This is a genomic window from Acinetobacter sp. NIPH 817, from assembly GCF_000368405.1.
GTDB lineage: Bacteria > Pseudomonadota > Gammaproteobacteria > Pseudomonadales > Moraxellaceae > Acinetobacter.
In genome coordinates, this window is record NZ_KB849420.1 from 1943772 (window position 1) to 1998816 (window position 55045).

Consider the following 55045-nt stretch of genomic DNA (forward strand, 5'->3'; position numbering starts at 1 on the left):
GGCTGACCTTCAGTCGTTCCATGGTATTGCCAGTTCCACGTTCCATCATTAGTGGACTTGGTACCACGTTCGCCCCAGTTTCCGCCATCACCTGATAATGGAGATCCATAACGGTCATTTTGGGTTCGGTAACCTTTACCGGGCACTGCAGCTTCAGCATCGGTTACTTTGACAACCATAAAGTCACCATTTAAGTACCAACGCCAATCTTGTGAGTCGCTAGTAATAGGCTGTCCTGTCATTACCCGACCAAAAGGTGCACCAGCTCCTCCCGGAATACCCTGAACCCCATACGATAATCCTGTATAAATACCACTTGGTGTTGCTCCACCACCTGAACCGCCTCGAGCTAACGTCCCTCCATCGATAATCAGGTTTAGTTTGCTGTGTCGGTTTAATAAACCTGGTGCACCTTGAAATCCATCACGGCGGGTTTTGGCAAAGTTGTAATCCGGATCCGTTTCCCAAGCGCCAAAGGCCAAATGAGGCAAACCGCCATCTCCACCACGTCCAACAACAGCACCTTTAATCGTTAGATTCACCACCAGATCAGGTGGGAACTCCCCTGTATCTATCGCTGGTAATTCAGTTGCAGCAGGAACGATATACTCTCGTTTTGCAGGACTAGACTTATAGTCGAATTTATAGACAAATCTGGTTTCCGGTCGATAAGAACTTGAGCTTGAAACTAGTGCACCTGCTTCAACTACAAAACTGATTTCTCCAGTCGTTGGCAAATCCCCTCTTTGCATCTGATATAAACGTGCCAGATTAATATCCAGCTGGTCATATCGAATGTAAATCGGTGAATCATCAACCGGCACATCAATAAAGTCCTTGTCATTGAGGTAATAACGTTCATCGTAATTAATTGCAGTAATGGTATTAGAGAACTGGTCAGCCGGTTCTCTTTTTGCAACCAGATAAGGCAGTGAGCCTTTGGTATCGTCATTAACTACGGTGTAGATAGTATTCACAAAGTCATCGGGACTAAGCTTTAAGGCCCCGTTCGGTAAACGCCCTAAAACTACTTTGTTCTTGGCTGAACCCGGCGTAACGGGAATCAGGTCCACGGTACCATCCCCCATTTGCAGATAGATCACATAGCTCTTGCCTGCAATGAAATCGACATCATGGCTTAGGGTGAGAATTAAACCTTCTTGCTGTACCACCTCGCCGCTTTGATGAATACCATTGCGATAATCCGCTACAGCAATCCGGTCACGTAAAACCAGTAATTCTGATTCTGGTGCCGCATCAAAGGTAATGGATTTGCGCTGGAAGCGAAGCTTGTTCCAAAGCCGGTACGCATTAAAATGAGCTTGCCACTTGTTACGCACACCTACAGATTTCACCTCTTTGGGGTTCTTGGCCCCTTTATCCGGTAGATAGATATTGATACGACTATCGTCGGTCGGATCCGTGTATTCATAGATCAGTCCGTCGTAGTCATCCATCACGCCAAAGGTCAGGTCATGCTTGTAACTATCCGGAATGATATTCCTGAAGTTAAACAGCATTACCGAGTTATCAGTTGGACGTTCAAAATAAAGCTTGAGCTTATTATTTTGCCGATATGCAGTACAAAACACGGCATCACAAAGATTGGTGACCAGCTCTTCAAAAGACAGGTTTGTATCATCAATCGTAGTACAGAACTCAGCCGCAAGTGGTGTACCAAAATAATCAACTACATCGTTATATGTGCGATAGATGTTTTCCAGATCAATCTCATCAATCGTACGGCGACCAATCTTCTCATCCAGTGCCATTGAGACTAGTGCATCAGCAAAGCTAGACGTTGGATATAGCTCTGTTGTCATTGCCCCGTTTTTATAAGTCGGCAACATTCGCTGGAGATCAAAATTGATCTTGCGGGACTTAACAGATAAAGCTCCAGTGGTTGCATAAGTACGCGCACGAAAAACCGTTTCATGCTCATACACTGTACTTTGCAAAGGATAAGCACCGTAAAGCGCCTGCCACTTTACTTCATCAACAACAGTGGTAACTGCCGGTGTTGGAGTTAAACGGCGTGCACGGACACTACAGCGACCCTGAAAAGTCACCATATCCAGCGTTGCACCAACTGTCTGACGTGACTTTGCTGAACCCTTTAGAATGATCTGCTTCAGCATTGGATTGCCAATGGCTGCACCAGATTCATTTACCGGTGTTACCTCAACTTCAATCGTGACGTTTACAGCACCCTGATTTCCACCTGCTGAAACGGTATAAAGTCCATTTGTGGCCACAAAATTACACAGCACCCGGCTACGTTCAACATTGTCCAGAATGAAAGGACCAATCCACTTTTCACCTATTGAACTTATCTTTGGTGATAAAGCTGTTGTTTGTTGGTTACTTAACTCTTTAAGCTTTAACCAGTTGGAGTTTACCGCAGCCGGATTAGACAATGCCATACGGTCATCAGCTACCGATAGAACGCTATATGTACCGTTTAAATCATAAGTCTGGCCGTTAAAAGTAAACGAAGCATTTGTGATTTCTACCCGGTCATTACTAACAAACTTAGTGGTTAAATCCGTATTGTTTGCAGATGCACGCAAGATCTCATTTGGATATGCAAAAAGAAGATAGTTGGTACCTTCCAAGCTTTGAGTATCTGCCGGACGCAAGATCTGGCCATTCACCGAGTTTTGATGCTGAACCGTTAGTGGCGGCGTGGTAATTTCGGTACCAAGCGAAAAATATGGCTCACCCGAGACAATATCGACACCCGGTCGATAGACTTCTACCGATGCACCGGCAATATCAACAATGTTGGTTTCACCGTCATATGCACCGTTAATTTTATAGTGACCACGACCAATACAACCAACAACATGCTCTACTTCGACATTGTTTTCATATACCTTGTAAGGCACAGTAATCAGATCAGGGGTATCGTGAGCGGCACCATAAATATCTGCGATACGACCATTTACGCGAGTTTTATTTTCACGGTTTGATAATTCGTTATTTGCAGACGAGGATTGATTGTTATTCTGGTTGGTTTGGGTAATTGATGGTACTGGCATTAATAATGCAACAGCCACACCCATAACTATAGAGGCAACCACTATCCAAGCTAGAGTTATGGGGTCCATACCCTTGGGATTCTCAATTACAATGAAAGTGCCTGGCAAGAAATCGAGCTGCTTTAATTCATATGCATTCTTCGGCGTGACTTCATTCGCAAATGAAATTTCTGCATGATCCATATTGCTTGTGGTATGAAAAATACGGACATGCTCAGGCATATGGTCATATTTTGAAGTAAGCCATTGACCCAAAGTTTCGGCGTGTTCAATTGTTTTGTCTTCGGATAAAGGGTCTTGTTTATAAATAATCTTAATCATAGAAACTCACACGATTAAATCCAAATGCTTGAACGACTTGAATTGGCATCCATGAAACGCCTGATTCCTGCAAATGCAAAATACGCCCCAAACGAAAAAGCCCCACATGTGGGGGCTTGTTTCGGTATCTAGAGTGAAAGGCGACTATGCAGCCTTCCTTAGGCATAGGCAATGGATTTAGTAACTTCAATCTTGATGGCAGAAATACCTTCTCTTTGACGGGCTTCATAAAAAACTCAAGCGCCTCTCCTCGATCAATATCATATAGATCCATTGCAGCTTCATGCGCGAAGTGAACACAGTTGTAGTATTCCTCGTCATATTGCTTATCGAGCAAATGATCGTGACTCTTCATATAGCCCCCTTCAAACCACTAAAACGATCCAGTGCAAAGATATCTCCAGTCTTCGCAGTATTTAATCGTGGTGATTCAGCCTTGAATGTCACAGCTTTATGATTCATGGCAACACTGGAGAGTTGTAGACCTAGTAGATAAAACATTGGTGTATTCAAGTTATCTGAACTATAAAGGCGGTAATTTACGGTCGGCTTTACATTAGAATATTGCCCCTCAATTACCCGTTCAAACTCATCCGGCAAAATATCACCAAGCCCAGATATTGAAACGGTCAAAGTCTGGTCCAGATCACCGAGCATTCCGGATCTTTGAATTGTCATTGGTAGGTATTCGTAAAATACTTGCCCCGCGCCTTCATTGTGCTGAACATACACCCCGCGATCATCATTACGGACCACCCGGTAAGTATTCATAAAAGAAGGGTGTGATAGTTCAATACATTCCAGTTGATAAACATCTACTTTTCGATTGAAAAAGAATTTGGCATATTCGTTATCCATTAGACCTCCCAATCTTTGATAAGTGCCTGATCAGCGATAAGGTTAGGCTGGTTTTGAACAACTTCGAGCTGTGCATTTACCCGGTAAAGGTTGCCATTCACTTCATTGGTCTTGAACGAGTTTGGAATGAAATTGCATAGATATTGCTGACGTGCTCCCTGATCAATCACCAGATCCGCATAAAATGAAGCTGGCTTATTCTGATAGATCCGCCAGAAGGCCATCATTTTATTGAAATCGGTTTTACTTAAATTCCAGTTAACATCAACAATGTGGCTATTACGTTTTACATCGATGTAATAGCGACCACGCCCACCATCCATTTGTTGACGCTTAACATCATCACCCGGTGTTACGCCATAGCCGCTGGTCTGAGGATTTAGCTTTAACTTGTACATAACTTTCCTTCAGGTAATAAAAAAGCCCCAAAGGGGCTTAAAATAATAAGAATCTACAATTTATAAGTTGCCTAACCGTTCCATTTCTTCCCAACTATAATCAGTCAACCAATAAGGTTCGCCTTCTAATTGATTGATGTGTGCTGAAAAAACAGGAGGTTTTAACTTGGTAAACTAAACACACTCATCAGGAGTTTACCATGAGCAAGAAACACAAGACTTACACCACAGAATTTAAAGCTGAAGCCATCAAATTAATTGAAGCCAATCAAGGCAATGTCTCGGAAACAGCCAGACAACTTAGCATTTCAATGCAAACTCTTTCAAATTGGAATACCAAAGCAAAGGCTGGAACTTTAGCAGGTACAAAACAGTATTCACCTGATCTAAACGCTCTACTCGAAGAAAATAAAAAACTCAAACAACAGCTCAAAATAGCTGAAATGGAACGTGAATTTTTAAAAAAGGCAGCAGCGTACTTTGCCAAAGAAAGTCAGTAAGGTACGCCTATATGAAACAAAAAAGATATTCTTTTCCAATTACCTTAATGGCTCGATTACTTCATGTTTCAGTTTCATGTTTTTATGATTGGCTCAAGAGAGGCGTGAGCAAAAGAACGATTCAACGAAATCAACAGACGATATTGGTGAAAATAGCCCATGAGGAGACAAAGCAGAGCTATGGTTATATTCGATTAACCAAATACTTACAAGCTCAGGGCATAAAAATGAGTATGTACGCTGTACGTCAGATAAAAGCGCTGAACCACCTGTATTGTAAGCGACACAAGCGTTTTAAAAGGACTACGAATAGTGACCATAATCGAGCGATCTATGAAAACCTGCTGGAGCAACAATTCTCAATGACTAGACCAAATCAAGCATGGTCAAGTGATATTACGTACATATGGACTGTTGAAGGATGGCTGTACTTAGCAGCGGTAAAAGACCTTTACACGAAGCAAGTGGTTGGCTATAGCTTAAATGAGCGCATGACAACACAGCTTGTTTGTAATGCGCTAAATATGGCTATTCACAATCAAAAACCAACCAAAGAACTGATTGTGCATTCAGACAGAGGAAGTCAATATTGCAGCCATGAATATCGAAATATACTTGAGCAATATGGTTTTCAAGGTTCAATGAGCAAGCGCGGAGACTGTTACGATAATGCACCGATTGAAAGCTTTTGGGGAATACTGAAAAATGAGTTAGTGCATCATTACAACTATCAAACCAGAGAAGAAGCCAAAGCAGATATTATAAAATACATTGAATTATTTTATAATCATCGAAGAATTCAAAAGGGTTTGGGTTTTAAGACACCAAATCAAATGGCCGAAGACTTTTATAAGTTGGCTGCCTAGAATCTCCCAAGGGAAAGTCTCCTGATAATTCAGCGTATATCAGATCATATTCACGAAGAGGTCTTCGGGCTTCAACCATTTGCCATGGTAAATCAACCACAGCTATTCTAACTGGTACATAATCATTGAAATACTCGTAAAAATAAATTGCGCTCTCTACTGCAGAATCAAATTGTCTAAAGTACTTTAAAAATACATTCGTATCTTCATTTTCAGATGGCTCTGTCAGTTTTGATTTACAGAAATCCATAATCTCTTTAGTTTTATTAATATCTTCATATCGAACATATTTTTTATATAATCTATTAAGTACCAAAGGCCACTCAAAATCATTTGGAAATTTTAAAGATAATTTTATGAGTGCTTCAAAGAACTTCTTTACATCATTAGGAACACCTGATACATACATACTACCACCACCCCAGAATCCAACCTCACTCTGATGCATCGCAATTTTCCCTTATTTAATAAAGTATTTAAAACTTAAGAAATCGATTTAATAATAGTTTCTTTACCATCTTCAAAAATCTCTTTCACTACAAACTTGCAGTAAGTTCCATCTTGAGATGGTTCAGTCAGTAAAGCTGGATTCACAAAATCTTTGATCTGTTTAAAACGGATCAATTCATAATTTCCATTTCTTTCCAACTGATAGTCCATTTTTACATCACAACTATACATAGTAGTTGACCCAATAACAGAAGTAAGCCTGAAAGTTAACTTCTTATTTGCGGGTACTTTAAACTCAAAAAACTCTTCACCATTATTTAAACTGATTGTTGGCTTAGGCATATTCAATGTTTTTGGCTCATGCATTGAGCCATACTTTGTTAAATTATTTGTTATCTGCTTCGTTATAAGGTTTTTAGAAATTTTTTCACCCTTATTATTTTGATAAGTAATATAGAACTGCACCATGGGTACATTACTTCTATAAACCCTTAAATTCGCTGTATCACCTGCTATTTCATCTTGATACATATTTGTAGATCTTACGAGATTATTTACCGCAGGAATGGCACATCCCGTAAGGCTTAAAAGTATTGTCGGAATTACAATTATTTTTTTCATGTCATAACCATCAATTTAAATGCAAATAGACTCTATCACCTTGAAATTTAAATATTATGAAAATGAACCCTCCGAAAAGGGTTCAAATTATTAAGTACGATTTCTTCTCGCTGTCGTATTCTCAGTCAAAGACCGACTAATAGTTGAGTTTGGATTTGCGATTTGATCACTTACAAGCTTCGGTACCGTTCTTGGAAGCTGCTTATCCAGTTCATCTTTAACAATGATCCGGACAGTTTGCTCATCCAGTTGTTCGGCTTCAACTGTCGCCCCACTCACCTGATTAATCACTTCAATTTTGAAATTGATTATCGGAGAAGATGGCTCAATTGAAGGCATAATCTCAGCTTGAGGTCGAGCAGCTTGACCCATCGTGAAGTCTTGAACATCATCCAGATTTGAACGATCCTGAACTAAACCACTGGATGAGAAGTAGACCTTGCCATCATGGAATAAGTCAGAATTTGCCGAAGACGCCAACTTAGGTGTGTCTCTATTACCTTTATAGATAATCTGAGTATCTTGAACCGGTTGATTAAAGATGTCAGCTTGCTTTTGGCTTTCTATAAAGGCATTAGAACTCATCAATGCACGGCGCATGACACTATCTGCCGAGGCATTGTTATTGAGAAAAGCTTCAGGGTTTGCACTCTTACGCATTTTCTCAACTAAACCAACACCGCCCCAGCGTTTAATGTCTTCTTGGGACCAGACCACCTCTCCTTTGTGCACAATGCCTGCTGGAGTATGTTTAAGCCCATTTCCTGTATAGCCGCCATCAGAGAAGCCGGCTATAGTTTGTCCAGCGATTAGACCAACATTCGCCATCCCCATCCCAAGCACAAGGTTGGCTGCTGTTGATTTGCTAATTACATCCAAATACCACGGACTTGCTAGAATCTGGTTATACGCCTGTAACGCGCTAATTGTGGCTGAGCCAATTGCGAATGCTTGCTGTGCTATATACATGCCCTTGTATATACCAGATTGCTCGCCCGCTGCATTTTTAACAATTCCAGTCATATTTGACCAGTAGCCACTAAGCTGACTTGTTAAGCTACCAAGTTGCCCCAATTGGGTTTCAAAAAGTGAGCTATTCAGGTCCCGTTCATCTTGAGCATATTTTTCATCCAGTGCTTTTCTGGATTGTAAATATTGCTCTCGCGCTGCCAATAATTGCGAGTTCCTCTGTTCCTCATCAGCAATTAGATTAATACCATTAATTTGGTCTATATATGTATTTAATAGCCCTCCTGCATCAGTTGAATACCGATTTTGCAAATCCCATTGAGCATACTCTCGCGGGTCATTTTGTTGAAATACTTGTTGTGAAGCATTAAAACCGCTCTGAAAAACCTTATCTGATGCGCTATCTAAAGTCTGAAATTGCCCCATATTATTAGCGCTAAGCAACCCAGCTTTTAGTTTGGCATCTCTAACTTTTTCAATCTCTTTTAACTCGGCTTGATACCGCCTTACTGCTAGCTCAGTCTCGCCCATGTATGAGCTTTTCGCCTCAAGTAACTGTTTTTCACGAGCCAACTCTATAAGCTCAAGTTCTTGCTGCTTTTGCAATTCCAGGCCATCTAAAGCAACCTTTCTTTGATCTTCAGAGAGTTTGCCTTCAGCAACTAATCGCAAAGAATTGGTTTCATATGTGTAATCAAGCTTTTGTTCTTCAGTCCACTTATAACCATTTACTTCAAAATCAAATTGCTTCTGAGCTAACTTTTCTTCAGCATCAAAACGCTCATTAATTTTTGGGATTAAATTTGATTGACCTAAAATGGTTGCTTTGTTGATTTCCTCCTCTCGTCTTTTGCTTCTAGCAACTGTTTCTGAGTCATATGTTGCCTGTAGCTGTTTAACTTCCTCAAGAGTTTTAGCGCGTGCCTTATATGCTTCATCTTCGAACTTCGAAAGATCGCCGATTGCTTTTGAGGCTGCTTCGGGGTTATCTCCTAAAATTTTACTAAGCTGATTATAGTAAGAGTCTTGTTTGGCTAAATGCTGTGAAGCTTTAGCTTTGCCAAGCTTTTTCCCGTCATAGTCCCAGCCAACAAGATTTTTGGCAACGATTCTCTCTAAACTTCGATAGTCTAAATCGTCATTAAGAAGAGCTGCTTTAGATTTACTATAACTTTTATCGGTCATCGCCTCTTGCACAGCGTGTTTAGCCATTGCATCTAATGCATCTTGAGTTTGCTGGATTTTACCGTTTTTATCCAAGACTCCTTGCCCTTGTAAAGACTGCATTAATTTAGTTGAGCGACTTTTTTGCCATGATAAAAATCCAGTATTTGTATAACCATTATTTTCATCCTTATGGCTACCAAACATTGCCTCATTTCTAAAATCAGTCTCTCGTCCAACTTGAGCTGTCATTACACGAGCTTGTTTATCGCCTAAACCTGCATTTCGAAATGCCAGATACACTCGTAGCATATTTCTCACTCGCTCATCATTTCCAGCAAGTAGAACAGCTTGTTTGGCAGACTCTTTGGTTTGTTTTTCAACCTCTTTTGTTTGCTTTCTGCTAGATTCGGTAATACTTTCTTGTAAGTCCTTGGCTTCCTTCTGCTTCTTATACCAAGCCTCAAAAATTGCAGCTTCCTGACTAGTTAAACTTCTAGTCATCGGAATTTTATTGTCGGTATAAAACTCTGATGCCGCACGCGCCTTATCAAGACCCTTTTCGCCACCACCAAATGCCTTAGTGTTTTTTATAAGAAAATCATTTTTCAGAATATCTTTGTTGGCGTTGTCTCGTAACTTATTTAACTTTTCTTGTGCAGCGACTTGGTTATTTAATTCATTTGTTTCTCCTTGTTGAGCACCAAGTACAGTTTGATGTTGTTTTAGGTACTCATTACGTAAGTCGTTTTGTTTCTTCAGCTCAGCATTAGCCTGATTCAACGCAATTTTAGACTGATCCGTTTTAGTAGCATAATCCTGTAACCCCTTGATATTTTCAGCAGGAACTTTGGCAGTACTGTTGAACTTGTCCACAGCATCAGTTGCTGAAATTTGATTTAAAGAATATGCCTGGATTACCTTATTCAACGATTTAACTTGTTCTTCGCTACCACCATTTAACCGAATGAATTCCACTTGTGCTCGTAATGAATCAAGCATTTGTGTTTTCATGTCAGTGAAATTTTGAGTAGCAACTTTTGTTAAGTTGGTTTGAATAGTTAATTGCTTAATTGATTCGGCCGTTACCTCAACATGTTGTCCAGAAGTAGCATTTAAGAGTTTTAGAGCAGTATTACCCTGCTCAATCTTATTTTTTGATTCTGCTACTGCACTAGAGAACTCAATAAGTTTATCAATTTGAGTCTGACTAAAACGACCAGATGAAATCATCTTTTTTAAGAGATCACCTGCATCGCTTGCACCTGTAGCAATAGACTTAATGGCATTTTGATAATCTTCATAATCACTGCCAGATAATTTAAATAATTCCTTTTGGATATAAGCAAAACGTTTGATAGCTCCACTAGCATCATCAATTGCATCATTTTGCTGCTCAATCTCTTTGCGTAACCGCACACCCTCTGTTAATGCTTGCACAGTATTTAACTTTATGTACTTATCTGTTAAATCACTAACCGAGTCAGATTGTGTTGCAAGAGACTCTTTGACTTCATCCGAACTGCTGCTTAGTAAATAGAAAGATGCGGCTGTTGCTGCAATTGCTAAACCCATTGGGCTAAAAATCGCCATAAGCGCTGACTTTGCCAAAGCTAAACGACTTGTAGCAACAGATTGCGCTGTTAAGGCTGCTGATAATCTTGCAGATGATGCTGATTGAGCTGTTTCTGCGGCAGCAACCTCTAACGCAACTTGAGCTTGTAATCGTCCTAGCTGAGCCATTCGTGTGATGGTAGCCGTGCGACCTTGTTCAGTGATTTGGGCTTTTAAACGAACTTTTTCGAGTTCTATTTCTGCCATGATCTGAGCATGAGTAGCTTTGATGTTCGTTAGTGTCACCTGCGTACTTTGTGCTTCGGCAAGCGCAGATTCCACTTCAGCTTTTGCTGCTGCAATATTTGCATTACGTTCAGCAATTGTGGCAAACACTTGTTTGGTTGACGCAGCAATACTCGCTTGTACAGCAACCGTTTTTGTTAAAACGGCTTTTGTCATTAAGCCAATACCTATGGCAAATGCACTGTCTGCAATTAAATTCAAATTATTTGCTAATAACTGAATCGATCCTGATAAAGCCTGTGCTGCTCCGCTTCCTTTACCAGCCTCTCCTACAAATTTAGTAATTTCATTATTAAGTAGAGTTAATGATTGACCAATTGTAATGTCAGTTTTAGCAAAAAGAGCATCAACTTCATCTTGGACATTTTTAAGCGCTTTAACGATTTCTTGTGAAGTAATTTTTCCTTCAGCCGCAACTGAACGCAACTCTCCTACGGTGATCCCCATGCCTTGAGCAATAGCCTTTGCTAGAGCTGGTGTTTGTTCCATAACTGAGTTGAGTTCTTCACCACGTAATGTACCGCTTGCCAAAGCCTGCCCAAATTGTACTAAAGCTGCATCAGCTGCTTCTGCACTTGCACCACTAATTGCTACAGCTTTAGAAACTGTTTCAGTTAAACGTGCTGTGTCATCCATTGTGAGATTTAGCGTTTTAGCATTATCACTAAAACGCTGGTAGACCTGTAGAACAGAATCCCAAGCTGAATAGGTTTTTTGAGCAATTCGGAAAGTGTCTTCCGTTGCTTTATTTAGTTCAACTTGATTGTTAGTGACTAACTTAAGGCGATTTTGTAATCCAGTATATGTATCCATCTTTGAAATGGCTGAACCTACTGTTAATAAACCAGCCATGTGTCCAGCAAGTTGACGCGTAGCGACAGACAAACCATCCATAGACTTCGTGGCAAAGTCTCCCTTGCGCTCAATGCTATCTAATTCATTGCCTAGATTACGCGCATTTCGCTCTGCATTTTTTGCATCAATTACAATGACGAGACGTGATTCTTGTGCCATTTTTTACTTTCCTCTAGGCAATAAAAAACCGACCATTTATAGGTCGGTTTTAGGCTTTAATCGCTGCAATGATTTCTGGTAATTTCCAGATTAGGATTGGTATGGAAATTATGAATGATGACTTACATGCATCCCACCAATTATATTTTTCTTTCATCGAATGACCTCAATCAATTTGGCAGTTGCATTAAGTATGTTTGAAAACTGCCAAATCAAAATGCCAAGCAAAACAGATCCTGTTACTTTCCAGTAGCCATGTTCTTTCATAATTACCTCTACTTTTTGCACAATTACTGCTATAATTTCAGGCATAGATTGTATTTCTCCTTAATCTTGCTCCGGTTAAGTTGTAAAAAACCCCGATGTTGACGCATCGGGGTTTTGTTTTTGGTATTAAAAAAGCACCCTAGGGTGCTTTTTTAATACCAAGAAAATTATAATTTTGAAGCATCTGCACTTGCTTTACTATTAGGGTAGTAACTCACACTAACCTGAGCAAATGAAATACTTGCAATTGCAATTCGGCTTAACTCAATAGTAGTGCTATTAGTTTTCCAAGTTACAGTCTTTTCATCACTAAACTGAGGTTTTCCATATTTTTGACTAAGCAACTTATTTAATGAGGCAAATTGCAGATTAATAATTCCAGCACTCTCTTTTTCATTGCTAGTAATTATTGTCTCTATTAGATGATCTGAATTATCAAAAATAAAATTAACCGTATATTTACTTTTATCAATTTCTAGATCTTCTATCTGCACCTTACTTAAACCAGAGTCATATTTCTTTGGTTTAATAATTTGCGCCTTACCTTTTTCAGCCTTGACCACCTGTTCGGGATTCATTCCCCACTGAGTATTGCTGTAACCAAGCCCTTTAGCTAAAGCTATTACAGGAAATAAAACCAATGCCAATAATAAAATAAGTTTTTTCATATTAATCACTACAATTTAATACTTAATAAAATAAGAACACCCATGCCCTGAGTGCTCATGTTAATTACCAATTATTATCGACTTGTTGCTTAACCACATCAGTCTTATATTGTTGAACTACTTCTTTAAGTTTTGCATCAATTCGTTGCTGATGCTCAAGAATCAATATTGGTCTTTCTTGTCCAATATTATTAATTCCACCCTGAACATACGTTAATGAGGTTGCAGTTATGTCCGATATAAATACGCGAGCCTTATTGTCTTTTGTGTCTATTTGAATAGTAAAATTAACCTTGTCTTTGCCGAAAGCACCACAATCAATAAACCCACTGCAAGGAAAAGGAATATTTCCTTTGCCAATAATACGTCCTGACGCCTTATCTTGATATTGAATTACATTGTTTGCTGACTTAAACGACCTAGCAATCCAAACTTTTGATTGTTCAAATAATTGATCTTTAGTTTTACCACCAACATCAACAACTTCAACTATATCTGTCATAGGTTTATCTGTAGGTGTTGGCATTGATACGCACCCTACCAAGCCGAATCCAAGAAATCCCGCCATTAAAACCTTTTTCATAATGTAATCCATTTGTTATAAAGTGTACTAACTTTAACAAACTGATCATTAAATGTCACATAAAGCAAAACCACCCGAAGGTGGTTTATTCACTAAAGATATCTTTATGCATTAATATCGTTTGCCTATTTTGCTTTTGTCTTTGCTGTCTAGCTTCATGGAGACTTTCATTAAATCCATTTCGCTCATAAAACTTAAGAACTTTTTCCTCATTTACAGCATCTAAAGTCAAAAATCTTATAGCCATATGTTGACCATACACTAGGCCTTCAATTAATTCCAAAATAAGCCTACCATACCCCTTGCCAGCAAAAGCTTTCTGAATAGCAAGTTTTGTAATCTTTACTGCAGGGAAATAAGTTACTTTAAATTCCCCATTTAAAGATAATTCATCAATTTCTGTTTGAGTGAGCACAATTTTATCAGCTGACAAGCTAAAATAGCCAATCAGTACATCGTTATGAAATACCAAAGTAGTTCGGGTTAAACCATAATTATGATAATCAAAAGCATCTTCAATCAAGAACGTATTGAGCTCTTCACGCTCACAACAAAAATCTTGATAAAGATGCTTTTCTACTGAATCTAAATTTCGTAACTCGACCTCAGAAATATTAATCTCTGTGGACAAATTGAAACCTCATAATTAATTTTTAAATGCGTTTTTTGCTATTTGAGCAAGCTGCTCAAGGCGTGATTTACGAGCTGGCGTAATTTTTTTCTGAGCTTCTTGAAGAATTTTTTGAGATGAATCAACACCAAAAGTTGGTGTTACCAACATTGCTGGAGCTTTCATAATAATTTCCAAAATAGAATAAGATAATCAGTTAAATAAAATTAACATTAATAGTAATCGTGCGATTCAACAATATTTCGTACGATATAATTTACTATTGAAAATATAATATTTCTTAATGACATTTATGTCAACTAGAAATTACATTCTTAAACACCTAGCCTTGAAATTTAAAATATTAAAATTCAACAACTTAACAAACTTGCTATTAAGGATTTTAGAAATACTATGCTAAAAGTGCGGTATATAGTTTATTTCTTAAAATATCCCGCACTTGATTAAGCTTTAAGGAATAAAGCTTTAAAACATTTTATTTTTTTGCCTTAAACTTCTTATGGCACTCATCCAGAAACAGGTTATCCAAAGCAAAAATACAGTCATTAAAAATATGAGCAGCCACAGGCAAATCATTATGCTCAGCATAGACATTGATTGCATGCTGGTCTAATGATAACGGGATGCTCTGCTCGTACCGTCTGGATCTGCATATAGTGCTAAATGCCGAAAGAATGGAATCAGCCACATAAGAATATTCTGGCGGATCAGGAATACGACCACCTAAGAACTTGATTTGTTCGATTTCGTGCGGCGTTTTTGACGCATAGGTCTTTTGGTACTTATAGAGCTCGATGACTTTCCCAGAATTAAAGCCTTGTCCTTGTCTGCGTCTTCCTGAATCTTCTGGGCCTGTTCTTTAATGAATAGCCAGATTGAAATACCAATATCACCAAGATTAAGAAGCTTTGAGGCATTCTCAGGGGTATATGGCTTTTCGGTCTCAACAGTTTTACCATCCACGATTTCGGCAAATACCACACCTTTCCAGTCTTCAATTAAGTGGGCAGCACATGCATCCATTAACAATTCGTGATAAAGCTTGGCATTTTCATCTTTGACCATCACATCATAGCCTTTAGACGAGATCTGGTTACCTGCTCGTTCAATCGCTACCTGAAAAGGCTTATATGCGATACCACGGACTTTGAATTCAGCCTGTGCCTCTCCATCAGCACCTTTGTATTCGCACCATTTTGATACGTCCGAGCTTTTAATAATTCCGACTTTTAAAGCCATAGCAACCTCTAATTTTTAGAAATAAAAAAGCCCATGGGATTCCATAGGCTTTGTTACTGAATAAGTTGATTACACAAGAGCGCGTACAATTGTTGGCGCTGTACGAACTTGGGCAAAGTTGATATCTACAGTAATGATGTCATCACCACCACCATCCGGGTGATTGGCTTCCATGACTTCCAATTGCGGGAAGTTGAACGAATATTTACTTCCTTTGCTGTCTCTGATGTCGAAGGTCAGTGTAAACACATCACGGGTTTTGATTGCATCAATCCAACCAGCAGCTGTGGCCGAGAACATGAATGAAGCATTCGCTTCGATATCCATCATCTTCTCTAAATAAAACTCTGGAGTGTATTTACCAGATCCAATACAACGGATTGCTTCAAGGTTATTGTTAATAGAAATGGTCAAAGACTGTAGACATGCTTTGCCTTGAATTGACTGGCCGTTTACAAGCAAGTTTTCCACGTTTGGCATACTCACCAGCGGACGAGTTGAGGCTGCCACCGGATTCACTACAGGGTTAGTTTGCTGACGAGTAAACGAGCTACCTACAAGACCAAAGTTACCAGTAATTTTTCCAGTGGTCTGGATAGTAATTTCACCAGAATTAACCTGTACTCCACGATAAATAAAGACTTGGCCAACATCTTCGAAAACTTTAACCAGCGTTAATGACTTACGTACCGTACCACCAAAACTTAAAGCGTTACCCGCCCAATTATTGAAGGCTAAAGCACTTAGGAATAGATCAAATGTTCCAAGTGATAATTCAAACTCTAACTGACCTGCTACTTCTGCTTCAGTAACTACCCCACCTTGGCGAAAACGTGAATCAACCACTTCACTGCTTTCTTCAGTAGAAACATTTTCAGATAAACCATCACTTACACGGCGAACTGTGTACCAGATCGGGTTTGCTGGAGTTGTTCCTAAAACTGCTTCTTCACAAGCATATAATCGAATTTTTGCGCCTGAACTCATTTATGGTTCTCCAAAATTTAGGCAATAAAAAACCCGCTTTTTAAGCGGATTATTAAAGTGTTTCGTCTGTGTCTGAGATTTCTGGCGGTTCTACCCCAGCCATTGCAGCAGCTACAGCCTCGGATAAGTTTGTAGGTTGGAAATCAAAAGGTGTTTCAGTTGTAGGTGGCTCAGGCTCTGGTTCAGGTTCTTCATGCAAGCGAATATCAATCCAGCGACCTTCTGGAATATCTATAGGTAATTCCAAGTCTGCAACAACTGCAGCAAGTTCAAAATCAAACTTACGTTTATAAGTCTTAATAGATAGATCACCGTTTTCCAATGTGTCATACACCACAGCTACGATCGTGTTTCCATTTGCGTCTTTGGGTACTTCGATGTACCAACCTTCTTGGGCAAAGCCTAAAGAGCCTTTAAGTAAATAATCGCCTACATCAACTTTCTTAAATTCAATCGGCTGTTTTTCTGCATCACTATTGAGTTCGATATGGTCGTTAAACAACTTAACTACTGGTGAGGCTGATTTTAAGAATCCGTTTGCATCAACTGATGTATTGAAGCTGGTCTTTAAATGCCCCCATGCTGACCATGCATCAGATCCAGCACCATATCGATATGACATTTGGTGCCCTTGCACACCTTTGAAGAATTGCCATGAATAAGTACCGATTGAATCATTGGCGTGATAGCCCATCAATGTCCCATAACGCATAGGCATATAGAGAGAGTTTGCTGTACTCCCGCCTTGCCAGTCACCATGTGAAATGTTGGCAAATCTATTAAGCCCTAAAACAGACACCCAATCGGAAACAAGTGTCTTATTAAAAAGCGAAGCAACCGCATTTGCTGAATATCCCAATGCACCAGCATCACCCAGACCTAATGCAACTTTCGCACTAATTGCGGAGTTTGCACCCGTTCCCCCTTGTGCTATTGAAAGTGGAGTAGTTAAACCTTTCATTTCAGTAATGTCAGTATTCACCCCTTTTTCAGCAGCTCCTAGATTTGATCGAGCTTCTGCTGCAGTGATTGCCCCTGTACCACCTTGAGAGATTGCTGCAGTTCCTTGAACTTGTGAAAAGTTAGGGCTTAAATTGGGAATGCCAGAAGCGAATGGCAGCATGAATTGCCGCTTCCCCTGAGCAGAATTCAACTGGAACGGTCGATGGTCCCAATTAAATTTAAATACAAGATTTGCCATTATGCTGTTACTCCGTCAATCACTTGGAAAGTCAAAGTTTCGGTGTGTTGAGTGTTGCCGCTTACTACCGCTTTAATATCCATTTGGCACAAACCAACGGGCCAAGCAGCTGTGCTTGCTCCAGATTTCACATTAAGCCAACCCTTTTGTGTGCTCTGGCTTAATGCTGCACAAGTCAATGTAGCTACCACTGCTCCATCCGCCAACGATTTAACTTGCGATGTGAATGTGTAGCCTGTTAGATCAATTGCACGGCGAACATCATCGGGTGGATATTGCAAAGTTTCATCCATATCAACTAGCTGAAGATTTAAGTTGAAAGTGTCACCACGCTTAAAAACAAAATTGCTCATAAGTGATTCCTATAGACATAAAAAAACCACCGATGAGGTGGTAGTGAATAAGACATAAAATACCTCTCAAAATGGAGGTCTCATAATTCAAATTAGTTAATATCTAGGTTTATATCTCTTGTTTCCTCCACTCGTAATACAGTAGTGCCCACCTCTAGGACCCACGCAATAATCCACCACAGCACATGAACAATCACTATCGTAGTAGGTTTTTTTCTGTTTTCTTTCAGAATGATGAGGATGAGATTTTAAGGCCTGATAATTATTTGACGTGGTTGATCGAGACTTTTGTTTAAAGCAACCATCCGTTTCACATAATAGCTTTGTTGATAACCACTGAGGTGATGAGGAATTTAAGGAAATACGTGCCCAGTTTCCTTTCGTCTCATAAATATCAACTTTTTCTCCACGTCCTAACTTGCCTACTACGTGACCGTTTGGTTTATCTCTAATATTTAAAGAATTAGTGTTAATATATTTTGATTCGATAACTTCCTCTACTGCACTCTGTGCATTTTCTGAATCTGAAGTTTGTTTTGGAGAGTTATCATTGCCTGAACCAAAAATCCCTAAAGCTACTAATCCTGCGGCACCCCAGCCTAAAGTTGATTTTTTCATGTTTTACCATTTGTTATAAATTTCTATTACTGTAACAGAATGTAATCACAAATAATAATATGCTGAGGTCATTAAAAATAATCGCCTTGCAGAAGCTTTTTCTTGAACTCAAAGCTCATTATCTAAATCGACACTTACTCCAGTAACAACGTTATGTTTAGGCCCTCCGAGACTAACAACATTAGCCAAGCGTATATTCACATCAGAAACACATAGCTTGTTTTCAGATTGCCATTTGCTCAACTCAACAGACATAACATCTTCAAGATGTCTTTCCAGTTCTTGCCGTTTAATTTCGATTTCTTCTAAAGTCAGCATACATGACATATCAATTCACCTTGTACCCAATGGTCACATTATACTGAATGAAATCAGCATCTTGGCCGACAAAAATTGATTGTCCTTGCAAACATTCTAGATGATCGATTGAGTAATATTCAAAATGGGCAAGCAAAGCATCACTCAGTTTTGTGATTTCCATTATTCCTGAATTGGGACGAGCAAAGCATTGGACCATAATATTACCGGTACGGCGTGTACAAGGATTATCAGCAATGCCTGAAATAAAACTTGGACCGCCCGCAATCGTTAAGCGACACCACAAACCTTCCTTTGGAACCTTAAAGCCTGGTAAATTTGGATACTGGATTCTATCCTGGGAAATACTAGTAAAGCTTTGCATACGTTCGGCAATTGCTTGCCTCGCCTGCTCTAAAGTCATTGCCATATTAGCCGCCATACTTCTGAGAAATAAAGTTAAATGTGAGGCCATAAATACCTTGTGGTGCTTGATCAGACCAACCGTTTTCTAAACGCGGTCCATAAGCTTTATTGTTCTGGATATAGACCAAATTACCCAATTTAATCTTTACAGCTTGAATAGCGGCATCCTGCACGGCGTTTGTTTCAGGTCCACGCACGCCGAAATCAGCAGATCCAATCGAAACAATATGTGAAGCACGGTATGCACCAGTATCGACTGGACTTAAATTAACTAAAGATTGCACAGTATCCATAACAATATTCTTTACATGCGCTTCTGCTGCTTTAGACACATCAAGACTAAAACTAGTCGGCTTTTTCCCCTTCCATCCCATGACTTACCTCACTAGCTTCGAACATTTCAAATAGGTCTTGAGCGATTGCCTGAATTGAATAAGCTTCAAATTCCACACTGGGCTCTCGCTCACCCATTCGCCGTTTTACTATTTGCCAGATATGAACAGCTTCATGTAAAAGCAATCCATAAACTTGAATTCGGTCTTTATCCGCCGTATCACCAATTTGGACGATTGCATATGCACCATCAGAAAAAGTACTAACTTGCGCATCCGCTCCCATATCCAAAAATTGATCGGCCTTATCCATATCTTCAAATAACAAATCCATGTGTAGTTGATTTCGAGCAAGCGTGTACTGCACATGTTGGAAAGGAGAGATATACCATTCAGGAACATAATCAGGATTAACCATGGTTTAACCTATTAACTAGGTAAAGGCGTTTCAGTCGCTTCTCTACCATCAAATGAGTTATGAATAAAAATGCCATCCTCATATTTGGGATGGCATTCGCAGTGAAATAATGAATGTGGCTTTAGATCATCATCAGGCAGCACCTGAATGCTGTCATAAAACTCATATACAGCCCACGTCATATTTACTCCAATAAAAAACCCACCTAAGTGGGCCTGTATTTACTTAATTCTGTGCTCGTCAGCGAGCTTTTCTATCTGGGGTTTAACTTCTTCACTATATAATGTATAAGTTTCCACAGCTTTAAAGTAGCGATCACTGACCATTTGTTCTTGATAAATTAAACCGGGCAAACTTTCCCGATTATTTGGATCAACCTTAGATTTTTCCAAATCCCTACAAGTTTGTAAAAGAGCTAGTATTTTGTATAGTAAATTAAGTTGTTTTTGGTGCATCTTATAGCAAACATTATGAAATTCATTATTTGTAAAATTTTTTCCCGATTCTTTTAAGTCGTCACTGTGTTTATATATTCTTGGTAATAAGTCTTCTACTCTTTTCTCATACTCCGTAAGTTCTTCAACTGTAAGGCCACGTTCGTAATAGCTTGTTATATAATCTTGTATATCCTCTACAACATTCGTTATGTTCTTTGCTTCTTTAAGTAATTGTATAATGTCTCTTTCATTCCGAATTAAACTATGCTGCTCACTCCAATGGCTAAACAAAACAAAAGCCACTACAGAAGTAAGAAATGTAGCTGCAAGAGTCAAACCATCTTTTAAAACTTCATATGATTTCACTAAGTCGAACTCATAATGATTTAAGGGATATTTACTTAAAAGTAAAAAGGCTAAAAACAAATAAGCTGAAAATGCCAAGATGAAAAACACACCGATCTTTCGTATTTTCTTTTCTAGTTTAGTCTTAAACATATCCCCTCCTCATTTTATGGGCACATTAGATCAAGTTATTAAACCTTCCTCAACTGACATTTCCATATTGTGCTAGCTGGATCTTGCTGAATATGAATTACCCGGAATGAGCCTAAGGCTGTTAACCACTCATCATCAATCTTTGGCTCTTTGGTAACTTCATTCTGAAGCACTGTAGCCTTTTTATCCGTGGCCAGTACTCCAAGCGTCTGAATCTCATATTGACTGTAAGAACCAAACAGAACACCACGGCCGGAATAGTTTTCTTTAACTTCAACATATGTTTCAGTTTTAGTATCCCAATTCGTTTTAGAGATCCGTTCACAAGTAAATGAATGAACGGCGTCCGCTAAATCATCATTAAATGCTTCAGCAATATCTGCCTGAATTTCGTCACGTAAACTCATTAGATTTTCCTGACAAAAAATACAGCTTTTCGTTTGCTGTAAGGCTTAATCAAATCAAGAATGAATTGCTCAATCGCACTAAGCTTTACTGATCCGTCCTGATATTCCTTTTCAGTTTCAACCGTATCAGCTTTGACTTTCTTACGTTTTAGTGCCTGTTCCTGCCCTTGATATAGATCACCTTTCATAATGCCCTTGATTATTTGATATGAGGCAGTTTTTAGAGGTTCAGGAACTTGGGTAACGTCTTCATAAGGCTTAACGTTACGTGCTAATAGATAAGCTTCTGACATCTGAAGGTATTGAGCCTTATCACTAGCAGATAAAGCATCAAAGCCTTCAACATGTTCTATCGCTTCTTGTTCAGTGATAAAGCTCATGGTTTATTCCTTTGGAATTAATGCTAAAAGTTCTTCTTTTTTAGCGCCTGCTTCAAATGCAATGCCTTTTTCAGTCAAGACCGCACGCAACTCATCTACTTTGAGGCCTGCATAGTTAATCGGCTGTGTTTGATCTTCACCTGGCTTTTTATCTTCTTCAGGCTTCTGACCAGCATTCCCTGATTCAAGTTCAGCAATACGTTCTTTCATTGCTTCAGGATCATTTTGAAAGGAATTGAATTCGCCGTGTAAAGTTGCAAGCTGCTCTTCAAGCTGGGTTACTTTTGCTTCAGTCATTTGACGTTCTCTCATGCGGTTAAATGCGGATAGGCCCATTTATGGATCTCCAAAAAGTTAAGGCGGGTAACCCCGCCTTGTCATTATTTGATCTTGTGCTTGAATGCCACAATACGGATCTGTTTAGGATCGTAAACACGTTCCCAGTTTGCAGCTGTTGCTAGACCAGCGTTATTAGGAGCAATACCTGTATCGCCTGCCCACTTAATGCCGCGAGGATGTAGCACAAAGTGACGGCGGTTAATAAGAATGTCAGTACCCGCTAAACTGTCTCGGTCAGTCTCTACACCAACTGGTGCGCCAATATCTTGGAAACCAATCGCCCCTTGGCCAAACAAGTAAGAAGTAAAGACATCGCCTTCAACTGGCATGCCATCATCTACAATCACACGGCGATCCATAAAGGTTTTGTAGAGAACCACACCATCAGCATCTCGAACAGTTTCGATTAAGCCTTGCTTGGCTAGTGCAGCCATTGTGAATGAGTGCATTGAGATCGCTGTTAATTTATCGACAGCATCACCTAGTTTATAAGATGCATCGATAAATGAATGACCATCAATTACGGCTGCTGCTCCAGTTCCAGCCGAAATATCATGGGTATTACCTGCCATGCTGGCCGCCCCGAATACACCTTTAAGGGTGTTTACGGTAAAACCTTGAAACTCACGCGACCAGTAATCTGCCACCAGATCACCAACCGCACCAAGTGGATCGTCACCAGATAATGCTTTAGCCAAATCATTAGCGCCCCATGCTTTACCACGTGCATGAAGAATCGCAATGTCCTTGCCTGAAGTGATGTTATTTACAGATAAAGGTTTTGAATCTGAAAGTACTTCTGACTCACCGCTTAAATCATTCCAGAAAGGAATATTTACTGTAGTACCGCCTTCTGTACCAAAAGCAACTTTTTCATCTAGCTCCCCAACAATGCCTGACTGCCATAATGCAGACTTTTCGGCAGTTTTATTTAATACGTACGGAGTGAATAACTCGGGTACGATTACATCAGCAATTTTTGTGTCGCCCATTAGGCTTTACTCCTTAAAGTTTAATACCGTGTTTTGCCGCTAGCTCTTTAGCTAGTTGCGGATTTTCATTTCGTAATTGCGCCAATTTGGTCATATTTACCGAGCCATCGGCTTTGAGAATGTCTGGCTGACCTTTTGAATTGTTGCTACCAGGTGCGCCCATGCCATTAGGTTTAGGCCAGTAATACGGTTTTTGCTCGCGTAGAGATTCAACCCATTCTTTTGGGGTCATCGGTGTCTGACCGTCTTTACCAATGACCACATCCCCGTTTTCATCAACTGCCACAGCTTTGCCGTTTTCATCTAATGCAAACTTTGTCTGAGCTAAAAAGGCGATATCAGGGGTCGCTTCTGGCAGTGCTTCAAGTTCAATAGCAGCCTGAACAATTTGGCTTTGCACTACTGATTTCTTGAATTTCTCGGCATAAGCTTCAGCTTTATCTGCCCGTTCTTTCTCTGCCTTAAGAACCTTGTCATGCTCTTCACGCATCTTCTCAGTGCGTTTCTGAATAACTTCTTCAATCTTGCCTTCTGCAATAAGTTTGGATTCTTCATCCTGATTTGATTTATCAAGCAGGACCTTGATTGCATCCAGATCTAAACCCTCAACCTTTGATTTCAATGAACCTAGTTCATCTTTCAACTCTTTTTTATCTTTGATAAGTTCAGCGTTCTTATCTTTAAGACCTTTAACAGCTTCATCAACGGCGTCTTGAATAGCTGCTTTAATTTCAGGATTTTCCAAATCAACTTTGATTTCGTCTGGCATTTAAAAATCTCCTAGAGATACCGCTTAGCGGGTTTAATTGTTGAACCCTCTGCTTAGCTTCAGGCATTAAAAAAGCGCCCATTAGGACGCTTCATTTCTATAAATGATTATTTACTTAAAGCTTGGCGTACAAATGCATCTTTTGCTTCAAGTAGCTTTCTTAATCCTGTGGATTTTTCAGGCCCGTCAGGAAGTTGCTCATCCATTTGCCGAGCTAAATCACCAATTGGCTTACTAACTTGCTGCAAATGTTCAGGTAAATGTTCATATTGGAAATATTGGATAATAGGGCTTGGCATTTTCTTCTCGCAAAAAAAGCACCCGAAGGTGCTATGGTTAAAAATTAAGTTCTATTTGATGAGTGCAATTGCTTTTAATCTTTCAAAAGTAAAACCATAAATTGCCATGGCTTGAAACCTTAATTTGAAGAAATGGCACCAGAATTCATTTTGTGCTCAGAATATATTGAGCATCTGACATATTGATTTGCTTTTCAGGCATTTGTAGTACCTTTCGCTACGTTTCCTTTGCACCCCAAACCTTTTGTCTAGGTTCATCACCAACTAAGCGGATGCCTTGAGGACCACCTACATCAAATGTTGCCGTGATAGTCGCTGGACCCTCAAAAACACTACAATTCATTTTTACAGCGGTTAATCCAGCTAATGGAATACCTGTTTCCTCGTCACAAAGAGCAAGATGAGAAGATTTATCTGAAACTCTTTTAAGTACCAAATGTCTAACTTTTGATTCACTCATAAGCCAAACTCCATAAATGACAAAAGCGCCATTTGGGCGCTTATATAGGTGAAAATTGTGTCTTAAGTGAGTTTAGAATTACCTGTAATCGGCAATAATTACTCACAGTTAAATCCAGTTCCAACAAGGTCTTTTTTCAAATTTGAAACGAGATTTTGTTGTTCCTGCTGTTGTCCACTAAGATAATTTTTATCTAGAGTCTCTGCACCATCAATAGATTTATAAAGCTCTTTAGATTCCTCTAAATTGTCTTTTAAAAACGTGGTGAGGTTTAGTTTCGCCTGGGCAGCTCTACATAAATTATTTTTAGCTTCTAAACCTTGAGTAGCCTGTTTTACTTGACCAGTTGCAGGATCAAAAGAATATGCATTTGCCATTGCTGACTCCAAAGCTTCAGACAATCGATCATATTCTTTAAGATATTTTTGACTTGGTTCAGCTAAACAAGTGATGGAAATTAGGGTTAGACATACAAAAGCTATTGTTTTCATATTGTATAAATTCTGATGTTTTAAAAAATATAACATAAGAAAAATTACAGACCCAACTTTTTAAAAGCTTTTTCATCCAACTTTCTCAAATCATCTAAGCTATAGAAACGGCCTTCAGGATCAAAGAACTTATCAAAATCAAATTTCCCATCTTTATAGAGCTTAAAGCGCTTTGGCCCTAGCCACTCCCTTTGAAAGAAATCATCTGTTTTCTTAAAGAACTCTTTGAATGTGGTGTTTGCATCTAACTGTCCTATTAACTGGCTTCGCTCTTCTTTGGGGATGTCTTTAACTCTACGTTCGTCCATTACAAATGGCCGTTCACCGATAAGTTGACCATCTTTTTTAACTGGTACTAGTTCGCTGCGACAATTAGGATGCAACGGCGGTACACGTTTTGCCGGATCATCAATCCTCCAGACAGTACCGTCTAAATGAGCACAAAGCTTAGATGTTCTTCCATCCAATACACTAATAAAACGAACATACTCAAAACCTAACTGTTTGAAAGTATCTAAATACGTTTGATTAGCAACATGACTACGAACTGTTCTTACGGTACGTTCAATATCCGTCTTAGAGCTACTTAAAAGCCCATCCTCATAATTAAGGCGCTTGGTGCCGCGAATACGCTGAACTATTTCCTGATTTGTTTTACCTGAGTTAATGCCATCCCGAATTGCATATTCAACTTTTTGGCGTGCAGTCTCAGCAATCTTGGAAAGAAGATCATCAACTAATGCTCCACCTACTAAGGGTACTTTTTTAGCTGCTGCATATACCTTTTCACCATTTGGCTTTTCGATCTTGCCTCCATATAGCTTCGCCGTGTAATTAGCTTCATAAACTGCCAAGGCAGTAGCAGAAACAGCGAAAGCTTCAGGTAATGCAGTGTTTATTGCAGTAAACCACTGGGAGATTAGATCACGAACTTCCTTCAGATTTGACGTTGTGTACTGTCCACTTGCTAGAGCCATCTTTTCAGAATCATTTAATTCATCAAGCAAATCCCGAAGCTTTGCCAACATTAATATTGACTCATCATTAAAGATTTTTAGTAGCTCATTAACAGATTGAGAAGACACCCGATATAAGTACGCCTGATGTTGGGTAAGTACTTCAATCAATGATTTATCTTCTTTTGAAGCCATACATCACCTCTACAAAGGAGTGTTATCTCGCTCTATTTCTACCCGCTTCACTTCTTCCTGATAGTCGTGAGCTGGTAATTTACCTGTCATTAGGTATTCCCAATATGTGCGGAAAGAGTTTTTCCCTGAAATAGCACCCTCATAAAGCTGTTTTGCAAGATTAATATCCGTGACCTGCACAATAAACTCAGGTTCAACCGTAAATGAATATTTTGTCGAATCCAGCTTTAACCACTGCGCTGCATACTTAATGGCTTGTTCAATTGCTGCAGCTGCACACATCACGATACTGTGAAGACTTGCCTGCTGGTCATCCTGACGTGCACGGCGTGCCTCACCTGATTCTTGTGTATTGGTATCAACTACTTTAGCCCCAGCTTCTAATGCTGAATTCTTTTGCGCATCCATTTCCTTTTTAGTGAGTTCAATGCCGTTACCTGAAATTTCCAAATAACCACATTGTGAATTTAGAGGAAGACTCCAGACAGCCATAACACCAGTAACGCTAATATCATCATCATCGTCATCATCAAGGCCACTAATCCAAGGTTGCGGATGGGCCGTATGGTGAAGAGACTGGTAATAATCTGCACTGAGCTGGTAATACTTCAGAGCAGCCTTGGCCATTGTCAAAAGCGGTATGGTACCTACATCCGGAGAATTACTAGTGGCACCGCAGAAAACAAATGGTGTGAAAGAAAGTTGATTACCGCCGAGATCGGGAGTTTTATCCTCCACATTTGAACCATCGAACAATCGGACCGCTAATGCTCCATCATCCATAGATAGAACGCGGTGAACCGTTTTAGTTTCGTGCCCGAATTCATCTTCACTATTATCAAATTGCTCCTCGAGCACTAACAGTTTTAGATCTTTACGACCACCGATACTGTTTTCCTTCCAGTTGATAATAGATAACGCATCATATAAGGCGAAATATGGCACTCCGTTAGCATCAACATCGACAAGCAGCCCACAGCGCCCAAACTCTAGCAACTCTGAACAAATGCGAATAAAGAGCTGTTTAAGCCCAAAACCGTCATTTGTTGCATTCTCTATCAATCCTTTAAGTAGAGAACTTTCAATCACTATATTCGGCTCAAGCTTTGAAACTAACCCGATCATTGTGCGTAATGCGTCCTGAACCCATAGCGGATACTGAGCTCGACTTAGATAGGCCTTATAAATCTCTCCAGTCGTATCACCTTGCTTTTCAGCCTCAATCATTCCGGCCGATTTAGCTAGGTACTTTGTATGTGCCTGTTTGATCTGCTCTTCACCAGCAACGGCGTCACGCATAATCAACCAGCTTTTTTGTGCAGCAATATACTGCGGATGTTTATCAGTAACTGCCATAAAAACACCAATAAAAAAGCACCTAAAAAGGTGCGTTGTTTAAGACATCCCTCGAATCCTACGAACTCCAACGGATTTTTTGTCGATCGGGAATAAATAAGCGATTGGATATGTACCAGCATCATTCATATGGTCAAACCCGGCAGTTTTATCCGGTTGCCCATAATCATCATAGATTTGTCGCTCTAAGCATTTAGCAAAGTGAGGACATTTATCAACATTCACAAACAATCTGCGCTCAGACAATGTATTGCAGAGCATACCGTTCATAGAGTTAATACGATCTTTAACTGCTGGGTTTCTACTGTTCACATGGACTTTAAAACCAGCCTTTCTAAGTAACGCCAGATCCGTTTCACTAGCATTGCTCGACTTCCGGTTCTCACCAGAAGCATCGGGATAAACTGCAACCTCATGGTCAGGATATCGTTCTTGGATAGCCTCAATCATTGCCGGAGTATCGAACAGATTTACGAACTCATCGACCGCATGCATATGTTCACCACGGCGTATATACACAACAGCAGCCATCTTGGTAACGTTAAAGTCCATCCCAATATGAAGCACATCATTTGGCTTAACTGTTTCAGTTGATGCGTTCAGCAACCGGTTAAAACAGTAGTAGATAACGCCCTGATAGCTCTCAAAGCTTGCTTCATATTCCTGACTAAAAGTCTTAGGATCCATTTTGCGCTTAGCAACAATGATTTCAGACTCAGGAATATTTCCACCCTGAAGGGATGTATAGGAAAAGCTTTTACAATCTGGTTCATGACCGGGCTGACCATCCATGAATGTGTCATAACAATGGTTAAAGCCTTTAGGTGTGCCAATACGTAAAACATGGCCACCGACTCGCTGCTCGCCATTCACCATATACTTACAAGTAGAAAGCATCGGGCGAAGTACTTCTTCCCATGCAGCCCATTTACAGTCAGCCCATTCATCAATAATTAAGAAAAATAAACCAGATCCACGAAGGTCATCATAATTATCTAGACCTACAACACGGATGATATGCCCACTTCTTAAGGTAATTGAACATTCAGTTTCATTCGGCTTTCCAGCTCGCCAAGATGCCGGAATTGCCTGTTTTAATCGCTTCCAGAAAACCCGTTTAGCTTGCTTAAATGTAGGCGCGGCATACCAGATCTCATCCTCAACAGAAACATTCCATTTAGCCGCTAGTCTTGCGGCTCTTCGCATTTCCGCTTTGGCCAAGAATGTTTTACCGAAACGTCGGCCACAAACGGCATCACGAAACCGGGCTTCTTTTTGCCAGCCCCATAAATAAATATTGGCTTGCTTAGGAGTTAATTGAACTGAACCTTCTGGAGGATTAAAGAATTGGCTCATTTGGTATCTCCTCATCAGGATTCAGCACAAGCTTGTAATCCTCTTCAGGTGGACGATACTCAGGGGGATTCACTTCACGCTGTAACTTCTGAAGTTCAAGCTTTTTAATCTCAAGTTCTACTTCAGCTTTGGTTTGGTTCGCTTCAGGATTACCACCTTTATTATTTTGTTCCCCCTTCTTGTCATAAAACCCTTTCATGATCTTTTGTATTTGGTCCACGATCTTAATTGTCATGGTCACATTGTTTTTTTTAGCCCAAAGTAAATCACTTAAAATCTTCAACTGAACAATGTCATTTGCTCCACTAATTTTATTTAGTGGCTGACTCAAATACTCTTCCCGAGTTTTTTCAAAAAATTCTTTGAGCTCCTTACTTAAGTCTCTACCTGCAAACTTTGTAGGGTCATAAGACTCTACCTGCTGTCTCGAAACATCAATGTCAAATTCTTCCTTGACGAGACTTACTGTTTCTTGGGGGGTATTAAATACAGCAAGCGATTGTACAATAAAGAGTTTCTGCTTCTTGTTTAATGTCGCCATTTCTCTCTATCCGTCAAGGTACGTCAAGGAAACATGGCAAAAAAAATGAGCCAGAAGGCTCAACTTATTAAACATGTCCCGCAGCACTTTGAAATATTCACATCTGATACAAACGGCGCTTGCTTCGCCACTTCAATTAGTCGCTTCACGCTTTCGTCCGCTCCCCATCTTTTAACTACGCCAACAAATTCTTCAACATCATGGCCTGCTAAATAGTGTTTAGGCAAACCAGTCATTTCACTGATTAACGGATCACCATCCTCATCACGTTCAACACCTATGTGATAAAGCTCATGCTCTATCAATGCACAGAAATCACGATCAGTCGCCTGATCGCAATAACTTGCATCAATTGTGATGAGGTACACAGGCACATAGCCAAACCAATCGCGCATTTGCTGCTCTTGACGAGCTTTTTTCCACCCGCCCTGATTAAACATAACTTTTTCACATTGGCCTAAAACCATACGCTTTTTAGCCATACAAGCCGATGATGCCCAAGCAAAAGCCAAGAACTCCTCATTGTCATGTATTAGTTCAGCAATATGGTCATGGTCAGGGTTATGCAAAGGGCCACCAATAGTTAAGTAATTAGCAACAACCCATTTTTTTAGATCTGGTGCCGGTGTTAGTCTAATTGCTTCTTCTTCATCTGCTTGATCAATAAAATCAGTCGGTGGAAATGGTCTTATTTGCTCCATCTTCAATTCTCGCTAATTCACTTTTTATCCAGTTGATGACATATCCCGACAAAATAGAATCTGGATGAAAGCGCTCTATTTTATAACCCATCTCTTCAGCTTGATCATATCGATCAAGACTCCATGCTTTATTTGCCAGCTTTCCACCACGTCCACCAGACCAAGGCCCACCCTCTATTTCAATGAGCAAACGCAATTTCACAATATGAAAATCAAAGCGCCAGTGTTTGGTATGGATCGGTTGAAACTTCTGTTCAAATCCAATCGCCAAATCCTCAAGCTCTTCCTTAAGTGTTGCCTCAGCCTCGAGATATTTTTGCTTCGCCTTAGGCAATGGCCGGCTTTTAGGTTTAGTTTTAGGTTCTTTTTTTCGTGTAAGCCAAAAGTATTCTGTAGAATCCATTATTCTCACCCATAAAAAAAACCGCCCTTAGGCGGTGGCTAAACTCACAGGCAATATAGTATTACTTCTTAAAAGTTGACTTATAAAGCTTTGAATTAAAGTAATCCGTAATTTCTTTACCTTCGGTTTGAATTTTTTCCTCATTTAAGGGTAAAAAATCTAATTCAAATTTCAAGCTCATATACTCTGGAATAAACTTCTTTATAGGCGGAGGTGGTTTAGGTCCACCTTCTGTAATTTTTTCGATAAATCCAGCTAACCATAAAATATACTCACCTTCTGAATTATGAGGAGGAATCAAACTCACATCTATTTTTACTTTACATTCATCTAATGGTCTACTGAACAATTCAACAAAATCAATAAAATTATATTTTAATTTAAATTCTGTTCCCTCAATTTCTCTGCGTATACATGTCATAAGTAAGTTCATATTTTCAATACAGTCATTTGAAAATAATTCCTCATCTTTAATTTTGTTATAAATATTTTCCGCAAACATGAGATACTGTGGCATTTCAGCAGCTCCTCATTTTTATAAAGTATTTTTTCTTAAGGTAGTCCTATTATAACAATGTTGCAACAAGAAATTTTCCATTTTTAGTTTAAGAAAATTTTAAAAATTATAAAAACGATTATATTCAATAAATTAGTACGAATAAAAGCTATGGAAGTTTGATCTTTCTATTGAGCTTTAAAATGGATTATTGTGTTTAAATCATCAATTTAAAAAGCTTGCCTAGTAGGCAAGCTCCCCCTTTTTTTGATATTTGCGCTGATCAATAAGGTTTAGTGTTACTTAAAGCAACACACTGATAATACTGAAATATTTAAAAATAAAAAAGCCCACTTCCTATTTTTATTCAGAAATGGGCTTAGCGAAAAAAAACGCTTAGACCTGAAATAGGAAATATCTTCTTGCTAATACTTCCTTCTTTAATAATTACATAGAAAATAAAAGGAATCAATATAGCCTATAAAGACTCTCTAGTAGAAATTTGGATTGAGAGTACATTTACACCTTACACTAGTTAGCAAGAGATGAGATATAATTATAAATTACTTCTAATAAGTTATATAAAAATTTAAGTTTAGTCCTTCTATTGAAGAATAAAGATAATTAAAATTGATTTAAAAAAATCATTCTTCTATTAAGACATTGCTATAGCATAAGAACTTTTGAACTATAGCCTTGATATGATGTGAAAGCATTACAGAATATTAACATCTTATGATCGATTTTTCTAATAAGTGATATATCACTGAAATTTGAACTAGGTCACATTAACGGATAAATTAATGTTTTACAACTAACCGAAATTCTAGTTATTCTTTGTTAGTATAGTAGGCGCTAACTTTTTAGGCTTTATATAAAAAAAACCACCAATTGGTGGAATGTAACTAAAATTTTCATATTTTATAATTTCGACTTAATCAAATATTTTAGTTTTTTCATTTCTCAAAAGGCAAGTATAGATTAAATTCTAATTTTACTAATAAAGCACACATTCCTAATAATACTCCAATGATAATTACTAAAGCATCCAAAACTATACTTCCAATTATTATCATTAAAACTGATGCTAACATCAATAAGAGTAAAACAACAACACCAACATTGTTATTCATGATTTATCCTAGAATAAAATAATAATCACGTAATTTACATGAATACAATTTATATACAATACTCATACAATATTGTTTTTTTCAAAATACGAAATATAAATAAACGGATTTTTCAATTTTAAAATTTTAGTTTTGTGATGCAATTATCATATTTAATAGGACAATGTGAGAAATTACATTAAAAATTAAAATTAGTTTGACTACTGTTCTCTTATTCTCTTTTTTTTTATTAAAGCAATATAGAGTATCCTTCTTTGAATTAAATATAAAATCCAAATACAAACCTGACTTCTATGTACCTTAGAATTTCTAATCTCGCTTGATAGCAATAAAATTGACGTCTTCGAGTATTATTACCTTGTATGATCAAACTCTGCCCAAAGATGGGTTAGAATTAAGCTATTTGGAGCACTGCTAAGCTGCAAAAAAAATTTTAAACTAACATTCTTGAATAAAAGTCAAATAAAATTTTTCGTCTCAGCAATATTATGTATTAAGACATTTAGAACAACAGTACCATTATAAAATTTGCGAGTGAATTTAAACGGTCCAAATATAAGTTTTAGAGCTTTCTCTCAACTATGAATTTCAAGTCATACACACTTAAGTCACTCCATATTTTTTTAAACTGAAATTTAGGAATTATGTAATCTAAAAAAAGTCCGCACCTTGGGGAAGGTACGGACTATAAACTGAATAACTACATAGGAAGTAGAATACCCGTTTATTATAAATAAATTTCACGTTTTTATCAAGTCATATATTAAACTAGTAACTTATAAAAACGTATTGGCAGACCTTTGTAAATCTATTTAATACAGTCATATAAAATTTAAAATAATTCTTTAATCGCATCTTTAGCAATCAAAATCCTTTGATAAAAAAATTACTTTGCTTTCTTCTACTTCGAAACAATTATCTTAGTTGATTTAAATACTCATTTAATAAATCCATTTACAATTAAAAGCTCTTGCAATAATCGATATTTAGCAGAGCTTCTTAAAGCTTATACAGTTTATCGTGGAAGATATCTTTTTGAACCTGTGCTATTAAGGCAGTAATGTCCACCTCTAGGCCCAACACAATAAGTTCCAGATGTGCAATAACAAGAGTTATTAGTCGTTTTACTATAACTTCTTGGAGTCCGTGTAGTAGTAGAACTTCTAGTTCTAGTATTATTATAGCTTTTTGATTCTCTTTGAGGAGTTGAGTAAACAGGCTGCCTGTTATCAAAACTTCCTTTTGAATATCTATAGGTGACTGGTGGAGTATAACAACCAGCAAAACTGCACAAATATTTAGTATCTATCCATTGTTGTCTATCCATATTTGGATTTAATAACGCCCATTCATCTTGGTACCAGAATACATAAACTTCACTTCCCCCTTTCAATTTAAAGATTTCTTTGCCATTTGGCATATCCTTGACTGGAGCGGTATCAACACTAATCCAATTTTTAACTGGATTAAACCTTTCAACTTTTTGCTGCGAAAAGTCTATGGACGGTATAGATACACATCCACTAATACCCAAAGTAATAACTAACCCTATTAAATAATTTTTCATTTTATTAACTTCTTAGAAAGAATAATTTTAATGCGAAGTAAACAATAAACTACCTAATAAAAGCAACATATACTTTCATCTAATTTAAATACATAAAGAAAAATTAAAAAACCCGCTTCTAAAAAGAAACGGGTCAAAAAACAAAAAACTTTCAGCGCAGTATTTGTGACATATCATACAAGTTAGAAGATGTATTTACAATATACTTTAAGCTTAATTTTTTGATGCTCTCAAAATATCCAAAACTCGCTTTGACATTTCATGCAAGTTGGACCCTATTGGTAGCCAAAAATGATAATTAATGTTGTCACGGTTAAAAACTTGCTTGTAGTAATCAGTTTTAAAAGATGGGTCGATATCAGAAGCTTTTAGTAATCTACCCTCTTTTTCTATTGTTTGCCCATCTAGTTCACCACCAACACAGATATTCATTTTAAGTACCAAATTCTAATTAGACTGGACTATAGCATAAATATAAACATGCTTAAGTGGGCATTCTTAAACGCTTAACATTTAGACAAGCATTCAATTTAGATGATTTATAATGTAACGACCATGTATTTAGGATGAAGACAGCTAATGTGTGGTGTAAATCTAACCATTAAATCAAAGGAACATTACTTAATGCAAAGAAAAGGGGCGCTTTTAACGATTGTACTGGTGGCGCTTGGTGCCCACCACCAGTACAACACAATATCAACTCTACAATTAATTAATATGGAGGTGACACAAACAAATAACTATCATTTCTAATAGAATTTCAGGTGGCGATGTTTGGCGACGAGCCACCTGATTTAATTTTAAATCATAATTGAAATCTAGCAAGTATAAAAACAAAAAGCCCATCAAACGATGAGCTTTAGATCAGTGAATTACTTATACTTCGTCCACTATATCAAAAATATGCCATAAAGCGTCTAGACAGTCAACAAGTCTAAATTATGCTTTTCTACTAATTGAGAAGCTTTTAAACGTTCAACGATTTTAATCATTAGATCATTGGCAGTTATAACGTCGATTCCTTCAAATGCTTTTAGTGTTAATTGCAATTTATTATTAATTACATTTGTAATTATTGATATTTTACCAAAATAATCAGGGTAGTATTTCAAAGTTTCATTAACTTTCTCCCGACTAACGCCTTCATATAGTTTTACAGTGTATGTTTTCATTTGAACCTCCATTTTGTCTTAATCTTTTATCATGACCTAATAAATAAAATCTAGCGCAACTCACCATAATTGCGACCTGAGCTTTAGATTGGTTTGTTTCTTGAGCAACCTTCAACAATCCTTTATTTTCAACCTTATTTTTAATTAAACAAATTAATGCAAACTTAGTTGTAAAATCTGTTTTATCAGAATTTAATAGACTTCGTAAAAGTGCTTGAATTTGATCCGCTTCATAATCACTGATCTCACATCGAATATAAGATTTACCTTTTTGAACTTCTTTACCAGCTTCACGCATCAACCAGTAAATTTGATTGATGTGAAGCCCATCTGGCAAATCACCACCTTTCATTCTAACTGTTTCACACCAAGCGCCAAACTGCTCTAACCAACCATCGATAGTATATTTTGACCAGTCCATTTGTTGTGTTTTTAAAGCTGCTCTCATTTCTCACCCACCAATTGCTCAATTTGTTTAATCGCCACGCCTGCTTTAACTTGCTCTGTGCTGAACCGTAAAACTGTAAAACCCATCATTGCTGCTTCGTTGTATTTCTCCATGTCTCCTAGATAACCTTTGCCCCTCGTATGACGGCCTCCACTCCAGATCCCGCCTTCCACCTCGACTAAAATCTTTGTTCCCGTAATTAAAAAATCAGCTCTCCATTTACGTGTTGGATGGAATTTATATTCCTGTTCAAAACCAATCTTGCATGCTCTTAAATGCGTTGCCAGTACCATTTCACCCACACTTGGTTGTCTAGCAACTTGCTTTGCTGAACGCCGCTTTTTATTTTTCTTAATAGGAAATAACTTACGGTATTCAGCAATGCTGACTGATGACATCAAGCACCACCTTTCAGCAAATGGTCCAATTGATTAGCAAAGCAGTTATAAACTCGCGCTTTATCCTGATCACCTAAAAGGCTGGATGAATGAGCATCTTGTTTATACTTCTGAGCCAGTTTTTCAATTGACTCCCTTAGTTCAACCAGAGTGCTTTGCTTTTTACCGCTGAGTGGTTCAATTGAGCGCGATACGTGGTCAGCCATTTCTTTTTCCATATGATCGAAGTAACTTTGACGTGCTAAATCTCTCGACTTGATTAGCTCTGGTGAAATAAGCTTTTCCATTTCACGGCGTTGCGCTTCAATCCATTTACTGTCCATTATTTAAGCCCTCTACAGTTAAAATCGCGCTCTGCAATTCATTCATCTTTTGAGTTATCAAAGCGCCTGTTCTTGGATACTTATTTCTTAATCCTCCATTCAGCATGAAATAACGCCTCATGTAAGCCTTTGCTTCTGGAAGACCACCATACGAATTAATTAATTGCTCAGCTTCACAGTGGTTGCATTTATGCATTTTCACTATCCCCGTATATTGATTCGTAATCAGCAATTGCATGAAGCAACTTGTATCCAGCAGATTCAGGTTTATCTTTGCAATGAGACAAGTCATATAGTTTTAAGTCCTCAATGCCACCCCATGATTCAACCAAATCAACCGACTCCACCAGACGTTTAAGCTCAACCAAATCTACAAAATACTTCTCACGATCTGCTGGGCTGATTTCTACACTTTGACCACATTGGAACTCATAACCCTCATTCCATTCAGTTGCGTTAGAAGGGGCTGAATCTACGATTTCCTTCGCGTATTGCAGTCCTTTATCTCTAATCAATTTAGTTACTTTCATACATTCGCCCCACCAAAACGCAAGTCATCCCAGTCACACTCAACTACTGTCAAACCATCATGTTGAAACCGAGACCATAAACGGTCCCCTAAGTTTTCCTTCAAACCTTGCGCCTTTTCTGTAGATTCAAGCGTCATGTTTGAAATTAAAACTGTCGGCTTTTTTTCGTCATAACGTGCATATAAAACTTTATGAACGAGCTGCAATCGACTCTCGTGTTGGTCGTGCAAACCATATTCATCCAATATCAATAAATCACAGTCCGTGAAGCGAAAAATTGCATTTGCTTCATTGTCATCTGGCTTTGTCCATGCAGTGGCAATTTCATTTGCCATGTCTTCTGAGGTGACGTAACGAACATAACTCCGCTTGTCTAAAACGTTACGAGCAATAGCACATGCAAGATGGGTTTTTCCTGTTCCTGTGCGCCCAACCATAATCAGATTGCGCTTCTTCCCTGAATTAAAATCTTGAACAAATTTATGGCAAGCAGCTTTAGCCTCTTTCTGTGGATCGATACTCACCATATAATTTTTAAATCCGCTTTCCTTGTGGCGCTCAGGGAGTTTTGCTCCGGCAAAATGTTTCTCGCGTACCATGAGGTTGACTTGGTGTGCGTGTTCAATTTGTGATTTCACATACGCTTCATTTGCACATGTTTGGCAAACTGGACGACCAATTAGTAAAACCATTAACTCATTGTGTTTAGGGCAAAACTGATTAGTTTGTACCAGCTCAGTTTTGAATTGTTTGCTCAATGCATTCATAGCATCTCCCCTACATCGATATCATCTGTGGCTGGTGCATACTGTTTTGCATCACCCCAAGCACTGTTTACGTCTCTTGCTGGTGCAGTTTTCATTGGTGAGTTTTGTTTTTTAGGTCTTATCGACTTTGTGAATTCCTGAATTAACCAAGTTGCAAACTTTCGAGTTCGTTGGTTTTCCGTGAGATCAATTTTGTTTTCCCAGTGAGCATTGAAGTTGCCAAGATGAAATTCATAATTTGGCATTTTTAAAACCTGCTCTGCTTGTGCACCCACTTGTGAAGTCCTAAGAACATTCAGCAATAGTTCACGATTTGGTTTCCAAGACTCCTCGGCCGCTGAAGAATTTTCAACCGCGTTTTGTGTGTGAGTATTTTCTTGTTCCTGCTCCTGCTCCTGCTCCTGTTCCTGTTCCTGGCTTCGAAGGGGCTTTGAAGGGGCTTGTAAGGGGCTATCTATTTTGGCGTTTTCGCCACGCTTTTGAGTCATACAAAATGCTTGTGCATATTTATCGAAAAAGCTTGATAAATAAGGGCTTGACGGCAATGAGTCATACTCTTTTTGCACGTTCTTACAGCGGTTATCGGCTGGCTTTAATGACTCAGCTACTTGAAAACGTGCCATCTCGTGCACCCAGACTGTCTCCGTGGCTTCGTCATAGCTACAAAACCCCGCTTCACAGGCTCTTTGAAGCCCCTTAGAAGCCCCTTCAAAGCCCAATCCAGTTTCATGAGCAACATATAAAAGGGGCATGTAATACAAGCCAAGCATGTTCGCGTGAGGGCTTGTCATTAAATACATAGCGACAATTAAGCCTTCATGTGTTTGACGAAGCTTTTTGCCCGTAGTTCCCGTCCAGAAATGTGGTGAGACTTTCCCATAGTCACGCATGGTTATTTATCTCCTTTAAAGGGTGTTCGAAGGGGCTTTGAAGAGGCGATAATAGTCATTACTTACCCCTTCCAAGCTTCACTAATCCGCGCATTTCCAACTGACGAATAATTCTTGGAGGAATAAATTCGTTGTTGATTTTGTAGCGAATGCGAGACTTTTCTTTCACCTGAATTAGCTTGTGCCCATCCTCCATAAGACGGCGAACTGCTATAGCCTGCCCCCCCATATGAGTTAATTCTTCAAGTTGATAAAATCTTTCCTGAGCCTCAATTGCGGCATTCATAACTGAAAGCGGCATGGCTGCTAATTCTTTAGCCGAATAGATCTTTACTGGTTGTTCCAGTGGAATTACCACCTCTAGCGGTGTGGTGGAAACGGAAATATCCTGTTTTCTTCTTGCTGCATATCTCACTTTTCACCACCCTTTGGCTTAACATAGCCTCCAAAAGAATCAACCAAACACGCCTTGGTTAAGCTGGTTACAATCTGCTGTGCCAACCACTGCGTTATGCGAAATTGACGAGCCATAGCCTCTGAAAATTCAACCTTGGTTACCGCCGCATTATTTTCGTCATACCCCTTGTTGCGTAAATTTTGCTTTTTCACCTCAAACAGGTGCCCAAGTACTCGCAATGCAGGTTCATAAAAAGATTGGATTTCACTTTGATGAAGAGAATCTTTGATTTGGTGTGTAAAGCTGTTCATGACACCTCCGCTAATGCTTGCTCAGCGCTTGTTAGCCGGCGTTTGGCGTTAAGTTCAGCAACTGTTGCTGTGCGGATTTCTTTTGAAGAAACCAGAATCAAATGATTCTCTGATTTGATGGTCCATAAACTAGTCAAAGTTTTATTTTTAACCTCAAATAAATCGTTTGATTTAAAACTTCGACACTCTTTAGTAAGTACTACAACGTCACCCACTAAAAATTCTGGCTGGTTGCGTTCGGTTGTTTGATTTGATAAATTGTTTGTGTTCATTTGATCCACCTCAATTGAATGCCTAACCACTCCTGCTTGCGCAGGTAGTGGTTTTTTAATATCCAAGCTTTTCTTTTTGACCACTGATTTCGTCATGAAATAAGTCATCCACCGTTTCTATACGGTTCATCCAGCTTTTAGACATAACTAAAAGTGCAGCAACACGTTCCTTATCAATGCTTTGATAATCTTTAGGAACGACTTTTAATCCAAGCAAACTCAATAGCTCGCAAAACATTTCAATTTCATTCAAGCCATTGTTTTTCTTATCTGTTTTAAGTCGAGTAATAGTGCTTGGATCAACTTTTAATTGTTCAGCAATCTCTTTTTGATTGCTTATATCAAGACCATGCAATATGCGGGATACGCCATTTCTGGCGCTTGCAGATATATCAACTGATAATTTGCTCATGGTTAGGTCCTAAGCATTTGAAGTAGTTCGTTTGATTGGTTCTTTGCCATTTGCCAAATCTCTGATTTGGTATTCGCGAGCTAAAGGAATCTTTTCATTTGGCCACTGGTAAACAGCAGGTGGCTCAATTCCTAATAACTTTGCTAAGCCAACACCATTGACACCAAGCAACTCATAAGCTTCCTGTTTGGTCATTTGTGCAACCTCAAAAATAAGATTTCTTAGTATTAAAACAAAGATAACTTATTTTTGCAAGATGTAAGATAACTTATATGAAGAATCTAGAAACTATGGGTCAGCGTATTCGCGCCTTACGAAGAGAAAAGAAATTAACCCAAGGCGAGTTGGCAAAAATCGCCGGAGTTAGTGCGCCCAATGTCACTGGTTGGGAGAAAGATGCTTATGCTCCTAAAGCAGACCCATTAAGCAAAATGGCCGCTTATTTCGGAGTGTCGACTTCATATATAACTAATGGAGATGAAAGCGGCCCTAAGTTGGATAGCACTGTTACACAATTGAAAGTTCTGGATATCGAAGCTTTTAAGAAAAAATACAATATTCCCGATAGCGAAGATGCTGTTAAATTTCTTGAAATACCTGTTAAACCATTCCCCACCCAAAAAAGATATGTTCCTGTTAAGGCTTATTCAAAGATGGGTATGGATGGGTATTTCACAGATATGGGATATGATGGGAACGCAGGTGATGGATATGTTCCAACTCATACAGCGGGTCCAAGAGCCTATGGTATTAAAGGCACTGGCGACTCAATGTTTCCAGCAATTCGTAATGGCTGGTATGTAGTTTGCGATCCAGATGCTGAACCGGTTCCAACTGAATTTGTACAAGTGTGCTTAAAGGATGGACGCTGCACAATTAAGGAATTTGTTGGAATAAATGGTGGGGTTTTGAGTTTGTTGGCTGTTAATGGTGGCGAACGCCTATCTTTTGACATGGATGAAGTTGAAAGTATTACCGCTATTACAGATATCGTGCCGCCAAGTCAGCACAGACAAGAACATCCTTATTCGCATTAATCACAGGAAGACTTATGGACAATTCAAAACGACCAATCAACCAGATTATTGTTCGCATCAATGATGCTGCGAAACATGGTGAAGCTTTGGTGCTAACAGCCGAAGAAGTGAAGATCCTCTCAAAGGACATTGGTGATAAAGTCTTTATTCCAGTCCTTACAAATGAACAAGTAGTGCAGTTGGTAAAATAAGGAAAGCTTGGACAGAAAATTAAATAATAAAAAAAGACCGATGATAAGTCGGTCTTTCCATCCAAGGTTAGCAAGGTCTTGGATTTGACTAATGTTGGCAGCATTAGCCTTTGCGCCCACCAATATCACAAGATAATTGATAAATTGAGAATAATACGTGTTTGGAAAAATATTAAATAAGTTTAAGGCTTGGTACAAGGGTGATCCTGGTGATATGAGATGGGATCCACGTACCGATACTTACGTAGGCACTAGAGAGCCAAGCAAGCATTGGACAGCAAAGGTATTATCTTATTTTGTTGATTTTTCCTTACTGATAGCTAAATCAATTAAAAAACACCCCAGCGCTTACATAACTCAGCTTTTAGCATTTATTGCTATCCTTGTTTCGTGTTTTTCTATTTATCTTCAATATTATGTAGATGATGATGAGTACAAGCGCTGCACCATAGCACATACCAACAATCAAGAGATTGCATTGAAATGTAAGAAATGACATTGCTAAAGCAATAAGGCTCATTGCCATTGTTAAATAATTAATTTCATTTTTCATAAACTTACCTATCGTGACCCGACACGATCCTTAAAAAACATATCGGGAGGAGTATTTCACGTGAGTAAAATTGTAAATATTAATTCTGAACTAATTAATTTCTATATTGTCTTAAACGATCATGCTCTTGAAATTGATCTTAAAAACAGTGATAGGATCTGCTATACAATGATGGATAGGGATACGATAAATAAATTCATATCATCAACAGATAAAGACCAATTTTATCTTGATAACATTAAGTCAAATAGAAACTTCCGCTCAGAAATTACACTTAAGAAGCACGCTTAGGAGTTGGGTGGTGACCTGCTAGTTTTTCTAACTTTTCAATGGCATCTGAAAAGAACTCGCGTCTCCACTCTAAATCTAATTCACCAGCATATAGCGCTTCTAGCACAATCAGCTTTAGCTCGCCTTCTAAAATTATTGGAGATTCATCCCAAATATCTAGGCGTGCACAACAACTGTTTCTTTTATTCTTAGCGATCATAACAAACTCCATCCAACCCACCCCGTGTGGGTTTTCTTTTGTCTATTAAAGCATAAAAGTAAGCTTTCTTAAATTAAAATAAGATTTCTTATTGACAAGAAAACTAAGTTTTCTTATATTTATCTCGTAGACATCAAAAAAGCACACCGCCCCTCCCCAGGTCCGATGTGCTTTTGCAAAACTGCGAGATCAATTATGAACGTAAAAGTTAACTCATTCAACTCCTTTGCATTTGTCAGCATGGCTGCTCTTGCAATTTCTGGTGGTTCTTTAGTTGCTTGCCAATTACAGCCAGCTTTCCAAGCAAAAGAAGCACCTACTCTTTTTACACCTAAAACTCAACCAAGTACTTACGGTGTGTTAACCGCGAAAATCACAGGTAAACATTCTGGCGTTGCTGTCATCAAATTAGATAGTTTCCGTTTAAACGTTAGCTTTGATTTTGAAGCTCATCCAGACAGTTACGGCGTTCCGGGTTCTGAATTCACTGCTGTTGATATTACTCAACTCACAGTAAATGAAATCACTGATGTTAATGGTAAGTCATATAACGATTTCACCGAATTTGAAGACATCCGCAACATCAATGACCTTCTAAAAGGCTTCATCGAACGTAACAAGTTGGTGGAGGTTTAATGATGTCTAATTTCAAAAAGCACCCTGACGGCTACAAGTCATTTTTAGGCCGTGATGATAAGGGCCTCTACTCTGTTCGCATTGGCTGGCAAGTGTACGCATCTAATGCTAATGGCTCAGTTCTTTACAAAGTTAAAGACGGAGTTAAGACGCCTTTAAATGTGTTCAGGTTCCAAACTTCTTATCCAAAAGTTTGGAATGAACTCACCCAAGAAATCGATTTCCAACGCAGAAAGCAGCTCGCAATAAAACTGCGTGAAACAAACATCCCTACCTATGACCGCAAAGCTTATAAAACTAAGCGCGGCTTCACCGGCTCTAGATGAGGATAAGAAAAATGGCTTTACCGATTATTACTGCTGACCAAACTTTATTGGTTCAAGCAATTATTGTGTACCTTTACGCTGATCCGGGTTTAGGTAAATCATCGATGGGCTTTACTGCGGAAAAAGCAATTTCTTTTGACTTTGACCGTGGTGCTCACCGTACTGGTGAATTACGTCGTGGTGCGGTTGTACAGGTTCAACAATGGAGTGATGTTGCAAACCTTACTCCGCAGGACTTAGCACCATATAAAACCGTAGTCATTGATACCGTGGGTGCAATGCTTGAATGCATTAAAACCCACCTGTTACTTACGGCAAATAACCGTCAAAAAGATGGTTCTTTAAAGTTAAAGGCTCAAGGTTTAGCGAACCAAACGTTCAAGCAATACATCAATACTTTGATCAGTTTAGGTAAAGATGTTGTTTTCATTGCACACGCATCAGAAGATCAAAACGGTGATCAAATTATTTACCGCCCAGATCTAGGTGGTAAAAACCGTAACGAGCTTTACCGTATCGCAGATGTCATGGGTTATCTAACAACTGTTACTACTGGTGAAGGTAAAAATGCCCGCGTTATTAATTTCAAACCTTCGCCTACACATCATGCGAAAAACTCAGGTGCTTTAGGCGGTGAAACCGGTGAAGTATGGGTACCTGATCTTAAAGCACACCCTACTTTCTTGGCTGACCTGATTACTCAAGCTAAAGATCACATTAACACCTTAACGCCTGCACAACTTGCAGCAGCTAAAGCCCAAGAAGAGCTAGAAAACTGGAAACAAAGCTGTGAGGAAGCAGAGCATGCAGGTGACCTTAATCAATTAACTGAGTCGCTTGATAAAGAACATATGTATTACCAGAACATGCGCCAAGCAATGTTAATGAGGGCTAAAGCATTGAATTGCACGTTTGATAAGCAACGTGGCACTTGGATTAGTCCACCTGAATTTAACGGTATCTCAGATCAACAAAGAGATGAACTTCAAAACTTTATTGCTGAACGTGGCCTCGATGTAAAAACAGTTTGTGAGCACTTAGGTATCGATGCCCTTATCCAAATTGAAGCGGCAAAACTTAAGGCAGTTAAACAAGAAATTGAAACCTTAGCGAAAACGGGGATGACAGCATGAAAATACTAAATAAAGTTGAAGCTAAACTTGCTTGGGCCAACGGTGAATTACTTTTAGTAAATAATACTGAGCGTAATGGCTGGGAACCATTTAACCCTTATGACTTTGGCTTTGATGTTTTTGATAAATTCGAATTTCAATTAAAGCCTAGAACTATTTTTATTGGCGAATTTGAGGTACCTGAACCATTAAAAGAAGCGCCTGCTAAAGGTTCTACTTGCTCTTACCCAAGTCCAACTGTTGAATTAGGTGTGCAGCAGTTTAAGTGGAATGGTTCAAAAGGACAATTACGCATGCTTCAGCATGGCCAAGTCCACTCAAGTTTTGATAATGCTTTTGCTCATTGCTGCGCGATTATTAAAGTCAGTGGTGGTGAGTTTGCTGAAGATATGCTCAAACTTCTGAACAAGCCAACTGATGAAGTTGAAGAAGAAAAGCCTTTAGAAAATGAAGTTGAGAAATCACCTCAGGTTAATACTGAAAAAACAGTAATTGAAGAGCCTACTAAAGATTTAAAAGAGGATCTCGATAGTGCAATTGTTGTTACTGAGGAGTCTTATGTTTCATCATCCGAGGATCTATTAGTTCCAGAAACTAACGAGCCTAAAGTAGATCCAGAATATCAGCAAACCCTAGATACTCTTCTACAGCGTGTAAAAGGGTCAAAAACACCTGCAGAAGTAAATGCGGTTTATCGTTATACCCGCACATGGGATGACGAACAAATGAAGCCTATCCTTCTCGCCACTCACAAACGTCTTGAAGAGCTAGAAAAAGAAAAGGCATCTGCTAATGAGCCACCCTCTTTAATGGTTCAAATCCAAACTGCACCAGACCTTACAACGCTAGATGCTTTGGAAATAGACGTGGCTGCACGAGATCCGCAGATTCAACCGAAGCTAATGGGGTATGTGAGAAAACGCCGCTATGAATTAGAGAATCCTACACCTACTCAACCTGAACCTACCCCTGATTATTTATTAGTGGACGGTTTCTAACATGAAAGATCAGTACAAGAAAGTGAGCCAAAAACACATGCTTGGTTTTATGTACTACTTGCAATTGCTGGGCTACGTAATAGTCCGGCAAGGCATGGACCAAGCAATGTTTCTAACAAAGCATTATGCGGTACCAGTTGCTTGGCGGCGCATAACGATCGACTATCACAACCGATTAAATAAACCTGCCCAGCAGCTTTATAGAGAGTTTGTTGAGTGGACTAAAGAAGAATATTTGAGGGCTTAGGTAATGATTGATCTAAATAAAAAAAGAGAAGCTTTTGAAAGATTTCATGCCAAAAAATGTAATTGCAGTTATGAAAGTTTAAAACGTCAACTAGATAGACAAGAGGCACTAACAGGACACAGATATTTACCAACTAGTCCTCGTCATGAAGCTTGGTTGATTTGGGATGCTGCATGGAATGACGCCAGTGCTCAGGTGTTGCCAACTTGGATCAGCATGGATGATGAATGGCCGCCTACTGACATAATGGTACTTATTTGTTGGGCTGATGCACCTGATGTTACCCCCGAACAAGACTATATGACTATTGATGAAGATTTAAATAGTGTATGGGCAAATTATCATAATGATGCGCCTTCACACTGGATGCATTTTCATAGTGTGCCAAACGTATCTGGAGCTGCTAATGAGTAAGGTTATTGGTGAAGTTAATTTGAATCCTAGCCGTATTGAAGGCACTCCGGATCAGGTAGCGGTTCATATTTTTAAAGAAGTTATTTGCCCAAGTACTGAAGAGCTTCTCAAGAATAATCCTGAGGCAGCAAAGGTTTTTGCATATCACATTTTTGGTTTGGCACTGTCTCAGCTTGCAGAATTCCATTCAACTAAAAGTTTAGATAAAGCTGTAACCGTTACCCTTCACAACCTTTTGCGTCAATTGAAGAAAGAACGTAATGAGTTGAGGAACTAAAGGATGAGTGGATTAAAAGTTAAAACATGTGATTTTTGTGATGACGGGAACGGTGAATGCATTTTCCCCTATTACGGCCTTGCCCCTCATATTCATACGAAGCCAATTGGCGGTACTGAGTTTATAGATGTTTCATTACCTGAAAACTTTAGTCCTGATGGGGATGGTTTAGGCATATATACACACTGTCTGAATTGTGGGGGTGATGGCACATATGAAGGCATCCAGTTAGAAGTTAAAGCGGAAAGTAAGGAGGGCTAATGTGGATAAATATCTGACATCTAACAATGTGTGTGAGATGTTTCATATTACTAAACGCACACTTAATCGGTGGGAAATTAACACACCTTGGGGGATTCCATTCCCAGCCCCGGCATTAAGTTCTGAGGGCGGAACAATGAAAAGATACCTCGCTACTGATGTAATGAAGTGGGAGGAAGAATGCCAGCAAAAGAAGCAACTAAAAAAAGCTATATAAGTTGTACCGAAGCTAACAATCAGAAAACTTGATCAAATTAGTCCAGATCAATGATTGTTAGCATATTTACGTTACTATATACTGTCCGCCGAATCACGGCTTGCTAGATAAACTCAGCAATTTCATTTATGTACATAATGGTGTACATATAATGAAATCAAGGAAGCAAGAATATACTTTTCCCGTTTAATTATAAGGGTTTAGGCGATATGGCATTAATCGTTCAAAAATATGGCGGTACTTCTATGGGTACCCCCGAGCGCATTTTAAATGTTGCTCGTCGTGTTAAGCGTTGGCATGATCACGGTCACAAGGTTGTTGTGGTTGTATCTGCAATGAGTGGTGAAACAAACCGCTTACTTGCTCTCGCTAAAGCCATTACCGAAACACCTGACCCACGCGAGTTAGACCAAATGGTTTCAACCGGTGAACAGGTGACGATTTCCATGTTAGCTATGGCACTTAATTCGATTGGTGTGGAAGCTAAATCCTATACCGGACGTCAAGTCGGTATTAAAACTGACAGTGCATTTACCAAAGCGCGTATTGAGTCTATTGATACAGATGTCATGACTAATGACCTAGATGCAGGCCGTGTTATTGTTGTTGCAGGTTTCCAAGGCTTTGACGCTAATGGAAATATCACAACGCTAGGCCGCGGTGGTTCAGATACTTCTGGTGTTGCTCTTGCTGCTGCCCTAAAAGCAGATGAATGCCAAATTTACACTGATGTAGATGGCGTTTACACCACTGACCCGCGTGTTGCTCCTAAAGCCAAAAAAATCGACCGTATTTCTTTTGAAGAAATGCTAGAAATGGCTTCATTAGGTTCAAAAGTTTTACAAATTCGCTCAGTAGAATTTGCCGGGAAATATCAAGTTCCTTTACGTGTATTATCAAGTTTTGATAATGATAACGACGGCGCGTTTGACGAAGAATTTAAAGAAAATGTAGGTACACTCATTACGACTGAGGCGGAAGATACTATGGAACAGCCAATTATTGCAGGTATTGCTTTTAACCGTGACGAAGCAAAATTAACGATTTTAGGTGTACCTGATGAACCAGGTATTGCTTCTAAAATTTTATCACCAGTAAGTGATGCCAATATTGAAGTCGACATGATAGTGCAAAATGTTGAAGAAGATGGCACAACAGATTTCACTTTCACTGTAAACCGTGTTGATTTAGCGAAAGCTGAAAAAATCTTAAATGAAACTGCCAAAAATATTGGTGCACGTGAAGTTTCAACACGTGATGACATCGTTAAAGTGTCTATCGTAGGTGTAGGTATGCGTTCACATGCAGGCGTAGCGAGCAAGATGTTCACTGCCCTAGCTGATGAAGGCATCAACATTCTTATGATTTCAACTTCTGAAATTAAAGTTTCTGTCATTATTGACGAGAAATATCTTGAACTTGCTGTTCGTTGTCTACATACCGCTTTTGGTTTAGATCGTGAACATGGTGAAAGCAGCGCCCGCGCTTAATTTTACCAAACGGTCAATAATTCATTAAAAAATGTTTACTTGTCCGACAATAATCAAAGAAAACACAGAGCCGCTATAGTTTTTTTTATAGCGGCTCTGTTATATTAAACGGAAAGTTTTTTGGCAGTGATTATCAAAATATGACTTTGTTCTCATATTTCTGTTAGAATCTGACTGAAAACTGAGGTTGAGCTTTTATTTGGGTACCAATATTGCAGTTTTAAGCGTTTAGCAAGGAGATAAACATGCTGATTCTGACCCGCCGTGTCGGGGAAACATTAATGATTGGGGATCAAGTCAGTGTTACTGTGCTTGGCGTCAAAGGAAACCAGGTTCGTATTGGTGTGAATGCACCAAAAGAGGTTTCTGTTCATCGCGAAGAAATTTATCAACGTATTCAACATGAACGTGCAATGCATGAACACCTTCAACATCTTGATCAAGATTATCAAGTTTCTTTTGAAGATGATAATTATGCACAGAAAAACTTCAATCGTTAATATGAAGTTATTCTCTCCCTAATTAAAGCGACTTTCTAGTCGCTTTAAATTTTTAGGGCGTTGTATTTATAGGCCTAGAGCACGTTTAACAGGAGCATAACTGCGGCGGTGCTGATCAATTACCCCATGCGCTGCAATCGCTTCAAAATGCGCTTTAGTTGGGTATCCTTTATGTTTGGCAAAACCAAATAATGGATATTGCTGATCTAATTCTGCCATTTGTCGGTCACGTGTAACCTTTGCCAGAATACTCGCTGCACTGATTTCAGGATGACTCGCATCTCCCCCAACAATAGCTTCACAAGGAATAATGATTCCTTTTGGAATTTGATTACCATCTACAATTACTTTTTGTGGTTGAGCTTTCAAACCATCAACTGCACGTTGCATGGCCAAAAAAGTCGCTTGTAAAATATTTAATTCATCAATTTCAGCGTGCGTTGCTTCTGCAATTGACCAAGCTAAAGCTTTTTCTTGTATTTCAATAAACAACTTTTCACGTTTCTTTTCAGTTAATTTTTTAGAATCATTTAATCCCTCAATTGGATTATTCGGATCTAAAATAACAGCCGCTGCCACAACGGAACCTACTAATGGACCACGTCCCGCCTCATCTACACCAGCAATAAACATTTACTCTTCACCTTTAAACAAAAGAGGCTGATCAATAGTAATCAGCCTTCTTTAATACAAAAATCATTAATTACTTTTGTAAAGCTTCTGCCACACACTCATTTACAGTTTTTGAAACCACTTGGTTTACAATTGTAGCACGTGCATTTACATCAAATGCAGCCGCTGCCAATTCTACTGCCGTTACGCTATTTGGTGCCTTTTCGCTCACACAACCACAGACATTCGTTTGAATGCTATCACGTTGCTCAGCAGTCATAAGCTTTGTTGCTGTTTTCCAAGCAGCAACATTATTAATCTCTGTAATACATTTCGCATTTACAGCAACTTTTAATGCAGCAACACCCAACTGCTGAGTTGTTGTTTGTGCAGAAGTAGCGCCTGTACCCGTACCTGTAGTCGTTGCACACGCTGTTAAAGCTAAAACAACTGGCGCTAGAGCGAGCATCAGTTTTTTCATCATTTTTTCCTTTGATTGAACGTTGGCAGCGCGTATTGTGCCTAAACTCGACTTTAGAAGAAACAAATAATTTGATGCATTTATGCAATCTTTTTTCGCCCGTAAAATTCGGCTCATCAAATGCATTTTTCCTTAAACGTTCTGTTTTTAGCACGCTCTGTTACATTTAAAACATTTCTCAAAATCAGTGCTTTCTCATAAAATTGAAAATCAAAACGACAAAAAAATAGGTTTTTTATGCCTGCTGTTTCATCTCAGTATTACACCCGTACCGCACAAATCCTGCATTGGGTGATGGCAATCATTTTCATCGCAGCATGGGCTATTGGTTTCTATAGTGGAAATTTTTTAAGTTATGACGTTGATGGCCCCTTTAAAGGCGATGTCATTACGCTGCACAAAAATATTGCGACCACCATTATCTTTTTGGTGATTATCCGGATTTTATGGCGCTATACACACCCAGCTCCAAAACTACCTGACAGCATGTCTCCAATGATGAAAACTTTGGCACATGTTGGTCATCTATTGCTTTATGTGATTTTGGTGGCTTTACCTGTCACTGGTTGTTTATTTAGCTGGAGCGCTGGTCACCCTGCCCCTGTTTTATATTTATTTGAAATTCCGCGTTTAGTACAAGATAACCCAGAGCTTTTAGCTATCGTTAAACCTTTACATATTTATATTTCTTGGTTTGCAGGCTTGCTGATTGTTGGGCATGTACTAGCAGCTTTAAAACATCACTTTGTTGATAAAGACAATATTTTAAATAGTATGACCAAACAACCTAAATAAAACGTATGTATAAAAAACCGCCTATCTCAGGCGGTTTTTTTATTTAGATTTTTTGGATTTCTGCAATCCACTTTTGTTTTTCTTCATCTGAAATAAAAGAGGCTTCAAAAGAGTTAATTGCGAGTTGCTTCAACTCATCATTGTTTAAGTCTAAAGCTTGTTGGATGGCAAAGAAGTTGTCATTCATATACCCACCGAAATATGAAGGATCATCTGAGTTAACCGTCACGTGTACGCCTTTTTGCAATAGACGACAGATATTATGATCTTTCATATCTTTAACAACACATAGCTTTAAGTTACTTAAAGGACAAACGGTTAAAGGCATTTTTTCGTTAATTAAACGCGCCATTAATTGTTCGTCTTCTTCAGAACGTACACCATGATCAATACGGTTCACTTTGAGTAGATCTAAAGCTTCCCATACATATTCAGGTGGGCCTTCTTCGCCAGCGTGAGCAACGATTAAGAAACCTTCTTCACGCGCCTTAGCAAAAACACGTTCAAATTTAGCTGGCGGATGCCCTACTTCGCTTGAATCGAGGCCTACAGCAATAATGTCTTGTTTAAATGGTAAAGCTTGTTCAAGTGTTTCAAATGCAGCTTCTTCACTTAAATGGCGTAAGAAACACATAATCAGTTGAGAGCTGATACCAAACTTAGCTTTAGCATCTGCACACGCACGCTTTAAACCGCTAATCACTGTTGAGAACGCAACACCACGGTCAGTGTGGGTTTGCGGGTCAAAGAACATTTCTGTATGAACGACATGATCTTCAGCACATTTCTCAAAATAAGCCCATGCTAAGTCATAAAAGTCTTGTTCATGTACAAGAACATTTGCACCAGCATAATAAATATCTAGAAATGATTGAAGATTATGAAAGTTATAAGCTTGCTTTACTTCTTCAACAGATTTGTAAGGAATCTGAATCTGATTGCGCTGGGCAATTGCAAACATTAATTCAGGTTCAAAAGTCCCTTCAATATGCACATGCAATTCGGCTTTTGGTAAGGCGCGAATCAGCTCGACTTGATTCATATTAACTCCACATCTAAAGAAAGAAGGGTGTGGTCAAAATCACACCCTTTTATAATTTTCTTCTTATTAAAAACTATGTCTAAGATAGCTCAAGAAGAAAATTATAAAAAATCATATTAACCGCCAAACGCGATAAATTTAAATACCCAAAGCGCAGCAATAATCCACACCATGTACGGTACAGTTTTTGCCTTACCCGTGAATAATTTAACTAATGCATAGCTAATAAAGCCCATTGCAATACCGTCAGCAATTGAATAGGTAAATGGCATAAATACAATAGTTAAAAAGGCTGGAACAGCTTCAGTAATATCATCCCAATCGATATGAGTGATACCTTGAATCATCAACACACCAATGAACAATAAAGCTGGCGCCGTTGCAAAACCCGGTACAGATTGAGCAAGAGGTGCTAAAAATAAACAGCAGATAAATAAAACTGCAACCACAACAGCGGTTAAACCAGTACGTCCACCCGCTGCTACACCTGAAGCTGACTCAATATATGGTGTAGTTGAAGATGTACCTAATGCAGCACCAGCAACAATTGCAGTAGAGTCTGCAAATAATGCTTTCTTCAAACGAGGTAATTTACCGTCTTGTAAAAGACCCGCACGGTGTGAAACACCAACCAAAGTACCTGTACTGTCAAATAAATCAACAATAAAGAATACAAAAATGACGCCGACCATACTTGCTGTAAATAGACCTTTAAAATCCATTTGCATAAATGTTGGTGCAATTGAAGGGATTTGACCCACTACACCTTTAAATTCGTTTAGACCTAAAGCAGTAGCAATGCCTGTAACGACTAAGATACTAATAATGATTGCACCGCGAATCTTCAACTGATGCAAAACTACAATCATTAAAAATCCGAATAGTGCTAATAAAACTGTAGGCTGTTTGATATCACCCAAACCGACTAATGTCGCTTGGTTATCAACAATGATTCCAGCATTTTTTAGAGCAATCAGTGCTAGGAATAAACCAATACCCCCACCGATTGCAAATTTAAGCGACATCGGAATCGCATTGACAATCGCTTCACGAATTTTAAAGAAGCTAATTGCAAGAAAAACAAGGCCTGAAACAAAAACAGCCGCTAAAGCTGTTTGCCATGGCACGCCCATCCCCATACAAACCGAGTAGGTAAAGTAAGCGTTTAAACCCATACCAGGGGCCAGTGCGATTGGATAATTTGCAATGATCCCCATTACTAAACATCCGATAGCTGCTGCCAAACAGGTCGCAACGAATACGGCACCATGATCCATGCCGGTTTCAGATAAAATGAGTGGATTGACAATAATGATGTAACACATCGTTAGGAATGTAGTTACACCAGCAAGAACTTCAGTTCGGAAAGTGGTTTTATTGTCGCTTAACTTAAATAAACGCTCTAACCAGCCTGCCGAAGAATTGGGCGCTGCCATAAGTAGCCTCTATGCAAAATCTGAACTATGGAATATTTACGTCTATGTAGGTCGCTGAACAATATTGTTTTTCTGTTCAGCCCTATAAACAAGAATCTCAAACTTATGAAGCAACAAATATGCCACTCATTTGGTTTCTAGTTCGTACATAGGAAATAGCCACAGCCCCTCTTGAAACACAAAAAAGCTGCATAACCCCTATGCAGCTTTTTTACTATACGTTCAATAAGTTTAACAGATTCAACAGAAACATGATCAAAATTTATGAAAAGATATGACCAATGACACTGTAAAATTTAGAAGTTTATAGCTCAATGCTGCTAGAAAATAATTTTTTTTCGCCAATATATTCTTGCATATTATAAGAAGCTAAATTGCTGTGATGAGCATGATTTGGATTACGTTCGATACTTTGTAGGTTTCTTTCTGCTTCTTGTATGATCCGCATGAGCTCTTGATGTCTTTTATTTTGACTATCTAAATAGGCCCAATACCCTAATACAAAGACAATACTCACACACAACACTATTAATACTTTATTGATCATTATTATTATCTCTATGTTTTTAATGTTAACGATCTTAACAAAAAATTATAGCTTTGTGAATATTTTCACATTTATTTACAATAACGCACTCTCACTCAAATTATTGAAAAGAAAGGTGATTTTAAATCCATCATTTAAATAAGCAATAAATACAAAACATTTCCATTGAAAAGTAACTTTATTTCAAAACAGTTTAGGTTTAGTTATTTTTAATATTAGCTTTTTATTCATTTTTATTATTAAGCTCCTTTAAATACACATTGTAGACTAATGTGTATATAGCATGAAATATCTCTAAATTTTTTACCGATTAAATAGGCTAAAAAGATTCATTTTTCTTTCAATTGTTTTATTTAAAAGTGTTTGGTGATCTTACTATTTCTCAAATTTCATCTTTAGCTTTAAAGGTAAATTTCAATTTTAACCAAAATAGCTTTTTTTCTTAGTCAACAAATAATTTTCATTTAATCGTTCTAAAAATCGTACCAAGCTTTCCATTTTCAGTGCTTTATTACAATAAACGCTACGATAAACTACGCTCAGATAGAAAATTAAATCAGGAGAATACATCATGTTTGATATGCGTTTATCTCACGAGCGTGGTGCAGCACATCATGGTTGGTTACAATCAAAACATAGCTTTTCATTTGCTAACTATTGGGATCCTAAACAAGTTGGTTTTTCTGATCTACTTGTAATTAACGATGATAACGTTGCTCCATCTAAAGGCTTTGGTACTCACCCTCACCGCAATATGGAAATTATTTCCTATGTACTTGAAGGTGCATTAGAGCATAAAGACTCAATGGGTACAGGCTCTGTGATTGTGCCAGGTGACATTCAGCTCATGAGTGCAGGTCGTGGTGTTGCTCATAGTGAATTTAACCATTCAGCTCAAGAAGGCGTTCATTTCTTGCAAATTTGGGTTGTTCCAAATGAAGTGAATACAGACCCGGGCTATCAACAAGTTCATATTGATGAAGCAGACAAACGCGGTAAATTGCATTTGATCATCTCACCGAAAGGTAGCGAGAAAACTTTATCGATCAAACAAGACATTAATATTTACTCAGGTCTTTTTGATGGTGAAGAAACTGCTGAATTTGTGATTCCTGAGGGTCGATATGTTTATCTACACGTTGCTAAAGGTCGTGTTGATGTAAATGGTAAAACATTTAACACTGGCGATGCTGCACGTATTCGTGAAGGCGGAAGTTTATCGTTTACCAATGGTGATAACGCCGAAATTTTGATTTTCGATATGCGTCCTGAAGAAGTTCCAACCATGCCATAATGCAACTAAGCCCTCGCATAAAATTTATGTGGGGGCTTGTTTATTGTTGATCGGACTTATAAAAATTCTAACTCAGCTCAATGTTCTTCTGAACGTGCCATCTCTGTATTAATATAGCTCATAATCATCGTGGTTAGCCCCTGCACCATTTCATCAAAACTAATATAAGGGTTTGGCAAAATAAGATGCCGCGCGATATTAAAAATTCCACTGTTAATACAGATATAAGTAATTACAGGCAAATTATTGATTTTTAGGTATTTAGGATTGTGCATCATATATTTCATGAT

At 38.6% G+C, this 55045-nt stretch carries 78 protein-coding genes (2 of these 78 only partly in view); 17 read left to right on the forward strand and 61 right to left on the reverse strand.

The window, feature by feature from the left end:
- The 4 genes in view from F968_RS12800 to F968_RS12815 are tightly spaced (each overlapping or abutting the next) and all read right to left on the reverse strand, a layout consistent with a single transcriptional unit that may run on beyond the window.
- On the reverse strand, window positions 1-3362 hold the 5' portion of the coding sequence (locus F968_RS12800; protein WP_004793696.1) for a host specificity factor TipJ family phage tail protein. It extends 85 nt beyond the left edge of the window; 3362 of the gene's 3447 nt are visible here — the first part of the coding sequence; the start codon lies at window positions 3360-3362; its stop codon lies off the left edge, out of view.
- Window positions 3355-3717: a hypothetical protein gene (locus F968_RS12805; RefSeq protein ID WP_000835157.1), complete on the reverse strand. Its 363-nt coding sequence runs from the start codon at window positions 3715-3717 to the stop codon at window positions 3355-3357. The genes F968_RS12800 and F968_RS12805 overlap by 8 nt, the downstream gene beginning before the upstream one ends.
- The gene (locus F968_RS12810) at window positions 3714-4220 is read right to left on the reverse strand and encodes a DUF1833 family protein (RefSeq protein WP_000368392.1); all 507 of its coding nucleotides are present in this window, start codon (window positions 4218-4220) and stop codon (window positions 3714-3716) included. Before F968_RS12810 ends, F968_RS12805 begins: the two co-directional genes overlap by 4 nt.
- Window positions 4220-4618: a hypothetical protein gene (locus tag F968_RS12815; protein ID WP_004793699.1), complete on the reverse strand. Its 399-nt coding sequence runs from the start codon at window positions 4616-4618 to the stop codon at window positions 4220-4222. The genes F968_RS12810 and F968_RS12815 overlap by 1 nt, the downstream gene beginning before the upstream one ends.
- A 200-nt stretch (window positions 4619-4818) precedes the next feature.
- Here F968_RS12815 and F968_RS12825 point away from each other — a divergent pair.
- A protein-coding gene (locus F968_RS12825; RefSeq protein ID WP_085942227.1) for an IS3-like element ISAba22 family transposase occupies window positions 4819-5984 on the forward strand; the annotation gives its coding sequence in 2 pieces (ribosomal slippage) (window positions 4819-5077 and window positions 5077-5984; 1167 coding nt in all).
- Here F968_RS12825 and F968_RS12830 read toward each other — a convergent pair.
- From F968_RS12830 to F968_RS13055, 50 genes are all read right to left on the reverse strand, one after another.
- The gene (locus F968_RS12830; protein ID WP_004793700.1) at window positions 5935-6432 is read right to left on the reverse strand and encodes a hypothetical protein; all 498 of its coding nucleotides are present in this window, start codon (window positions 6430-6432) and stop codon (window positions 5935-5937) included. The two genes, F968_RS12825 and F968_RS12830, sit on opposite strands and share 50 nt — an antisense overlap.
- A 35-nt stretch (window positions 6433-6467) precedes the next feature.
- The gene (locus F968_RS12835; protein WP_004793702.1) at window positions 6468-7055 is read right to left on the reverse strand and encodes a hypothetical protein; all 588 of its coding nucleotides are present in this window, start codon (window positions 7053-7055) and stop codon (window positions 6468-6470) included.
- 90 nt (window positions 7056-7145) lie between these two features.
- Complete coding sequence (locus F968_RS12840) at window positions 7146-12062, reverse strand: tape measure protein (protein ID WP_004793703.1); 4917 nt, start codon at window positions 12060-12062, stop codon at window positions 7146-7148.
- Between the two features lie 153 nt (window positions 12063-12215).
- Window positions 12216-12374: a hypothetical protein gene (locus F968_RS20385; protein WP_004793704.1), complete on the reverse strand. Its 159-nt coding sequence runs from the start codon at window positions 12372-12374 to the stop codon at window positions 12216-12218.
- Between the two features lie 122 nt (window positions 12375-12496).
- Entirely contained in the window at window positions 12497-12997 is a 501-nt protein-coding gene (locus tag F968_RS12845) for a hypothetical protein (protein WP_004793705.1), read from the reverse strand.
- A 64-nt stretch (window positions 12998-13061) separates the two neighbouring features.
- The gene (locus F968_RS12850; protein ID WP_004793706.1) at window positions 13062-13580 is read right to left on the reverse strand and encodes a DUF4468 domain-containing protein; all 519 of its coding nucleotides are present in this window, start codon (window positions 13578-13580) and stop codon (window positions 13062-13064) included.
- 85 nt (window positions 13581-13665) lie between these two features.
- Window positions 13666-14211, reverse strand: coding sequence for a GNAT family N-acetyltransferase (locus tag F968_RS12855; protein WP_000102495.1), 546 nt, complete (start codon window positions 14209-14211; stop codon window positions 13666-13668).
- Between the two features lie 15 nt (window positions 14212-14226).
- Window positions 14227-14376, reverse strand: a complete 150-nt coding sequence (locus F968_RS20390) for a hypothetical protein (protein WP_002036269.1) — start codon at window positions 14374-14376, stop codon at window positions 14227-14229.
- 558 nt (window positions 14377-14934) lie between these two features.
- The gene (locus F968_RS12860) at window positions 14935-15450 is read right to left on the reverse strand and encodes a hypothetical protein (RefSeq protein ID WP_004793707.1); all 516 of its coding nucleotides are present in this window, start codon (window positions 15448-15450) and stop codon (window positions 14935-14937) included.
- Window positions 15451-15519: 69 nt separating this feature from the next.
- Window positions 15520-16437, reverse strand: coding sequence for a phage tail tube protein (locus tag F968_RS12865; RefSeq protein WP_000094250.1), 918 nt, complete (start codon window positions 16435-16437; stop codon window positions 15520-15522).
- A gap of 52 nt (window positions 16438-16489) precedes the next feature.
- The gene (locus F968_RS12870) at window positions 16490-17638 is read right to left on the reverse strand and encodes a phage tail fiber protein (protein ID WP_004793709.1); all 1149 of its coding nucleotides are present in this window, start codon (window positions 17636-17638) and stop codon (window positions 16490-16492) included.
- Window positions 17638-17991 carry a hypothetical protein gene (locus tag F968_RS12875; RefSeq protein WP_004793710.1) on the reverse strand — a complete coding sequence of 118 codons (354 nt, stop codon included), beginning with the start codon at window positions 17989-17991 and terminating at the stop codon, window positions 17638-17640. The genes F968_RS12870 and F968_RS12875 overlap by 1 nt, the downstream gene beginning before the upstream one ends.
- A 96-nt stretch (window positions 17992-18087) precedes the next feature.
- Window positions 18088-18609, reverse strand: a complete 522-nt coding sequence (locus tag F968_RS12880) for an SH3 domain-containing protein (protein WP_000749906.1) — start codon at window positions 18607-18609, stop codon at window positions 18088-18090.
- A gap of 108 nt (window positions 18610-18717) precedes the next feature.
- Entirely contained in the window at window positions 18718-18936 is a 219-nt protein-coding gene (locus F968_RS12885) for a hypothetical protein (protein WP_001277696.1), read from the reverse strand.
- Window position 18937: 1 nt separating this feature from the next.
- Window positions 18938-19336, reverse strand: a complete 399-nt coding sequence (locus F968_RS12890) for a phage tail terminator-like protein (protein WP_001251837.1) — start codon at window positions 19334-19336, stop codon at window positions 18938-18940.
- A 1-nt stretch (window position 19337) separates the two neighbouring features.
- A complete protein-coding gene (locus F968_RS12895; RefSeq protein ID WP_004793715.1) occupies window positions 19338-19706 on the reverse strand; it encodes a hypothetical protein in 369 nt (122 codons plus the stop codon).
- Window positions 19678-20082 (reverse strand): hypothetical protein, encoded by a 405-nt coding sequence (locus tag F968_RS12900; RefSeq protein ID WP_004793717.1) that lies wholly within the window; start codon window positions 20080-20082, stop codon window positions 19678-19680. Before F968_RS12900 ends, F968_RS12895 begins: the two co-directional genes overlap by 29 nt.
- Window positions 20083-20093: 11 nt before the next feature.
- Window positions 20094-20264, reverse strand: coding sequence for a hypothetical protein (locus F968_RS20395; RefSeq protein ID WP_004793719.1), 171 nt, complete (start codon window positions 20262-20264; stop codon window positions 20094-20096).
- A 39-nt stretch (window positions 20265-20303) separates the two neighbouring features.
- Window positions 20304-21017, reverse strand: a complete 714-nt coding sequence (locus F968_RS19455; protein WP_004793720.1) for a hypothetical protein — start codon at window positions 21015-21017, stop codon at window positions 20304-20306.
- 38 nt (window positions 21018-21055) lie between these two features.
- Window positions 21056-21424, reverse strand: a complete 369-nt coding sequence (locus tag F968_RS12910) for a hypothetical protein (RefSeq protein ID WP_004793722.1) — start codon at window positions 21422-21424, stop codon at window positions 21056-21058.
- Window positions 21424-21804, reverse strand: a complete 381-nt coding sequence (locus tag F968_RS12915; RefSeq protein ID WP_004793724.1) for a hypothetical protein — start codon at window positions 21802-21804, stop codon at window positions 21424-21426. Before F968_RS12915 ends, F968_RS12910 begins: the two co-directional genes overlap by 1 nt.
- Before the next feature lie 3 nt (window positions 21805-21807).
- Entirely contained in the window at window positions 21808-22140 is a 333-nt protein-coding gene (locus tag F968_RS12920; protein ID WP_004793727.1) for a HeH/LEM domain-containing protein, read from the reverse strand.
- 44 nt (window positions 22141-22184) lie between these two features.
- On the reverse strand, window positions 22185-23135 hold the full coding sequence (locus tag F968_RS12925; protein WP_004793730.1) for a major capsid protein: 951 nt from the start codon (window positions 23133-23135) through the stop codon (window positions 22185-22187).
- Window positions 23136-23148: 13 nt separating this feature from the next.
- Window positions 23149-23904, reverse strand: a complete 756-nt coding sequence (locus F968_RS12930) for a hypothetical protein (protein ID WP_001112409.1) — start codon at window positions 23902-23904, stop codon at window positions 23149-23151.
- 107 nt (window positions 23905-24011) lie between these two features.
- The gene (locus tag F968_RS12935; protein WP_001139861.1) at window positions 24012-24203 is read right to left on the reverse strand and encodes a hypothetical protein; all 192 of its coding nucleotides are present in this window, start codon (window positions 24201-24203) and stop codon (window positions 24012-24014) included.
- Window positions 24204-24420: 217 nt separating this feature from the next.
- Window positions 24421-24663: a hypothetical protein gene (locus F968_RS12940; protein WP_000004361.1), complete on the reverse strand. Its 243-nt coding sequence runs from the start codon at window positions 24661-24663 to the stop codon at window positions 24421-24423.
- Between the two features lie 98 nt (window positions 24664-24761).
- A complete protein-coding gene (locus tag F968_RS12945) occupies window positions 24762-25190 on the reverse strand; it encodes a hypothetical protein (protein WP_000965231.1) in 429 nt (142 codons plus the stop codon).
- Between the two features lie 8 nt (window positions 25191-25198).
- Window positions 25199-26305 carry a minor capsid protein gene (locus F968_RS12950; RefSeq protein ID WP_000146969.1) on the reverse strand — a complete coding sequence of 369 codons (1107 nt, stop codon included), beginning with the start codon at window positions 26303-26305 and terminating at the stop codon, window positions 25199-25201.
- A gap of 9 nt (window positions 26306-26314) precedes the next feature.
- Window positions 26315-27661, reverse strand: a complete 1347-nt coding sequence (locus F968_RS12955; RefSeq protein WP_000301497.1) for a DUF4055 domain-containing protein — start codon at window positions 27659-27661, stop codon at window positions 26315-26317.
- A 39-nt stretch (window positions 27662-27700) separates the two neighbouring features.
- The gene (locus F968_RS12960; RefSeq protein WP_000077244.1) at window positions 27701-29017 is read right to left on the reverse strand and encodes a phage terminase large subunit family protein; all 1317 of its coding nucleotides are present in this window, start codon (window positions 29015-29017) and stop codon (window positions 27701-27703) included.
- Window positions 29001-29558 (reverse strand): DUF2280 domain-containing protein, encoded by a 558-nt coding sequence (locus tag F968_RS12965; RefSeq protein WP_000212703.1) that lies wholly within the window; start codon window positions 29556-29558, stop codon window positions 29001-29003. Before F968_RS12965 ends, F968_RS12960 begins: the two co-directional genes overlap by 17 nt.
- Before the next feature lie 59 nt (window positions 29559-29617).
- The gene (locus F968_RS12970) at window positions 29618-30259 is read right to left on the reverse strand and encodes a putative metallopeptidase (protein ID WP_004793734.1); all 642 of its coding nucleotides are present in this window, start codon (window positions 30257-30259) and stop codon (window positions 29618-29620) included.
- Complete coding sequence (locus tag F968_RS12975) at window positions 30228-30662, reverse strand: hypothetical protein (RefSeq protein WP_004793736.1); 435 nt, start codon at window positions 30660-30662, stop codon at window positions 30228-30230. The genes F968_RS12970 and F968_RS12975 overlap by 32 nt, the downstream gene beginning before the upstream one ends.
- Before the next feature lie 61 nt (window positions 30663-30723).
- The gene (locus F968_RS12980) at window positions 30724-31179 is read right to left on the reverse strand and encodes a hypothetical protein (protein WP_004793738.1); all 456 of its coding nucleotides are present in this window, start codon (window positions 31177-31179) and stop codon (window positions 30724-30726) included.
- A gap of 935 nt (window positions 31180-32114) precedes the next feature.
- Window positions 32115-32291: a hypothetical protein gene (locus F968_RS20400; RefSeq protein ID WP_004793739.1), complete on the reverse strand. Its 177-nt coding sequence runs from the start codon at window positions 32289-32291 to the stop codon at window positions 32115-32117.
- Window positions 32292-33306: 1015 nt separating this feature from the next.
- The gene (locus tag F968_RS19880) at window positions 33307-33858 is read right to left on the reverse strand and encodes a hypothetical protein (RefSeq protein WP_004793740.1); all 552 of its coding nucleotides are present in this window, start codon (window positions 33856-33858) and stop codon (window positions 33307-33309) included.
- A gap of 213 nt (window positions 33859-34071) precedes the next feature.
- Entirely contained in the window at window positions 34072-34290 is a 219-nt protein-coding gene (locus F968_RS12990; protein ID WP_025470241.1) for a hypothetical protein, read from the reverse strand.
- Window positions 34291-34775: 485 nt separating this feature from the next.
- Window positions 34776-35030, reverse strand: coding sequence for a hypothetical protein (locus F968_RS12995; RefSeq protein WP_000861102.1), 255 nt, complete (start codon window positions 35028-35030; stop codon window positions 34776-34778).
- A complete protein-coding gene (locus F968_RS13000; RefSeq protein ID WP_004793741.1) occupies window positions 35002-35478 on the reverse strand; it encodes a hypothetical protein in 477 nt (158 codons plus the stop codon). The genes F968_RS12995 and F968_RS13000 overlap by 29 nt, the downstream gene beginning before the upstream one ends.
- Complete coding sequence (locus F968_RS13005; RefSeq protein WP_004793743.1) at window positions 35475-35876, reverse strand: DUF559 domain-containing protein; 402 nt, start codon at window positions 35874-35876, stop codon at window positions 35475-35477. Before F968_RS13005 ends, F968_RS13000 begins: the two co-directional genes overlap by 4 nt.
- Window positions 35876-36199, reverse strand: a complete 324-nt coding sequence (locus F968_RS13010; protein ID WP_000377622.1) for a hypothetical protein — start codon at window positions 36197-36199, stop codon at window positions 35876-35878. Before F968_RS13010 ends, F968_RS13005 begins: the two co-directional genes overlap by 1 nt.
- Window positions 36189-36395, reverse strand: a complete 207-nt coding sequence (locus F968_RS13015; RefSeq protein ID WP_003115581.1) for a hypothetical protein — start codon at window positions 36393-36395, stop codon at window positions 36189-36191. Before F968_RS13015 ends, F968_RS13010 begins: the two co-directional genes overlap by 11 nt.
- A complete protein-coding gene (locus tag F968_RS13020; RefSeq protein WP_004793745.1) occupies window positions 36388-36729 on the reverse strand; it encodes a hypothetical protein in 342 nt (113 codons plus the stop codon). Before F968_RS13020 ends, F968_RS13015 begins: the two co-directional genes overlap by 8 nt.
- A complete protein-coding gene (locus F968_RS13025) occupies window positions 36726-37496 on the reverse strand; it encodes an ATP-binding protein (protein WP_004793747.1) in 771 nt (256 codons plus the stop codon). Before F968_RS13025 ends, F968_RS13020 begins: the two co-directional genes overlap by 4 nt.
- Window positions 37493-38386: a hypothetical protein gene (locus F968_RS13030; RefSeq protein ID WP_004793749.1), complete on the reverse strand. Its 894-nt coding sequence runs from the start codon at window positions 38384-38386 to the stop codon at window positions 37493-37495. The genes F968_RS13025 and F968_RS13030 overlap by 4 nt, the downstream gene beginning before the upstream one ends.
- Window positions 38387-38444: 58 nt before the next feature.
- A complete protein-coding gene (locus tag F968_RS13035) occupies window positions 38445-38801 on the reverse strand; it encodes a hypothetical protein (protein WP_001267986.1) in 357 nt (118 codons plus the stop codon).
- Window positions 38798-39094, reverse strand: coding sequence for a hypothetical protein (locus F968_RS13040; RefSeq protein ID WP_004793751.1), 297 nt, complete (start codon window positions 39092-39094; stop codon window positions 38798-38800). Before F968_RS13040 ends, F968_RS13035 begins: the two co-directional genes overlap by 4 nt.
- Window positions 39091-39366, reverse strand: coding sequence for a hypothetical protein (locus F968_RS13045; RefSeq protein WP_034596654.1), 276 nt, complete (start codon window positions 39364-39366; stop codon window positions 39091-39093). Before F968_RS13045 ends, F968_RS13040 begins: the two co-directional genes overlap by 4 nt.
- Before the next feature lie 55 nt (window positions 39367-39421).
- Window positions 39422-39778 carry a hypothetical protein gene (locus F968_RS13050; protein WP_000041063.1) on the reverse strand — a complete coding sequence of 119 codons (357 nt, stop codon included), beginning with the start codon at window positions 39776-39778 and terminating at the stop codon, window positions 39422-39424.
- Between the two features lie 9 nt (window positions 39779-39787).
- The gene (locus tag F968_RS13055; protein ID WP_000165919.1) at window positions 39788-39973 is read right to left on the reverse strand and encodes a Cro/CI family transcriptional regulator; all 186 of its coding nucleotides are present in this window, start codon (window positions 39971-39973) and stop codon (window positions 39788-39790) included.
- Window positions 39974-40050: 77 nt separating this feature from the next.
- Between F968_RS13055 and F968_RS13060 the strand changes: the two genes are divergently transcribed.
- From F968_RS13060 to F968_RS13065, 3 genes are all read left to right on the forward strand, one after another.
- Complete coding sequence (locus F968_RS13060; RefSeq protein ID WP_004793756.1) at window positions 40051-40815, forward strand: helix-turn-helix domain-containing protein; 765 nt, start codon at window positions 40051-40053, stop codon at window positions 40813-40815.
- A 14-nt stretch (window positions 40816-40829) separates the two neighbouring features.
- Window positions 40830-41006, forward strand: coding sequence for a hypothetical protein (locus F968_RS20405; protein ID WP_004793758.1), 177 nt, complete (start codon window positions 40830-40832; stop codon window positions 41004-41006).
- A 157-nt stretch (window positions 41007-41163) separates the two neighbouring features.
- Window positions 41164-41502, forward strand: a complete 339-nt coding sequence (locus tag F968_RS13065) for a hypothetical protein (protein ID WP_000467111.1) — start codon at window positions 41164-41166, stop codon at window positions 41500-41502.
- A 331-nt stretch (window positions 41503-41833) separates the two neighbouring features.
- Here the strand turns inward: F968_RS13065 and F968_RS13075 are convergent, their stop codons facing one another.
- A complete protein-coding gene (locus F968_RS13075; protein WP_000560785.1) occupies window positions 41834-42049 on the reverse strand; it encodes a hypothetical protein in 216 nt (71 codons plus the stop codon).
- A 195-nt stretch (window positions 42050-42244) separates the two neighbouring features.
- On the opposite strand from F968_RS13075, the gene F968_RS13080 reads away from it, so the two are divergent.
- From F968_RS13080 to csrA, 11 genes are all read left to right on the forward strand, one after another.
- On the forward strand, window positions 42245-42685 hold the full coding sequence (locus F968_RS13080; protein ID WP_004793760.1) for a hypothetical protein: 441 nt from the start codon (window positions 42245-42247) through the stop codon (window positions 42683-42685).
- 2 nt (window positions 42686-42687) lie between these two features.
- Window positions 42688-43011, forward strand: coding sequence for a hypothetical protein (locus tag F968_RS13085; RefSeq protein WP_000064466.1), 324 nt, complete (start codon window positions 42688-42690; stop codon window positions 43009-43011).
- 11 nt (window positions 43012-43022) lie between these two features.
- A complete protein-coding gene (locus F968_RS13090; RefSeq protein ID WP_004793763.1) occupies window positions 43023-44144 on the forward strand; it encodes an ATP-binding protein in 1122 nt (373 codons plus the stop codon).
- A complete protein-coding gene (locus tag F968_RS13095; RefSeq protein ID WP_004793765.1) occupies window positions 44141-45142 on the forward strand; it encodes a hypothetical protein in 1002 nt (333 codons plus the stop codon). The genes F968_RS13090 and F968_RS13095 overlap by 4 nt, the downstream gene beginning before the upstream one ends.
- 1 nt (window position 45143) lies before the next feature.
- On the forward strand, window positions 45144-45389 hold the full coding sequence (locus tag F968_RS13100; protein ID WP_000654849.1) for a hypothetical protein: 246 nt from the start codon (window positions 45144-45146) through the stop codon (window positions 45387-45389).
- A gap of 3 nt (window positions 45390-45392) precedes the next feature.
- Window positions 45393-45803 (forward strand): hypothetical protein, encoded by a 411-nt coding sequence (locus F968_RS13105; protein ID WP_004793767.1) that lies wholly within the window; start codon window positions 45393-45395, stop codon window positions 45801-45803.
- Window positions 45796-46080, forward strand: a complete 285-nt coding sequence (locus F968_RS13110; RefSeq protein WP_004793769.1) for a hypothetical protein — start codon at window positions 45796-45798, stop codon at window positions 46078-46080. Before F968_RS13105 ends, F968_RS13110 begins: the two co-directional genes overlap by 8 nt.
- Window positions 46081-46083: 3 nt before the next feature.
- Entirely contained in the window at window positions 46084-46341 is a 258-nt protein-coding gene (locus F968_RS13115) for a hypothetical protein (protein WP_000015928.1), read from the forward strand.
- A 1-nt stretch (window position 46342) separates the two neighbouring features.
- Window positions 46343-46558, forward strand: a complete 216-nt coding sequence (locus tag F968_RS13120; protein WP_000362184.1) for a hypothetical protein — start codon at window positions 46343-46345, stop codon at window positions 46556-46558.
- A 209-nt stretch (window positions 46559-46767) separates the two neighbouring features.
- On the forward strand, window positions 46768-48048 hold the full coding sequence (locus F968_RS13125) for an aspartate kinase (RefSeq protein WP_004793772.1): 1281 nt from the start codon (window positions 46768-46770) through the stop codon (window positions 48046-48048).
- Window positions 48049-48293: 245 nt separating this feature from the next.
- Window positions 48294-48548 (forward strand): carbon storage regulator CsrA, encoded by a 255-nt coding sequence (gene csrA / locus F968_RS13130; protein WP_004793773.1) that lies wholly within the window; start codon window positions 48294-48296, stop codon window positions 48546-48548.
- A gap of 66 nt (window positions 48549-48614) precedes the next feature.
- Here csrA and rnhB read toward each other — a convergent pair whose 3' ends face one another.
- The gene (gene rnhB / locus F968_RS13135) at window positions 48615-49181 is read right to left on the reverse strand and encodes a ribonuclease HII (RefSeq protein ID WP_004793774.1); all 567 of its coding nucleotides are present in this window, start codon (window positions 49179-49181) and stop codon (window positions 48615-48617) included.
- 70 nt (window positions 49182-49251) lie between these two features.
- Entirely contained in the window at window positions 49252-49641 is a 390-nt protein-coding gene (locus tag F968_RS13140; protein WP_004793775.1) for a hypothetical protein, read from the reverse strand.
- 237 nt (window positions 49642-49878) lie between these two features.
- On the opposite strand from F968_RS13140, the gene F968_RS13145 reads away from it, so the two are divergent.
- Window positions 49879-50436 carry a cytochrome b gene (locus tag F968_RS13145; RefSeq protein ID WP_004793777.1) on the forward strand — a complete coding sequence of 186 codons (558 nt, stop codon included), beginning with the start codon at window positions 49879-49881 and terminating at the stop codon, window positions 50434-50436.
- A gap of 43 nt (window positions 50437-50479) precedes the next feature.
- On the opposite strand, the gene F968_RS13150 is transcribed toward F968_RS13145, so the two are convergent.
- From F968_RS13150 to F968_RS13160, 3 genes are all read right to left on the reverse strand, one after another.
- Window positions 50480-51478 carry an adenosine deaminase gene (locus F968_RS13150; protein WP_004793779.1) on the reverse strand — a complete coding sequence of 333 codons (999 nt, stop codon included), beginning with the start codon at window positions 51476-51478 and terminating at the stop codon, window positions 50480-50482.
- Window positions 51479-51594: 116 nt separating this feature from the next.
- Window positions 51595-52914 (reverse strand): NCS2 family permease, encoded by a 1320-nt coding sequence (locus F968_RS13155; RefSeq protein WP_004793782.1) that lies wholly within the window; start codon window positions 52912-52914, stop codon window positions 51595-51597.
- Window positions 52915-53218: 304 nt separating this feature from the next.
- On the reverse strand, window positions 53219-53461 hold the full coding sequence (locus tag F968_RS13160; RefSeq protein ID WP_004793783.1) for a hypothetical protein: 243 nt from the start codon (window positions 53459-53461) through the stop codon (window positions 53219-53221).
- Window positions 53462-54032: 571 nt separating this feature from the next.
- On the opposite strand from F968_RS13160, the gene F968_RS13165 reads away from it, so the two are divergent.
- Window positions 54033-54755 (forward strand): pirin family protein, encoded by a 723-nt coding sequence (locus F968_RS13165; RefSeq protein ID WP_004793784.1) that lies wholly within the window; start codon window positions 54033-54035, stop codon window positions 54753-54755.
- A gap of 77 nt (window positions 54756-54832) precedes the next feature.
- Here the strand turns inward: F968_RS13165 and F968_RS13170 are convergent, their stop codons facing one another.
- Window positions 54833-55045, reverse strand: the 3' portion of a protein-coding gene (locus tag F968_RS13170) for a TetR/AcrR family transcriptional regulator (protein WP_004793785.1). It continues 408 nt past the right edge of the window; the window shows 213 of its 621 coding nt (coding positions 409-621); the start codon falls outside the window, past its right edge; its stop codon occupies window positions 54833-54835.

Excerpts from the sequence above, each read along its gene's own strand:
- F968_RS12870 (WP_004793709.1), bottom strand. The coding sequence starts at position 17,638 with ATGGCAAATCTTGTATTTAAATTTAATTGGGACCATCGACCGTTCCAG.
- F968_RS13055 (WP_000165919.1), bottom strand. The coding sequence starts at position 39,973 with ATGACCAAACAGGAAGCTTATGAGTTGCTTGGTGTCAATGGTGTTGGC.
- F968_RS20385 (WP_004793704.1), bottom strand. The coding sequence starts at position 12,374 with ATGCCTGAAATTATAGCAGTAATTGTGCAAAAAGTAGAGGTAATTATG.
- F968_RS12885 (WP_001277696.1), bottom strand. The coding sequence starts at position 18,936 with ATGTCATGTATGCTGACTTTAGAAGAAATCGAAATTAAACGGCAAGAA.
- F968_RS13125 (WP_004793772.1), top strand. The coding sequence starts at position 46,768 with ATGGCATTAATCGTTCAAAAATATGGCGGTACTTCTATGGGTACCCCC.
- F968_RS12815 (WP_004793699.1), bottom strand. The coding sequence starts at position 4,618 with ATGTACAAGTTAAAGCTAAATCCTCAGACCAGCGGCTATGGCGTAACA.
- F968_RS12910 (WP_004793722.1), bottom strand. The coding sequence starts at position 21,424 with ATGAGTTTACGTGACGAAATTCAGGCAGATATTGCTGAAGCATTTAAT.
- F968_RS12850 (WP_004793706.1), bottom strand. The coding sequence starts at position 13,580 with ATGAAAAAGGTTTTAATGGCGGGATTTCTTGGATTCGGCTTGGTAGGG.
- F968_RS12975 (WP_004793736.1), bottom strand. The coding sequence starts at position 30,662 with ATGGATTCTACAGAATACTTTTGGCTTACACGAAAAAAAGAACCTAAA.
- F968_RS12860 (WP_004793707.1), bottom strand. The coding sequence starts at position 15,450 with ATGGCTTTAAAAGTCGGAATTATTAAAAGCTCGGACGTATCAAAATGG.
- F968_RS13140 (WP_004793775.1), bottom strand. The coding sequence starts at position 49,641 with ATGAAAAAACTGATGCTCGCTCTAGCGCCAGTTGTTTTAGCTTTAACA.
- F968_RS12875 (WP_004793710.1), bottom strand. The coding sequence starts at position 17,991 with ATGAGCAATTTTGTTTTTAAGCGTGGTGACACTTTCAACTTAAATCTT.
- F968_RS12970 (WP_004793734.1), bottom strand. The coding sequence starts at position 30,259 with ATGGAGCAAATAAGACCATTTCCACCGACTGATTTTATTGATCAAGCA.
- F968_RS20390 (WP_002036269.1), bottom strand. The coding sequence starts at position 14,376 with ATGAAAGCTCCAGCAATGTTGGTAACACCAACTTTTGGTGTTGATTCA.
- F968_RS12895 (WP_004793715.1), bottom strand. The coding sequence starts at position 19,706 with ATGGGATGGAAGGGGAAAAAGCCGACTAGTTTTAGTCTTGATGTGTCT.
- F968_RS12810 (WP_000368392.1), bottom strand. The coding sequence starts at position 4,220 with ATGGATAACGAATATGCCAAATTCTTTTTCAATCGAAAAGTAGATGTT.
- F968_RS13105 (WP_004793767.1), top strand. The coding sequence starts at position 45,393 with ATGATTGATCTAAATAAAAAAAGAGAAGCTTTTGAAAGATTTCATGCC.
- F968_RS12835 (WP_004793702.1), bottom strand. The coding sequence starts at position 7,055 with ATGAAAAAAATAATTGTAATTCCGACAATACTTTTAAGCCTTACGGGA.
- F968_RS13045 (WP_034596654.1), bottom strand. The coding sequence starts at position 39,366 with ATGAACACAAACAATTTATCAAATCAAACAACCGAACGCAACCAGCCA.
- F968_RS12940 (WP_000004361.1), bottom strand. The coding sequence starts at position 24,663 with ATGAGTGAATCAAAAGTTAGACATTTGGTACTTAAAAGAGTTTCAGAT.
- F968_RS13115 (WP_000015928.1), top strand. The coding sequence starts at position 46,084 with ATGAGTGGATTAAAAGTTAAAACATGTGATTTTTGTGATGACGGGAAC.
- F968_RS12920 (WP_004793727.1), bottom strand. The coding sequence starts at position 22,140 with ATGGGCCTATCCGCATTTAACCGCATGAGAGAACGTCAAATGACTGAA.
- F968_RS20405 (WP_004793758.1), top strand. The coding sequence starts at position 40,830 with ATGGACAATTCAAAACGACCAATCAACCAGATTATTGTTCGCATCAAT.
- F968_RS12900 (WP_004793717.1), bottom strand. The coding sequence starts at position 20,082 with ATGGTTAATCCTGATTATGTTCCTGAATGGTATATCTCTCCTTTCCAA.
- F968_RS12865 (WP_000094250.1), bottom strand. The coding sequence starts at position 16,437 with ATGAGTTCAGGCGCAAAAATTCGATTATATGCTTGTGAAGAAGCAGTT.
- F968_RS12955 (WP_000301497.1), bottom strand. The coding sequence starts at position 27,661 with ATGGCAGTTACTGATAAACATCCGCAGTATATTGCTGCACAAAAAAGC.
- F968_RS12890 (WP_001251837.1), bottom strand. The coding sequence starts at position 19,336 with ATGGCAATGACTTTAGAGCAGGCGAGGCAAGCAATTGCCGAACGTATG.
- F968_RS13100 (WP_000654849.1), top strand. The coding sequence starts at position 45,144 with ATGAAAGATCAGTACAAGAAAGTGAGCCAAAAACACATGCTTGGTTTT.
- F968_RS12950 (WP_000146969.1), bottom strand. The coding sequence starts at position 26,305 with ATGGCTTCAAAAGAAGATAAATCATTGATTGAAGTACTTACCCAACAT.
- F968_RS12830 (WP_004793700.1), bottom strand. The coding sequence starts at position 6,432 with ATGCATCAGAGTGAGGTTGGATTCTGGGGTGGTGGTAGTATGTATGTA.
- rnhB (WP_004793774.1), bottom strand. The coding sequence starts at position 49,181 with ATGTTTATTGCTGGTGTAGATGAGGCGGGACGTGGTCCATTAGTAGGT.
- F968_RS12945 (WP_000965231.1), bottom strand. The coding sequence starts at position 25,190 with ATGTTATATTTTTTAAAACATCAGAATTTATACAATATGAAAACAATA.
- F968_RS12805 (WP_000835157.1), bottom strand. The coding sequence starts at position 3,717 with ATGAAGAGTCACGATCATTTGCTCGATAAGCAATATGACGAGGAATAC.
- F968_RS13110 (WP_004793769.1), top strand. The coding sequence starts at position 45,796 with ATGAGTAAGGTTATTGGTGAAGTTAATTTGAATCCTAGCCGTATTGAA.
- F968_RS12960 (WP_000077244.1), bottom strand. The coding sequence starts at position 29,017 with ATGAGCCAATTCTTTAATCCTCCAGAAGGTTCAGTTCAATTAACTCCT.
- F968_RS13020 (WP_004793745.1), bottom strand. The coding sequence starts at position 36,729 with ATGAAAGTAACTAAATTGATTAGAGATAAAGGACTGCAATACGCGAAG.
- F968_RS13165 (WP_004793784.1), top strand. The coding sequence starts at position 54,033 with ATGTTTGATATGCGTTTATCTCACGAGCGTGGTGCAGCACATCATGGT.
- F968_RS12980 (WP_004793738.1), bottom strand. The coding sequence starts at position 31,179 with ATGCCACAGTATCTCATGTTTGCGGAAAATATTTATAACAAAATTAAA.
- F968_RS13155 (WP_004793782.1), bottom strand. The coding sequence starts at position 52,914 with ATGGCAGCGCCCAATTCTTCGGCAGGCTGGTTAGAGCGTTTATTTAAG.
- F968_RS12840 (WP_004793703.1), bottom strand. The coding sequence starts at position 12,062 with ATGGCACAAGAATCACGTCTCGTCATTGTAATTGATGCAAAAAATGCA.
- F968_RS13030 (WP_004793749.1), bottom strand. The coding sequence starts at position 38,386 with ATGCGTGACTATGGGAAAGTCTCACCACATTTCTGGACGGGAACTACG.
- F968_RS12925 (WP_004793730.1), bottom strand. The coding sequence starts at position 23,135 with ATGGGCGACACAAAAATTGCTGATGTAATCGTACCCGAGTTATTCACT.
- F968_RS13015 (WP_003115581.1), bottom strand. The coding sequence starts at position 36,395 with ATGCATAAATGCAACCACTGTGAAGCTGAGCAATTAATTAATTCGTAT.
- F968_RS13160 (WP_004793783.1), bottom strand. The coding sequence starts at position 53,461 with ATGATCAATAAAGTATTAATAGTGTTGTGTGTGAGTATTGTCTTTGTA.
- F968_RS12915 (WP_004793724.1), bottom strand. The coding sequence starts at position 21,804 with ATGAGCTTTATCACTGAACAAGAAGCGATAGAACATGTTGAAGGCTTT.
- F968_RS13095 (WP_004793765.1), top strand. The coding sequence starts at position 44,141 with ATGAAAATACTAAATAAAGTTGAAGCTAAACTTGCTTGGGCCAACGGT.
- F968_RS13150 (WP_004793779.1), bottom strand. The coding sequence starts at position 51,478 with ATGAATCAAGTCGAGCTGATTCGCGCCTTACCAAAAGCCGAATTGCAT.
- F968_RS12845 (WP_004793705.1), bottom strand. The coding sequence starts at position 12,997 with ATGAAAAAACTTATTTTATTATTGGCATTGGTTTTATTTCCTGTAATA.
- F968_RS12935 (WP_001139861.1), bottom strand. The coding sequence starts at position 24,203 with ATGCCAAGCCCTATTATCCAATATTTCCAATATGAACATTTACCTGAA.
- F968_RS13050 (WP_000041063.1), bottom strand. The coding sequence starts at position 39,778 with ATGAGCAAATTATCAGTTGATATATCTGCAAGCGCCAGAAATGGCGTA.
- F968_RS13080 (WP_004793760.1), top strand. The coding sequence starts at position 42,245 with ATGAACGTAAAAGTTAACTCATTCAACTCCTTTGCATTTGTCAGCATG.
- F968_RS13025 (WP_004793747.1), bottom strand. The coding sequence starts at position 37,496 with ATGAATGCATTGAGCAAACAATTCAAAACTGAGCTGGTACAAACTAAT.
- F968_RS13085 (WP_000064466.1), top strand. The coding sequence starts at position 42,688 with ATGTCTAATTTCAAAAAGCACCCTGACGGCTACAAGTCATTTTTAGGC.
- csrA (WP_004793773.1), top strand. The coding sequence starts at position 48,294 with ATGCTGATTCTGACCCGCCGTGTCGGGGAAACATTAATGATTGGGGAT.
- F968_RS20400 (WP_004793739.1), bottom strand. The coding sequence starts at position 32,291 with ATGAATAACAATGTTGGTGTTGTTGTTTTACTCTTATTGATGTTAGCA.
- F968_RS12990 (WP_025470241.1), bottom strand. The coding sequence starts at position 34,290 with ATGAATATCTGTGTTGGTGGTGAACTAGATGGGCAAACAATAGAAAAA.
- F968_RS19455 (WP_004793720.1), bottom strand. The coding sequence starts at position 21,017 with ATGTTTAAGACTAAACTAGAAAAGAAAATACGAAAGATCGGTGTGTTT.
- F968_RS13010 (WP_000377622.1), bottom strand. The coding sequence starts at position 36,199 with ATGGACAGTAAATGGATTGAAGCGCAACGCCGTGAAATGGAAAAGCTT.
- F968_RS12995 (WP_000861102.1), bottom strand. The coding sequence starts at position 35,030 with ATGAAAACATACACTGTAAAACTATATGAAGGCGTTAGTCGGGAGAAA.
- F968_RS13000 (WP_004793741.1), bottom strand. The coding sequence starts at position 35,478 with ATGAGAGCAGCTTTAAAAACACAACAAATGGACTGGTCAAAATATACT.
- F968_RS12930 (WP_001112409.1), bottom strand. The coding sequence starts at position 23,904 with ATGCCAGACGAAATCAAAGTTGATTTGGAAAATCCTGAAATTAAAGCA.
- F968_RS13075 (WP_000560785.1), bottom strand. The coding sequence starts at position 42,049 with ATGATCGCTAAGAATAAAAGAAACAGTTGTTGTGCACGCCTAGATATT.
- F968_RS13145 (WP_004793777.1), top strand. The coding sequence starts at position 49,879 with ATGCCTGCTGTTTCATCTCAGTATTACACCCGTACCGCACAAATCCTG.
- F968_RS20395 (WP_004793719.1), bottom strand. The coding sequence starts at position 20,264 with ATGACGTGGGCTGTATATGAGTTTTATGACAGCATTCAGGTGCTGCCT.
- F968_RS13060 (WP_004793756.1), top strand. The coding sequence starts at position 40,051 with ATGAAGAATCTAGAAACTATGGGTCAGCGTATTCGCGCCTTACGAAGA.
- F968_RS13090 (WP_004793763.1), top strand. The coding sequence starts at position 43,023 with ATGGCTTTACCGATTATTACTGCTGACCAAACTTTATTGGTTCAAGCA.
- F968_RS12880 (WP_000749906.1), bottom strand. The coding sequence starts at position 18,609 with ATGAAAAAATCAACTTTAGGCTGGGGTGCCGCAGGATTAGTAGCTTTA.
- F968_RS13005 (WP_004793743.1), bottom strand. The coding sequence starts at position 35,876 with ATGTCATCAGTCAGCATTGCTGAATACCGTAAGTTATTTCCTATTAAG.
- F968_RS19880 (WP_004793740.1), bottom strand. The coding sequence starts at position 33,858 with ATGAAAAATTATTTAATAGGGTTAGTTATTACTTTGGGTATTAGTGGA.
- F968_RS13040 (WP_004793751.1), bottom strand. The coding sequence starts at position 39,094 with ATGAACAGCTTTACACACCAAATCAAAGATTCTCTTCATCAAAGTGAA.
- F968_RS12965 (WP_000212703.1), bottom strand. The coding sequence starts at position 29,558 with ATGGCGACATTAAACAAGAAGCAGAAACTCTTTATTGTACAATCGCTT.